Genomic DNA, 54,696 nt, shown 5'->3' on the forward strand with positions numbered 1-54,696 from the left:
CCGAGTTTTAAACGCAACGACTGAGGCGTGGAATATCCGGAATTGCCATCGAATATGGTTAGTGGAGGAGCTGTCGGCTGTATCCCCGCCCTGAAGGGCGGGGTTTTAGCCTTGTAACTTCCATAACGTTAATTGCCCGGAGGGAGGCGACTCGCACGATGACGACCACCGACGTCGTCGACAGACCGTCCGAGGCGGTCGCCGTCGCGGAACGATACCGACGACGGGAGCGTCCGTTGAGTGCACTCATCGTGTGCCTCGTCGTCTCGGCGTTCCTCGGCACGTACGTCGTGACGTCGCTGGTCCCGGCGACCGTGGTCGGTGCAGCACTGGCCGTTGTCGCGCGCGCCCCGGTCCTTCGGTCGCGTGGGACCGTGCGGCTCCGAACGGACGACCCCCCTGACGCCGTCGTCGACGCGTTCGCTGGCCCAACCCCGCCAGTGCTCGCGTTCCAGTGGGGAATCGCGGACGAGGTACGACCAGGGACGGACTCGGTGACGTACGAGACCACGTACCTGTTCGGCCGACGCTCCGTCGAGGTCACCGTCGAGTCGCACACGGAACGGACGTCGACCGACGCCCGATGCGTCGAGTTGGTGGTCACGGCCGCGAACCGACCGTGGGCGACGTACACGGCGACCGTCCGCGAACGCGACGGCGGAACGGTCGTCGACGTCGAGTACGCGTCGACCCGGCGCTTCGGGCTGCGGCGACTCCCACAGCAGTGGGTCGCAGAACGCTACCGCGAACGAGCGCTCGCGGTGCAGGGATACGTCGTCGTCGACCGCGACGCACACGTCGGGCGGTGACGCAACCGCGCGGGACCCAGCGGTCTGAGCCGTCGCCGTGCGGTATCACGGGCGGGCGTGCGGTCCCCGCTTACCGCATTGGGGCGGTCACTCGTGGAGGCCGCCGACCTCGTCGTAGAACGACGAGGCGAGCTGGTCGGCCATGTCCTCGTCGCGGTCGATGCGGACGTCGACGACCGTCGGCGTGCTCGCGGCTTTCGCGTTCTCCAGCGCGGGCACGAGGTCGTCGGGGTCGGTGACGCGGACGCCGCGCGCACCCATCCCCTCGGCGACCTTCACGAAGTCGGTGTCGTGGAACTCGACGCCGGGAATCTGGTCGTCCATCTGGCGGACCATCCCGAGGCTCGTGTCGTTCAGGACGACGAACGTCGGCGCGACGTCGTGGTCGACCGCGGTCTCGACGGCGGTCATCGTCATCGTGAACCCGCCGTCGCCCGCGACCGCGATGGCGTCCTTCCCGAGGAGCGCGGCCGTGACCGCCGCAGGTTGCGCCCAGCCCATGCCGCCGACGCCGCCGGAGCCGTAGTACGACCCCACGGAGTCGGTCTGGAGGTAGTTCAGGAGCCAGAAGCGGTTGTTCCCCGAGTCCGCGGTGACGACCGTGTTCTCGTCGACCACCTGCTCGATGGCCTTGCACGCACGGTGGGGCTTGATCGGGACGCTATCGCTCTCGCACTTCTCGACCGCGAAGTCCTCGCGCGCTTCTTCCGCGCGGTCGAGCGCCCAGTTGCCGTCGTCGCCGCTCTCCCCGTCGCCGGTCGCGGCGAGCGCGCGCAGCGTCTCCGCGGCGTCGCCGATGAGGCCGACGTCGGCGGGGTACACCCAGCCCGCGTTCCGGGTGTCGATGTCCGCGTGCAGGATGGTCTGCTCGTCGGGCCGGATGAACGACGCGGCCTGCCAGTTCGTGTCCATCGGGTTCATGCGACAGCCGACGACGAGCAAGGTGTCGGCCTCGCTCACGACCTGGTTCGCGCCCTCGTGGCCGAACGACCCGATGACGCCCGCCGCGCGCTCGTCGGTCTCCGCGATGGTCGCCTTCCCCAGGTACGAGGTCGCGACGACCGCGTCGTACGCGTCCGCGACCGCCTTCAGTTCCTTGTACGCACCCGCGGCGTGCACGCCGTTCCCGGCGATTATCACGGGCTTCTCCGCGGCTTCGAGGTGGTCGACCGCCGCGGCGACGTCCCGGTCCGTCGGCTGGCTCTCCCAGTTCTGGACCTGCCGCTGGTCGTCCCAGACCGGCGGCGTCGCGTCCTCCGGGAACTCGTCGCTCACCGCGTCCCCGTCCAGGATGACGGCGGTCGGCCCGGGTCGGCCCGCCGTCGAGTGCTTGAACGCGAGCTGCACCGACCGCACGGTCTCGGTCGCCGACCGCGGGAACCACCACTCCTTCGTGACGCCGTCGAGGATCTTCGGCAAGGAGAGGCCGCCGTAGTCGCCGCGGGACTGCTGGTAGGGCGCGAGCGTCGAGTAGTCACCGCGTTCGGACGCCTCCGTGAGCGTCACCATCGGCGAGGACGCAAGGCGAGCCTCCATCTGGCCCATGTTCCCGAGACTCCCGATCCAGGGGCCCTGTCCCGCGAGTACGGCGGGCGTACTCGTCATCCGCCCGTACGCTTCCGCCATCTGGCTCGCCTCGCGTTCGTCGCGCGGGCGCACCACCTCGACGTCGCTGTCGCCGTGCGCGATCGTCTCGAAGAGCTCGATGACGCGCCCGCCTGGATACCCGAAGACGTACTCGACGTCGAGCGCGTCCAGGGTCTCGACGACGCGTTCGGCCGTGTTCATGCCGCGTCCCCTCCCGAATCGTCCTCCGTGTCGTCGAACTGGACGGTCTCCTCGACGTACAGCGTCGGGCCCTCGTCGGGCTTCGCGAAGTGCTCGAGGTCCGCCTGGACCTCGCGCCCGACGTCGGACTCGAACGCCGCCTGCAGGTCGCCCATGTCCTCGAAGTAGAGTTCGACGACGCCGTCGTACTCGCTTCGCTCGGGGTCGGTCGGGACGCTCGTCGCGTACTTCTTCGCGTGCGGGAGGTCCTCTGCGAGCGGGACGTGCTCCTCGTACCAGTACTCGACGAACTCGTCGTGGGTCAGGTCGTCCGCGCGGACGAGCATGTTCACAAGCTTAATCATGCGCTGACTGACGCAGAGCCGTGACTTACACGTGACGGTCGCTGGCGGTCCCGTCGCTCGATTCGGACCGCGGGATGCCATGACGGGGTATCGCGATGGTTTCGCGGTCGAAGCCACCGCCTACCCGCACGATACATCCAGCATATTTATACAGCATTACGCAATCTAATCAATCACGATGTCAGACATGGGGATAGAACACCCTGCGACCGTCACGCGACGGTCGGACCTTCCGGACCCGCGGTCGGCGCCGAACGTGACGTACAACCCGTCGCTGTCCGCGCTCCGCGGGGCCTCCTCCCACCTCGAGACGACGACCGAGTACGACTCGCCGAGTTACGTGAGCGAGTGCCGCTCGCGGAGTGCCGCACAGACCAAGACCACGGTCGACGACGACTTCTCGCCCGCCGACTATCGCGTCGTCGCCGACGCCGTCGACCGCATCGGCGAGGGCGAGTGGGTGTGCCTCGACCGCCGGATGGGGCGTCACGACGACGCCTCCTCGATCTGCCGGCTGTTCGTGCCACGCGAGTACGGCCGCATCGCGCTCGCGTGGGGGAAGCTCTTCGAGCCCCTCGACGTCCCCGAGGACGAGACTGTCGACCCGGACTACGTGACGGTCCAGGTCCCCGACGCCGACGAGGTCGCCATCCGCGTGCTCGCCGAGGAAGGCATCACGGCGGTCGTCGGGAGCGACTACACGGGCGAGGCGAAGAAGAGCTTCCTCCGCCTGTTCATGTGGGACGCCAAGCGGAAAGGCGGCCTCGGACTGCACGCGGGCTCGAAGCGCGTGACGGTTCGCGACGACGCGGGCGACCTCCAGACGAAGGGACAGGTGTTCCTCGGGCTGTCGGCGACCGGGAAGTCGACGCTGACCGCGCACGGCCTCTGGCTCGACGAGGACGCTGGCGAGTCCGCGACGATGCTCCAGGACGACGTGTGCGCGCTCACGCCCGACGGCGAGGTCGCGGGCAGCGAAGGCGCCGGCCTCTACATCAAGACCATCGGCCTGGACCGCGACGAACAGGAGGCGCTGTACGACGCCGCGACCCACGAGTCCGCGGTCCTCGAGAACGCCGCCGTGGACGACGACGGCACCGTGCACTTCGACGAGGACCGGTACACGACGAACTCGCGCGCGGTCGTCAAGCGCGAGCACCTCTCGAGTGCGGCCGACGACATCGACCTCGGCGGCGTCGACCAGGTGTTCTTCATCACGCGCAACCCCCTGATGCCGCCGGTCGCGAAGCTCGACGAGGCCGCGGCCGCGGCCGCGTTCATGCTCGGCGAGTCCATCCAGACGAGCGCGGGCGACCCCGACGCCGCGGGCGAAGCCATCCGCGTCGTCGGGACGAACCCCTTCATCATGGGGAGCAAGGGCGAGGAAGGCAACCGCTTCCGTGAACTCGTCCGCGACCTCGACGTCGAGTGCTACGTCCTCAACACGGGCTGCGTCGGCACCACCGACGACCCGCAGGACGTCGGCGTCCGCGAGTCCGTCACCATCCTCCGCGAGATCGCGCGCGGTAGCGTGGACTGGGAGCACGACGACCGCACCGGCATGACCGTCCCCAGTCACGTCCCCGGTATCGACGTCGACGAGTACTGCGTGCCCGACCACGTCGACGACTACGAGGCCGCCGCCGCGGAACTCCGCGAGGAACGCCGCGAGTACCTCGCCGAGTTCCCGGAGCTCGACGACGACGTCGTCGACGCCGTCTACTGACCGCAGGCGTCGCCGCTTCGCTGCTTGACTCCTCTCATCCGGACCGCGAGTACCACGTCGCGCCGAGCGCGAGCGCCACGGCGGCGAGTGCGATGACGAACGGGAGGGGGCCGTCGGCGAGGCCGTCGAAGCTCCAGCCGCCGAACGCGGCGCCCGCGAGGGCGACGACGGCGACGAGCGCACCGACGCCCTGGAGGAGCCGGGAGTCTGACTTGCCGGCGCCGGGCATCAGCGACGCACCTCGTCGGGGGACCAGTGACTTCCCATACGCAGAACGTGTCTCTGTTCCAACATCAGTTTTTCGACGGTCAGTGACCGTCCGGGCCGCGACCTGTCGCTACGCGACCACGGTCCGTCCTCGAGGGACCGACCCGGGAGCGGGCGCGTCGCGTCGACGAGATTCGCCGCGACGGTGAACGTTCAAGTTCACGCGGCGACGACGCACTGGCATGGCCGAACTACGGAAACCGGACGAACGCGAGTGCGAGCGCTGCGGTCGAACGGAGGTCTGGGACGACGACCAGGACACGTGGCGCGTCCCCGACCAGGACGACGCGACCGCAATCGGCGACGTGCACTGCGTGCACGAGTGGGACATCGACGGGTCGTTCCGCCCCATCGAGTAGCGATGCGCGCGAGGACCGACTGACGATGCCGACCGCGTACGTCACCGCGCCGCCGGACGCCGCCGACGAACTCGCCACGGCGCTCGTCGAGGAACGCCTCGCTGCGTGCGTGAACCAACTCCAGTGCCGCTCCACGTACCGCTGGACCGACGCGGAGGGCGGCGACGCCGACGGCGACGACGCCATCCAGCGCGACGACGAGGTGATACTGCTCGCGAAGACCACCGACGACCGCTACGACGAACTCGAAGCACGCGTCGAGGAACTCCACCCCTACGACGTCCCGTGCATCGAGCGGTTCGACGAAGCAGGCCTGCTGGACGCGTACGGCGACTGGGTGGCTGAGGCGACGGCATCGTCCGACGACGGCGCGTAGAAGAGCCGGTCAGTTCGGGACGCTGGCGTCGACGCGGTCGGCGAGGTCGACGGCCATGGCTTCGAACCGGCGGGGGACGTCGAAGCGGGCGTCGGCGCGGAGGTCGTAGTCGAGGTCGGGGCGCTGGCCCTCCCAGGTCTGCTGGGGGAACAGTTCGGGGAGTTCGTACTGGCCGAGCGCGCGGTCGGCGCGCTTGACGGCGCGGTACTGCTCGTCGCTCGGCGGGGAGACGTCGAACGCCGCCCAGACGGCGTCCTGGATGTCGTCCTCTATCTCGCGGTACCCCGGGAGGTGGCGCTTGAGGGGGCTGGGGACGTCCGTGACGTACGCTTCGGCGGCGTCGTGCAGGAGCCCGTAGAACTGCACTCGCTCGCTCTCGCCGGCGCGCTTCAGCTCTTCCGTGACGTGGATGGAGTGCAGGGCGACGCTGTAGAAGAACGCGGTCTGGCCCGCGCCGCGGCAGACGTTACTGAGTCCGTGCGCGAGGTCCTCGAGCGCTATCTGCTCGGGTGCCGGGTCGAGCGGTCGGAAGGACCGACCGGTGTGGGTGCTTATGGCTTCGTCCTGGGCCGCCGTATCGTCGACATGTAGTTCCATAGAGAATCACCGTTTTCACCTTCTCAATACCTTGCAGCAATTAAGGGTTTCGTCGCCGGAGGGCTTCGGCAGGCGCTCCCGTGGGGACGCGTTACCGTGGGGATGCGGTCCCGTGCGAGACAACTGAAGCGACCTCCAGCGACTCGGGTCGTTCGACCAGGTGAACGGACTCCAGAATAGACGAGCCGGAAGAGGGGCGACGCGGGAAGTCGTCGACCGCTCCAGTCAGTCCATGAGGTTCTCGCTGAGGTCGAACGTCTCGTCGCCCGCGAGGACGTGCACCTCGGCGTCGCTCCCGGTCGCCTTCACCTCCTTCGCGAAGTCTTCGGGGTCCTGCTCGATGGGCGGGAACGTGTCGTAGTGGATGGGCAGCGCGTGGTCGACGTTCAGCCAGTCGACCGCGATGGCCGCCTGCCAGGGCCCCATCGTGAAGTGGTCGCCGATGGGGACGGCGACGACGTCCGGTTCGAGGAACGGCCCGATGACGTCACGCATCTCCGTCATCAGCCCGGTGTCGCCCGCGTGGTAGAACGACACGGACTCCTCGTCGCTGACCTGCGTCGGCTTCGTGTCCGAGATGACGAAGCCGGCGGGCATCCCGCCGCTCGTCCCGTACCCGGTCTCCATCCCGTTCGTGTGGTCCGCGCGATGCATCGTGACGTACGCGTCACCGCACTCGACGGTCCCGCCGATGTTCATCCCCATGCCGCCGACCGCCTCGTAGTCGCCGAACTCGTCGCGACAGTACTCGACGACCTCCGGGGTCGCGACGAGCTTCGTGCCCTCGTACCGGTCGACGTCCCCGATGTGGTCCGCGTGGCCGTGCGTGAGGAGGACGTAATCAGGGTCGAGTTCCTCCGGGTCGGTGTCCGTCTTCGGGTTGTCGAAGAACGGGTCGATGAGGAGGCTGGTCTCGCCGAGTTCGACACCGAACGTGGAGTGACCGTACCAGGTGATTTCCATGGTCGTCCCGAGATACGCCTGCACGTTCCGTAAAGGTTCGCGACGAGGAAGCGCCGATAAACGGTCCAGTCCCGCTCCGTCGGGCGGTCTACCGCCCGACGACCGGAGCGCAGGCGCGTCCCCGCGACCGATCGAGCGGGGTTCGTCGACCGCGAGCGGTTTTCGACAACAGTTTTAGGCCGGGTTCCCTCTACCAGAGCAAATGGGTAACTGTATCATCTGCGGTACGTCCGTGGACGGGCACATCTGTCCGAGTCACGAGGAAGACGCCGTCTTCGAGTTCGAAGGCAGCAACCCCGAACAGCTCACGCCCGGTCGCTACTACGAAGGCACCGTCGACGGCTACGCCGAGTTCGGTGTGTTCGTCGACATCGGCGACCACGTCACCGGCCTCCTGCATCGCAGCGAGCTCGACCGACGACTGGACTCCCTCGACTGGGAGCCCGGCGACACGGTGTACGTGCAGGTCACGGACGTTCGCGACAACGGGAACGTCGACCTCGGCTGGTCGATCCGGCAACGCAAGCGCGAGTTCCGCGGTCACCTCGTGCAGACGCCCCAGGGCGACGAGCTCCCCGACGCGGACGACGAGGACGACGACCGCCCTTCTGAGGGTGCGTCGCGCTCGGGGAACACCGAGACGCGCACGCCCTCCACGGCGGACGCCGAGCCCGAACGGACGACCGAGTCCGACGCGCCGAGCGCGGGCGAAGCCGAGAACGACGATCAGGTGACGACCGACGCCGACCCGGACGCGGGCGCTGCCCCTGCGACGGAGCAGGACGAGGCAGACGAGGCGGCCGACGCGGACGGCGACGACGCGGACGACGCCGAGGCGGACGACGCCGAGCACGGTGACGACGCGGTCGCTGCCGAGGCCGACGCGGACGACGCCGAGGCGGACGACGCCGAGCACGGTGACGACGCGGTCGCTGCCGAGGCCGACGCGGACGACGAGGCCGACGAGGCCGACGAGGCGAGCGAGGAGCTGTCGCGGACGACGCTCGAGGACGTCGCCGACGACGTCGGGCAGGTCGTCCGCGTCGAAGGCGAGGTCGTGAGCATCCGGCAGACCTCGGGGCCGACGGTGTTCGAGCTGCGCGACGAGACCGCGGTCATCGAGGCGGCGGCGTTCGAGTCCGCTGGCGTTCGTGCGTACCCCGACGTCGAGGTGGACGACGTGGTCCGCATCGACGGCGAGGTCGAACGTCACAACGGCGACCTCCAGATCGAGACGGAGGTCCTCGACGTTCTCGAAGGCGACGAGGCGGACGCGGTCCGCACGCGCCTGGAGGACGCGCTCGCTGCGGAAGCCGACCCGGGCGAGGTCGACCTGCTCGCGGAGCACGAGTCCGTCGCCGCGGTCGGCGACGAGATCCGTGACGTCGCGGCGACCATCCGGCAGGCCGTGTTCACCGGGCGACCGGTCGTCGTCAGGCACACGGCGACGGCGGACGGCTACGCCGCCGGTGCGGCCATCGAGCGCGCCGTCCTCCCGCTCGTCCGCGAGGAGCACGCGCGCGACGACGCCGAGTATCACTTCTTCGAGCGCCGCCCGCTCGACGACCCGTTCTACGGGATGGACGCGGCGACGGACGACGTCACCGAGATGCTCTCGGACCGCGAGCGTCACGGCGAGCAGTTCCCGCTCGTCGTCCTCGCGGACGCCGGCTCCACCGCGGAGTCCGAGGAGGGCTACGAGTTCCTCGACGTCTACGACGTGGAGCGCGTCGCGGTTGACGCGACGACGCCCGACGAGGGCGTGCTCGACGGGCTCGCGGCGTACGTGAACCCGCACACGGCGGGCGTCGAGGAGACCGTGACGACGACCGCGCTCGCCGCGAACGTCGCGGCGCACGTGAACGAGAGCGTCCGCGAGGACCTCGCACACCTGCCCGCGGTGAGTTACTGGGAGGACGCGCCCGAGGGGTACGTGGACCTCGCGCGGGACGCGGAGTACGACGTCACGGACGTCACGGAGCTCCGGCAGGCGATCGCGCTGGAGGCGTTCTACCAGTCGTACAAGGACAAGCGCGAACTCGTGGACGACCTCCTGTTCGGTCGCCGCGAGGGGCTCTCGGGTCACGTCAGCGACCAGTTCCGCGAGAAGATGGAGAAGGAGGTCGAGACGGCGCGCCGGAACCTCACGGAGCGGACCGCGGAGGGCGTGACGTTCGCGGTCGTGGACACGGACGCGTTCTCGCATCGGTTCGACTTCCCGCCGGAGGCGCTGCTCGTCGACGAACTCCATCGCGCGCTGCGCGACGAGTACGACGAACCGGTCGTCACGGTCGGGATGGGCCGCGACGACATGCGGCTGCGGTCCCAGGAGTCCCTGGACGTTCGCCGGGTCGCCGAGCAAGCAGAGGGTGCGGCGCCCGAAGCCGGTATCGAGGTCGTCGGTGGCCGCGAAGGCCACCTCGAGTACCTCGCTGGCGAGCGCGACGCGGTCCTGAACGCGGTCGTCTCCGCCATCGCGAAGACGTTCAAGCCGGCCTGACGCGGGCTGCGGTCTGACTCGCGGCGGTGCCGTGAGACGGCCGTGGTATGGGCGTCGTGAAACGGAGTGGTTTTTGCGTGCGAACGACGTATCCTCCAGTATGACTTTTCGAGCTGACGTGGCGCCGTCGACGCTCGGCGTGGAACTCACCGAGGACGGCGTCGTCGTCGAGTACCTCGACGGACGAACGGTGTTCTATCACGGGCCGCCGGAGAAGGCCGAGGGGTCGGTGCGGGCACCGCCGGGGAAGCTGACGCAGGTGCTCGTGACGGACCCGACGGAGACCGAGGGCGTCCTCGTGTACGTGAACGACCGGAACACCGCGGAGGACATCCTCGAGGATACCGGGGTAGGGCGCGTGATGCTGGAGAACGACGAGGAAGAGGAGTTGTTCCCTGGTGTGACGGTGCGCGCGGAGGCGTACGCGGTCGAGGTGGAGGCCGACCCGGAGACCGCTCGGGGCCGCGTGTTCGTGTTCGCGGAGGACGAGATGAGTGAGCACGCGTACGAGATCGTTTGATGCCGCTCCGGAAGCAGTGGCGTGCGCTCGACCGGTCGGCGGTCGGCGCCGCACCCGACCGTCTCGGCGTGTACGAGCTCGGCGACGACGACGGTGTCGTCCTCGAGGTCGGCTGGGGCGTGCTCCCCGACGAGTTGAAGGACGCTTTATCGTACGGGCCGCGCGGTGCGACGCAGGTCCGCTGGAAGACCGCGCAGACGCGCGAGCAGGCCGAGGAGCTGGCGGCGGAGCACCGCGAGCGCGCGGACTGACGGTCGTCGCGCTCGCGCCGAGGCGAGCTACTGGATGTAGGAGGGGTCCTCGGCGTCGCAGTTGGCCTCGTGCGCGTTCGCGTCCCCCTGGTCGTCGAACATGAGGCCGCAGGCGTCGCACTCGTACCACGTCTCGCCGTCGCGCTCTGTCTCGCTGACCATACCTAGGGCGACAACGCCCTGCGACAAGTGGTTTGTCCCGCTCGAACCGCGCGTTCGGCCCGAGCGAGGGAGTGGTCCGTCCCGAGCGATTCAAGTCAATTCGGCGAGAAAAAAGCCCTATGAGTACGGACGGCGACGACGGCGTGAGGTTGACGGTGCGGGCGGCGGAGAAGCGCGACGCTGGCCGCGGCGTGGCGCGGCTCTCGGAGGCCGCGCGTCGAGAGCTCGGTATCTTGAGCGGCGACACGGTCGTCATCGAGGGGACGCACGTGACGGCGGCGAAGTTCTGGCCGGCGGACGCCGACCAGGACGAGGGCACCATCCGCATCGACGCGGACACGCGGACGAACGCCGGTGCGAAGGTCGGCGACCTGGTGACGGTGACCGCGCGCGAGGTCAACGACGCGCAGTCGGTGACGCTCGCCCCGCCGAGCTCGATGGGGTCGGTGCCGTCGGGCGTCGTCGAGCGCGCGGTCCGCCGGGACCTCGACGGCCGGCCGGTGTCCGTCGGCGAGCACGTGCGACTGGAACGCATCAGTCAGTCGCCGTTCCACGTGGTCGAGACCGTCCCGGACGGCCCGGTTCGCGTCGAAGGCCACACGAACGTGAGCGTGCGGAACGAGGCGTTCGACGCCGAGAGCGACCCGACGCCCGGCGCGAGCGACCCGGACGGCGGCAGCCAGCGGGCGGCCTCGGGGAGCGCCGACGCCGCCGAGGACGCGGACGGCGACGAGGACCAGTCTGGCGTGACCTACGAGGACATCGGTGGCCTCGAGGAGGAGTTAGAGCGCGTGCGGGAGATGATAGAGCTCCCGCTGAGCGAACCAGAGCTGTTCCAGAAGCTGAACATCGACCCGCCGCGGGGCGTGCTGCTGTACGGCCCGCCGGGGACGGGGAAGACGCTCATCGCGAAGGCGGTCGCGAACGAGGTGAGCGCGGAGTTCCACACGGTCTCCGGGCCGGAGATCATGTCGAAGTACAAGGGCGAGTCGGAGGAGCGCGTCCGCGAGGTGTTCGAGAAGGCTCGCGAGACCGCGCCCTCCATCATCTTCTTCGACGAGATCGATTCGGTCGCGGGGAAGCGCGACGACGACGGGGACGTCGAGAATCGCGTCGTCGCCCAGCTCCTCTCGCTGATGGACGGTCTGGAATCCCGCGGTGACGTGGTCGTCATCGGCGCGACGAATCGCGTGGGCGACATCGACCCGGCGCTCCGCCGGGGCGGTCGGTTCGACCGCGAGATCGAGATCGGCGTGCCGAGCGAGGCCGGGCGCCGGGAGATCCTCGACGTCCACACGCGCGGGATGCCCCTGAGCGACGACGTGGACCTGGACACGTTGGCGTCGCGGACGCACGGGTTCGTGGGCGCGGACCTGGACGTGCTCGTGAGCGAGGCGGCGATGCACGCCATCCGGAACCGGCCCGCGGAGGGCGAGGCGCGGAAGGCGTGGAGCGACGACCCGAGCGTCGCACGCGCGAACTTCGAGGGGGCGATGGCGGAGGTGGAGCCGTCGGCGATGCGCGAGTACGTCGCCGAGCAGCCGAACGTGACGTTCGCGGACGTCGGCGGGCTGTCGACGGCCAAGCAGACGCTAGAGGAGGCCGTGGAGTGGCCGCTGTCCTACGGGCCGCTGTTCGAGGCGGCGAACACGAGTCCGCCGTCGGGCGTGCTCCTCTACGGGCCGCCGGGCACCGGAAAGACGCTGCTCGCGCGCGCGCTCGCCGGGGAGAGCGGCGTGAACTTCATCGAGGTGAAGGGCCCCGAGTTGCTCGACCGCTACGTCGGCGAGTCCGAGAAGGCGGTCCGCGAGCTCTTCCATCGGGCGCGACAGGCCGCGCCCTCGATCGTGTTCCTCGACGAGATAGACTCGGTCGCGAAGTCCCGCGAGGGCGGTGGTGGTGGCGGCGGTGACGACGTCACGGACCGCGTCGTTTCCCAGCTCCTGACCGAACTGGATGGGCTCGCGGACAACCCGAACCTGGTCGTGGTCGCGGCGACGAACCGCAAGGAGGCCATCGACCGCGCGCTCCTCCGACCGGGTCGCCTCGACACGCACATCGAGGTCCCCGAGCCCGACGAGGCGGGTCGCAGGGAGATCCTGAAGGTCGTCGCGAAGGGCCGCCCGCTCGCCGACGACGTCGACCTGGACGCGCTCGCCGCCGACCTCGAGGGGTACTCGGGCGCGGAACTGGACGCGCTCGTCCGGGACGCGTCGATGCGCGCCATCCGCGAGATAGCCGAGGGCCGACCGCCCGAGGAAGCCAACGAGATGGGCGACGAACTCGAGATCACGGTCGCGCACTTCCAGGCGGCACGCGAACGCATCCAGCAGTAGCGTCCACGGGACGGGGTGAACAGTTTCGGTCGTCCTCGACGCGGGGACCGGAGGCCTCTTGTACCGACGCCGTGGACTAGGAGACGACGGCACGGCCGCTCGGTGAAATGCCCGCGTGCATTTGACACGCAACGCTACAAGACCCGACTGGCCTACCCCGTCGATTCTACGACGGTGAGCGACGGCGCTCGCACGTGGTACGGCACTACTGGCTCGCTGTGTCGTCGGTGGACGTCGCGGCGGTGTCGCGAGCGAGGAGGGTGCGGCCGGCGACGCTCCGGTCGCCCTCGTCGACGAGCACGTGCGTCTCGTCGAACCGCGGCGGGAGGAGGACGTCGACGCGCGAGCTGAACGCGATGTGCCCGAAGCGCTGGCCGGCGACGAGTTCGTCGCCGGCGTCGACGTAACTGTGACAGCGGCGGGCGACGGTGCCCGCGATCTGCGTGATGCGGTACGCTTGCTCGTCGTCCGCGTCGTCTGCGGTCGATTCGCTGAGGTCGACGTGCAGGCGTTCGTTGCGTTCGGCTTCCTTGGTGAACGCGGGCATGTGGCCGCCGGGGACGTGCTCGACGCGTTCGACGGTGCCGGGGAGCGGCGCGCGGTTCACGTGGACGTCGGTGACGTTCATGAACACGCCGACGCGCACGCGCTCCCGGCCGTCGTCGTCGGTCTCGGTTCGGACGACCGACACCGTGCCGTCCGCGGCCGCGAGCGCGGCGTCGCGGGCCGCGCCCGCCGAGGGGACGCGTTCGGGGTCACGGAAGAACGCGAGGACGAACCCAGCGAGTGCCAGCGCGACGAGACTCGCTGGCGGGAACACGACGAGGAAGACGAGCGCGAGCACAGCAGGGACGGCCGCATAGTCGTAGGCACCGGGCGCGAGTCGCATACTCGAACGGCCGGACGGCATCCGGGAAGGCGTTTCGGTCGGGCGACCAGACCGGCTGCCCCTGTTGAACCAGTAGACGAGCGGCCGAGAGCAGGACCAGGCCTCGCACCGCCGGGCAACGTCCCTGATGGCCGCGATGTAGGGCGACGGGAATCGCCCCGGGGATTATATCCGACGACCGTGAGACCTAGCCGAATACAACAAGATGGTGTCAGTGCTAGCCGTCGCGGGTATCCTCGTCGCGGTGTTCGTCGGGTTCAACATCGGTGGGTCGTCGACGGGCGTGGCGTTCGGGCCGGCAGTCGGGTCGCGCCTCGTCCGGAAGGCGACCGCGGCGACGCTGTTCGTCGGGTTCGGGTTCCTCGGCGCGTGGACGGTCGGCCGGAACGTCATCGCGACGATGAGCAGCAGTATCGTCCCGGCAGCCCAGTTCACGCCGGTCGCGAGCGTCGCCGTCCTGTTCTTCACTGGGCTCTCGCTCCTCGTCTCGAACCTCTACGGGGTGCCGGCGTCGACGTCGATGACGGCCGTCGGCGCCATCGTCGGCCTCGGGCTCGCGTCGGACACGCTCAATCAGGCGTTGATGTTCGTCATCGTCTCGGCGTGGATCGTCGCGCCCCTGATTAGTTTCGCCATCGGGCTCGTCGTCGGACGCTACCTCTACCCGTACCTCGACCGGTACGTCGCGTTCACGAAGTTCGACCTGCACTTCATCCAGCTCGACCGCTCGGGGCGGATTCCACGCCCCCACTTCAATCGGAACGCGTCGGCCCAGGACGTCGTCGGCTCGCTTTCAGTGGTCGTCATCGGCTGCTACATGGCGTTCTCCGCCGGAGCGTCGAACGCCGCGAACGCCGTCGCGCCGCTCGTCGGCGAAGGCGGCACCCTCACCGTCGACCAGGGCGTGCTGCTCGCGGTGGCGGCGTTCGGACTGGGGAGTTTCACCATCGCGCGTCGCACCCTGGAGACGGTCGGCGACGACATCACGGAACTCCCGATCCTCGCGTCGCTCATCGTGTCCGTCGTCGGCGGGACCGTCATCACGATCCTCTCCTACGCCGGGATTCCCGCGAGTCTCGCGGTGAGTACGACGTCGACGATCATCGGCCTCGGCTGGGGTCGCGCGAGCCGGGCGGCGACGCTCGCGGAGCTGGCGACCCCGAAGCCCGACCGGAAGAATCTGGACGTTGCGACGGGTGCGCTCGTCACCTCGCGCGTCGAGGAGGCGCCCGCGAGTCCGACCATCGGAGACATCGCGCGACACGAGGAGCCGCCGGAGACGCCCGACGAGGTACCCGACGTCCCCGAGGTCGGCTCCGAGGGGCCGGCGGAGCTCGACGAGAAGAGCCTCTTCGACCCGTCGGCGGCCAAGCGCATCGTGACGATGTGGGTGTTGACGCCGTCGATGGCGGTCGTCGCCTCCTATCCGGTGTTCGAGTACCTGCTGTGAGCGCCGTTCGGCCGGGTCGATAGGGCGTCAGTCCCAGAACGAGCGCGTCCTGGCGAACTGTTTCTCCTGAGCGAGGATGTCGCGGTAGAAGTCGGTCTCGTTCTCGCGGAGTTGCCCGATGATTCGTGCGGCGTTGTGCGGGCCGACGCCGCGCGCGCTGAGTGCGACGACGGCTTGCTTGCCGTGTGACTGGACGAGGTTCGCCCTGCGGTGGGCCTTCTTCGTCAACTCGTCCTGCTCGTCGTCCTTCTCGCTCGCGCGAACCGCGGGGACGGTCTCGTCGTCCCACGGGCTCAGGGCGGCGATGCGCGTCGACCCGCACTCGGCGCACTCGGGCTGGTCGCGGACTCGGCGGACCTTCGTCTGCTTCTTGTACTCGCCGCAGTGCACGCACAGCAGGACGACGCGGTCGTCCTGGAGGCGGTCCTTGACGGTCTGGACGACGCTCGCGTCGGCGTTCTCGGGCGCGAGCAGTTCCTTCCCCGAGGAGTGCCCGGCCGACCCGATGGGCGTGCGTTCGCCGACCGTCTCGACCGCGAGGTCGCCCGACTGGATGCGCTCGAGCACTCGCCCGGCGTGGTCGACCGCGAGGTCCTCGTGGAACACCTCGCGGACGGCCTCGTCGTACACCGGCGTGTCCTCGAGCGCGGCGACGAGGTACTGCGGGCTGACGTCCGTCGACCCCTCCCACGTCCGGAGTGCGCCGAACTTCGCCGCGACCTGACTGAGCCGGAACTTCAGCGCGTCCGAGCGCTTCAGGGAGAGTTCGATGATGGCCTCGACGTGCCCCGGGTCGGTCGACTCCAGGACGTCGATTACCGCTGGCGTCCCGAGGCCGCTCGGGAGCTCCAGTTCGATGCGGTAGGGGTCGGTCTCGAGCGCGACCGACGACCCCGTGCGCTGGCCGAGCAGCGAGGAGAGGACGCGCCCGAGCGTCGCGTTCGCCTTGTGCCCGAGGGCGGCGTTCACGACGACGGTGCGGCCGTGCTGTTCGACCACCAGGCAGTCGCCGGTCGGCATCGGCGCGCCCGTCTCCGCGTGGCGTTCGAGCTGGTCGAGCGCGCTCGCCATCGTCGCCTCGTCGACGGGGTACCGGCCGGCGAACTCGGTCGCGACCGACGCGCGTGGCGCGCCCCGCTCGAACTGTGGGCCGGCGACCGCGCGCATCTCGCCGACCTCGCCCGCCACGCCCGGTGGGACCGGAATCTCGGAGCCCGTCCACGACGGCACCTCGCCGGCGGGGTCCTCGATGGGGGCGACGTTCACCTCGCCGTCGTCGTCGTCCACCTCGACGATCCGCCACATCTCGCCGCGCTGCACGAACACCTCCCCGGGCTGGGCGAAGTTCACGACGAACCGCTCGTCGAGCGTCCCGACCTGCCGGCCGGAGGCGACGTCGTTCACGTCGTACGTCTCCTCGTCGGGGATCATCGAGAGGTTCTGGTAGACGTAGCCGCGCGTCCCGCCCGCGGTCTCGATGCGGTCCGCGCCCTCGTCGAGCCACACGACGCGGTTCGAGTGCAGTTCCTCGACGACCGCGCGGAACGCGTCCTCCGACAGGTCCCTGAACGGGTACGCGCTCGTGACGAGCTCGTAGGCCGCCCGCGCCGAGACGCCGTCTTGCTCCTCGCCGACCGTGCTCGGGCCGTACGCGGCGTCGGCGCCGCCGTCGGCGTGGTCGCCGTCCATGGCGAGCCCCGGGAGCTGGTTCGCGACGACGTCGAGACTCCCCTCGTGGATGCCCGCGGGTTCGACCTCGCCGTCCTTCGCGCGTCGGGCGATGGCGGCGGCCTCGAACGTGTCGTCCTCGCGCGTCGTGACGACCGTCCCCTTCGAGACCTGGTCGCTGCGGTGGCCGGCGCGCCCGACGCGCTGGAGGAGTCGCGTGACCTGGCGCGGGCTCTGGTACTGGACGACGTGGTCGACGCGGCCGACGTCGATGCCGAGCTCCATCGAGGACGTACAGAGGAGGCCGTCGAGCTCGCCGGCCTTGAACGCGTCCTCGACCTCGATGCGGGCGTCCTTCGAGAGGCTGCCGTGGTGGACGCCGATGGGGAGGTCGAGTTCCGTGAACCGCGAGCCCAGTGCCTCCGCGGTCTGGCGCGTGTTGACGAAGACGAGCGTCGATTCGTTCGCGGCGACGAGGTCGCGGATGGCGCGCACGTGGCTCGCGACGCGCTCGGTCGTCGCGAGCTTCCCGGCGAGGGTCGCGTCCTCGTCGGTTATCTCGGGCTCGTGGACGCGGAGGTCGAGCTGGGAGCCGACGTCGACCTCGCGGACCGCACACGGCCGATTCCCCGTCAAGAAGGCGCCGACAGTCTCGGGGTCGCCGACGGTCGCCGACAGCCCGATGCGCTGGAAGTCACCGGCGAGTGCGCGAAGGCGCTCCATCGCGATGGCGAGCTGGGCGCCGCGCTTGGACGCGGCGAGTTCGTGGACCTCGTCGACGACGACGTGCTCGAGGTCCGCGAGCGCCTCGCGGAGCCGCGAGCCCGTGAGCATCGCCTGCACGGTCTCGGGCGTCGTCACGAGGACGTCGGGCGGGTCGGTCGCCTGCTTGCGGCGCTGGTAGTCCGTGGTGTCGCCGTGGCGGACGTCGACGTCAAGGTCGAGGTACTCGCCCCACCACTCCAGGCGGTCGCGCATGTCGCGGTTCAGCGCCCGCAGCGGCGTGACGTAGAGCGCGCGGATGCCGTGGGCGTCCTCGCCGGCGAGCGCGTCGAACACCGGGAGCATCGCGGTCTCGGTCTTCCCGGTCCCCGTGGGCGCGACGACGAGTGCGTGCTCGCCGGCGGCGATGGGTGGGATGGCGCGACGCTGCGTCGCCGTCGGCTCCGCGAACCCGCGCTCGGCGAGGGCGTCACGGACCGGCTCGCCGAGCACGCCGAACGCCGTCTCGCCGCGTGCTGTCATCGACGGGTCTAACGACGCCGCGAGCATAAGCGCCGCGCTGACGGGGACGTTCAGGGAGGGCTTGAACCTCGACGACGGCCGACGAGACGACTTCAAGGGGACGTTACCGCCGCGTTGGCACGTGGTTTCGAGCTGGTCGTGACGTTGCCAGCAACCCGCCATTAGCGTTCATGCTTTCGACCCTACCAGATAACCATTGGTTTCAACCACCGCTTGTACTCAACCGAGCGGCAATCCTATACCGGTGTACCCCCGAATGAGTATTCATGCACGCGTCAGCCGGCTGGTACGGTGACCACACGGTCGACGCCACCAGTGACGGGGTGACCGTCCGGAAGGGACTGGACCTCGACACGCTCGCGCTGCCGGCACTGAAGTTCGAGATCCGGAGCGACAGGGACGACCCGGTCGGCGTCCGCGTCGTCGACCACCTCCCGGCGGCGGTCGACCCGGACCGCGTCGGCGTCCACGCTGACTTCGGCGCCGACCAGTGGACCGCGTTCGAGGACGGCCGCGTGACGTTCACCACGCGACTGGACCCGGAACGACCGGTCGTGACGTTGTACGGTATCTGGATCGACGACCCGAGTCGCGTCCACGAGCTCCTGAAGGGCCCGGACGTGAAGGTCGCGAGCGACCCCGACGCGCCCTCCCTGGACCCGGTCGGCGACGAGGTTCGCTTGCCGACCGTGGACGATTCGCTGCGGAGCGTCGGCCCGAGCGCGCTGGCGGACCTTCGCGCCGACGTCGAGGAGGCGCTGACCGCGGCGCGAGCGGAGCCCGCGGAACCGGCGACGGCGCTCCCGGCACCGGACGGGGCGGACGTCGACGCGGACGTCGCGGAGCCATCGGGGACGATGGGCGACCACGCGTGGGCGTACCCCGTCCAGCGACGCGGAACGGGCCGCGTCGCCGCGCCGACGCACGCGGACCTCGACGACCTCCTCGACCACGACTCGGACGACGAGGACGGCGACGAGAGGGACGACGAAGGCGGTCGTGGTGCGGAGCGCGTCGGCGAGAACCACGTCTACCTCCGTGCGGCACTCGCCGACACGCATCACGGCGGCGGCGGCGCACTCCTCCTCCAGGAGCTCGCGAACGCCTTCCACGTGGTCGCGCGACGCATCACGGGCGACGCGAAGCGCGCGACCGTCGACGCGGTCATCGAGACGCCACTCGGCGCCGACGCGGTACTGAACGCGCTCACGGACCGCGAGCAGGTGACTGACGCGCTCGTGTCGCCGCTCGTCGGCGACCCCGAGGACGCGACCGGTATCGACGCCGAACCCGACGAGGACACCGAGGCTGCGGCCCGCGAGGGCACCGAGGAGGTGTCCATCGAGCCGGACGAGGAGGACGTCGAGGTCGTCCTCAACGCGGACGGTGAACGGTTCTCGGAGCTCCAGGCGGAGTTCGAGCAGGAGACCGACACGGACGCCCTGGAGGACGAACTCCGGGACCTGGAGCTGCCGGGCGTGGATACGAGCGAGGAGCCGAGCATCGACGAGCTCGTCGCGGGCGGCGACGCGTTCGACGCGGACGACGACGCCGACGAGTTCGTCCCTGCGAGCGTCGACGGCGACGACGACGCGTTCTCGTTCGACGACCCAGCTGGAGCGGACGCGACGGAACTCGACTTCGCCGCCGACAGCGCGTTCGACGCCGAGGACGTCGCCGCCGACGACCCACAGGACGCCCTCCAGTTCGACGACGCCGACGACGGGACCGCCGGCGAGGTGACCGCGGAGGATGACGCGGCGACCGCTGACGGCGCGAACGTCGACGCGGACGACGCCGATCCGTCGGCGGTACCGGCGTTCGAGTTCGCCACCGACGAGGACGAGGACCCGGTAGCGGCCGACGCGGACGCAAGCGAGGACGAGGACCCGGCAGCCGCCGCCACCGCGGACAGCGACCCGGCAGTCGGCGACGCCGCCGCGAACAGCGACCCGGCAGTCGCCGATCCCGAGGCGGTCGGAGAGATGGTCGAGGTCCCAGCACGCGAGCTCGCGGCGCTCCGTACCGAGATGCGCGAACTCCGGGACCGCGTCGCCACCCTCGAATCCGACCTTGCGGCGGTCCGCTCGGACCTCGCACGCGAACGCGCCGTCGACTCCAAGCCGACCGTCGGCGACGGCGCCGAGTCCCTCGAACCCATCGACGGCGTCGAGGACGACGACTGACACCAGGCGGACTTCGACCAAGCCAGCTCCGACCGTCCGCCGTTCACTCCTCGAGAGACGCGTCGCTTCGAGCCGCGACTCTCTCGGCCTCGGGAAGCGGTCGAGACCGGGGTCGGTGGGCGTCCGTCAGATGCGGTCGTAGCGACCGAGGCGCGTGCCGTCGAGGAGGTACGCCTGGCCGTCGCGGAGGCCGTCGGGGAGGAACGGCGCGAGGAACCCGCGGCCGTCGACGTTCGTCCACGTGCCGCCCGCGCGGTCGTTGAACGCGGGGAAGACGACGAGGTCACCCGCCGCGTCCGCGTCCGGGAGCTCGTCGGCGTCGTACTGCGCGGCGAACGCCCCTGGGTCGAGCCCGCCGCGGAGCCACACGCGCTCGACGCGACTCCCACCGACCTCGTCGGTGAGTCGGACCTGCGGGTGCTCGTGGCCGACGCAGACGACGTCGGCGCGGAGGACCTCGGGCGCAGGCCACGTGTGGCCGTGCGCGAACCCGACGTCGCCGATGCGGACGCCGGCGGCGTCGGTGACGTCGACCGCCGCCCACTCCTCGAGGTCGCCGTCGTGATTCCCCTTGACGACCGTCACCGGCACCGAGAGGGACTCGACGAGCACCTCTATCTCGCCGCGTTCCGCGCCACCGGGGCCGCCGATGGAGTGCATGAAGTCGCCGACGACGACGAGTTCCGTCGCACCGGTCTCCGCGAGGAGTGCCTGCAAGCGCTCGCGTCGCTCGTCGGCGTTCGAGTCGAGGTTCACGCCGCGCTCGTAGCGGAGTGCGGACTCGATGCCCGCGTGGAAGTCAGCGATGGCGAGCAGTCGCCGGCCGTCGGCGTCCACGACCGCAGCCGGCGCGTCCGGGACGGGCTCGACCGCGGTCACCGGCGACGACGCTGGCGAGTCCGCGCGCGCAGCGTCGGCCGCCCGCTCCGGGTCGTCGGCCGCGTCGCGGTCCATCCCTCAGATGGGTTTCAGGACGTCGTCCTCGGGCTCGTAGCACTGCCCGCCCATCAGCGCGTCCTGTATCGCGTCCTCGACGGTCTCGGCGTCCGCGCCGGTCTCGTCGACGACGTGCTCGCTGAGGGCGTCCCGGTCGACGCCGTCGCCGTCGTCCATCTCCCGCATCGCGTCGAGGAGGAACGCGTCCACGTCGACGTCCTCCGCGGGCTCGTCGGCCGTCTCGTCCGCGTCGGCGCCCGCGTCTTCCGCGGCCGCTGGCTCGTCGTCGGACGCGTCGTCGGCCGCCGGCTCGGCGTCGCCAGCGCTCTCGGCCGCCGGCTCGGCGTCACCGGCTGCGGCGTCCGGGTCGGGCTCGGGCGCGTCCAGCTCGCTCTCCTCGGGCTCGGGGACGTCGTTCCCCGACGAGAACTCCGTCCCGTACTCCTCCTCGATCTCCTGGCGTTCCTCCTCGTCGAACTCGTACATCTGGTCGCTCGTCGAGTCCGAGTCGCCACCGAGCGACCCCGGCTCGAAGTCGCCGACGCCGTCCTCGTCCGCGTCCGCGTCTGCATCGGCGTCCGCGGCTGCCGCGTCCCCAGCGGCGTCGGTCGCGTCCACGTCGTCCGCCTCGACCGCGTCGTCGGTATCGGCGTCATCCATGGCTTCCGCCTCGTCGACGTCGTCCGTCGCGTCCGCGTCGCCGGATGCAGTCGCATCGGCAGGCGCGTCCGACTCGACGGCCGCGTCCGCTTCAGTCGCCGACTCCGCGTCCACCGATTCCTCGGCTTCGGTCGCCGGCTCCGCGTCCGCCGATTCCTCGGCTTCGGTCGCCGGTTCCGCGGTCGCGTCGGCGTCGGCCGCTTCGCCGGCGCTCGGCGCGGCGGTCGCGTCCGTCGGCTCGGGTGCGGCGTCGTCCTCCGTCGGCGTCGCGGTGTCGGCAGCGGCCGGCTGGTCCGGGCGCGTGGTCGCCGCCGCGGTGGTGTCGCCGAGGTCGCCGGCGAGGTCCGCGTACGAGTGCGTGCCGTCGCCCGCGTCGCTCGGTGACCGGTCGTAGGCTTCGACCTCGTCGCGGTCGCCAGCGACGACCTCGGCCGCGTCCACCGCGAGTTCGCGGACGCCAGCGAGGTACGCGGGCGTCGTCCCGTACCCCTCGAGTGCGAGCGCCGCACCCGACGCCGTCGGCGCCGCGACGCCACGGCCCTCAAGCGCCTGCTGGAGGTCGTCACCGGACGCGTCCAGGGTCGCGGCCGCGGCGAGCGTCCCGACGCGCTCGACGGTGTGTTCTGCGGTCCGGACGACCCAGCGGTCCCGGGTCGCCGCGTCGACCGTGGTGATGCTCTCAGGGCGGATGCTCGTGAACACGCGATCCGAATCCTCCGGCTGGAACGTGCGAGCCTTCCCCGTCACCGCGACGAACGCCGGCGGGTCCAGGCGCTCCAGGGCCGCCATCTCGTCGGGCTGGTACTGGCCGGCGTAGACGACGAACGCGCCCGTCGGGTCGACGATGCGCGCCCGCAGCACGTCGTCGTTCACGTCCTCTATCTCCGTGAGGACGCCGACGACGAACAGCCGGTTCGCGCGAGCGCCAGTCGGCGTGACGACGTAGTTCGGCGCGCGCTCCTCGTCGGACTCCTGGTAGTCGACGGTCGCGTCGTCGAACTCCGCCGCGAACACGCGGTACGCGGTCTCGCGGTTCCCCGGAAGGTCCGTCATGCGTCCACCTCCGCGAGGAAGGCCCGCGCACGGTCAGCCGGGTCGTCCTCGACGCGCTCGAACGTGCTCGCGTCGAGGTTCCCGCCGTACTCGTCGACCGACAGGTGCCCGCGCACGCGGAACTCCGGCCCGACGATCTCCTCGCGGATGCTGTCCGCGACGACCTCCTGGTCCATCGCCTCGCGGGCCTGCTCCTTTGCCTCCTCGAGGGTCCCGCCGTAGACGCGCTCGCTGAGGTCGCGGTCGAGCACCACGGTCGTCGTCGCCGTGCCGTCGTCGAGGATGGCCTTCACGCGCATGTCGTCCTCCGCGTCGACCTCGCCGTGACTCCGGCACTGGCCGTTCTGCGCGACGCGATTGCACTCGGGGCACCGCTGGATGAGCCCGGAGCCGTCCCGGACGTCGATGACGTTCCCCGAGAGCTCGACGTCGTAGACGCCGCCGCCGACGACCGCGTCGAAGATGCTGTCGGCCGCGACCGCGTCACCGACCTCGATGTCGCGCTCGAGTTCCGTGACCGTCGAGAACTCGCTGACGTTCAGTTCGGGGACGCCGCGGTACTCGCGGACGTACGCGTCCTCGACGCGGACGTTCCCGCCGTTCTCGATGACGGCGTTCGCCGTCCAGTCAGTGAACGGCAGTCGGCCGGTCTCGTCGGCGAGCACGCCACTGAGGATGTCCGTCTCGCCGTCGCGACCGTCGATGGTGCGACGCTCGACCTCCTCGATGGTGACCTCCACCGTGCGCGCTCGGTCGCCAGCCTGCAGGTCGCGGACGGTCCGCTCCCCGCCGACGTCGTACGGCACCTCGAGTGGGTCCTCGAGCTTGCTGACGCTCGTCGACTCGCCGAGGTTCAACTCCGGCTGGCCGTCCCACTCGCGGACGCCCGCGTTCCCGACCTGGAGCGTGTCACCGGTCTCCAGGCCGAAGTCGTTCCACGCGGTGAAGTCGATGGTGCCCGTGGCGTCGGCGAGTTCGCCCTCGTAGATGGTCTGGTCCTCGCCCTGGTAGCGGATGGAGCGCGGGCCGACCATCAGGACGCGACCCGTGAGCGTGACGTTCCCGCTGTCGGTCGTCACGTCCGCGACGTCCATCGTCGTCGGCGACGAACTCCCACTGCCGCTCGAGCCGTCGCCGTACTTCCGGCGGAGGCTCTGCACGGCTTCGTCCATCGGCACGCTGTACGACACCAGGTTCTCGAGGTCCTCTTTGACCTCCTGTTTGTCGACACCGAGGTCGGAGGCGAGCTCCTCGGCGCGGTCGTCGAGACTCATGGACGCGCTTTCGCCCTATCGGCTTATAAAACGTTCGCGGGGTGGCGGGCGAGCACGGCCGCGCGAGCGTCGCGGGTCCGCGCCGTCGCCGCGAGCGCCGAAATCACTAACATCCCGTTCGCCGACGTGGCGAGCATGGTCGGAACCGTCGCCGGGTTGTCGATCGGGGTTGGCGTCGTCCTCGTCGCCGCGGCCGCCTCCATCTGGAACCGCGTCCTCCGCGGGGAGCCCGGGGACGTCGACGCCACCGTCACGGACGCGGCGGTCGTCGACGCCGTCAACCCCGGCGCCGACCGTGGGCTCTCGGTCACCTACAGCTACCGCTACGACGACGACCGCTACGAGGCCGACGCCGTCGTCCACCCGCCGTCGCTCGCCGACGGCGAAGGAACCCCGCAGGTGCCCAGGGCGTACCGCGAGGGCGCGACCGTCCGCGTCGACGTCCCGCCCGGACATCCCAGCGAGGCGACCCTCCCGGACCCGGGCCTCCGCGCGACGTACCGCGTCGCGGTCCCCGGCATCGTCGCCACCGGAGTCACCGCGATCGCCGTCGGCGTCTGGCTCGCGCTCTGACCGCTCGCCGTCGAGGGCTCGACCGTCCGACGCACCGAAACCCTCCTACCGCCCGCGTTCGAAGCCGACCGCATGCACGTGGTGGTGAACGCGGCGACGAGCGTGGACGGGAAGCTCTCCAGTCGGGAGCGACGGCAGGTCGCCATCAGCGGGGACGACGACTTCGACCGCGTGGACGCGCTACGCGCGGACAGCGACGCCGTGCTGGTCGGCGTCGGCACCGTGCTCGCGGACGACCCGAGCCTCACCGTCAAGCGCGACGAGCGCGTCGCCGCCCGTGAGAGTCGCGGGGAGTCACCGCAACCGGTACGGGTCGTCGTGGACTCGCGCGCCAGGACGCCACCGGACGCCGCGGTCGTCGACGACCGCGCGCAGACGTACGTCCTCGCCAGCGCCGAGGCGCCCGGCGACCGTCGCGCGCGCCTCACCAGCGACACCACCGAGGTCGTGGTCGTGGACGCCGACGACGACGGCCGCGTCGACCTCGCCGCCGGCCTCGCCGCGCTCGACGGCCGCGGCGTCGACTCCGTGATGGTCGAGGGCGGTGGGGAACTCATCTTCTCGCTGTTCGCCGCCGACCTCGTCGACGAACTCTCCGTGTACGTCGGCTCCATGGTCGTCGGCGGCCGGGACGCGCCGACGCTCGCCGACGGCGACGGCTTCACCACCCCCGACTTCGTCGACCTCGACCTCCGCGACGTCACCCGCGTCGACGACGGCGTCCTCCTCGCCTACGACGTGACCGGCGGGTCGAGCGAACGCTAGCGCGGTCGCTCGCGGTCGCGGAAGAAACGAGAGGAAGCGTTCGGTCCGTGTCAGTGCTGGTGGCCGGTCGCCTCGCCGAACGTCACGCCGAAGCGCTCCTCGAAGAGCGCCATCGTCTCTTGCTCGATCGCGTCGAGCTCGGGGTCGTCGCCCTCGCCGTGATGGACGAGGTGGTGCGCGCGGGACGCGAACGAGAGGAGCGTGATGTCGCCGACGACCTCCGCCGGGGACTGGCCCTGTTCGGCGAGCACGTCGACGAGCCCCGCCGGGAGCTCGACCTCGTCCGCGTCGCCATCTGCTTCGATACTGATCGTGATGGTCTCGACGTCGTCGTCTGCCATACCACCCGAGAGGTGGAGGAAGGTGAAAACCCCTGTGGGTTGGGTGCTGGTCTCGAACCCTCAGTCGTCGGCCTGCGCGGAGGCGTCGCCCTCCGCGCCCGCCTTCGTGCGCGCTCGCTTGAGGTCGTCGAGGAACTCGTCGCTGTCGAGCGCGGCCTTCACGCCCATCCCCGCGGCCGTCACCGCTTGCTGGTAGTGGTAGTCGACGACGTCGCCCGCACCGTAGATGCCGGGGACGCCCGTCGCGGTCTGCCCGCCGCCTTTCCCGTCGGCCGTGACGAGGTAGCCGTCAGCGTCAGTCTCCACGCCCGTCCCCTCGAGGTAGTCCGTGTTCGGCGTGTGCCCGATCGCGTAGAACACCGCGCCGACGTCCATGTCGTACTCTTCGACGGAGTCGTCGCCGGCTTCGAACTTCTCCTTCGGGTGGCCGTCGGGGTGCGAGACGAGCGTCACGTCCTCGACGCCGTCCGCCTGGCTCCCGTGGATCTCCGTGAGTTCGGTGTTCTTCAGGATCTCGATCTCGCCCTCGTCGACCTTGTCCATGACGCGGTCGATCCAGATGTCCTCCGCGCGGAATTCCTCGCGGCGATGCGCGACGTAGACCTTGTTCGCGAACTTCGTGAGGAAGTTCGCCTCCTCCATCGCCGCGTCGCCGCCGCCGACGACGAGCATGTCCTCGCCGCGGAAGAACGCGCCGTCGCACGTCGCGCACGTCGACAGCCCGTACCCCATCAGCTCGTCCTCGCCGGGGACGCCGAGCGTCCGCGCGGACGCGCCGCTCGCCGCGATGACGACGTCGGCCGTGTAGCAGTCGCCGTTCGACATGACGACGCGGTGGGGCGTGCCGTTCTCGGGGTCGCCCGCGACGACGTCCTCGATGATGCCGTTCTTCGTGTCGGCACCGAACTTCGTCGCCTGCTCTTTCATGTTGTTGATGAGGTCCGGCCCGGAGATGCCCTCGGGGAACCCAGGGTAGTTCTCGACGTCGGTCGTCAACGTGAGCTGGCCGCCGGGTTCGTCGCCCTCGATGACGAGCGGGTCGTTGTTCGACCGCGCCGCGTAGATCGCGGCGGAGAGACCCGCGATGCCCGTGCCGGCGATCACCATCTGGCGGTGCTCGACGACGTCCTCGCCGCCGTCGGCGCACGCGATACCGAGCTTCTCGTCGAGTTTCCCTTCCTGGTCGAGGGCGCTCGTGTCGTCCCAGCCGCCGATGAGTTCGTCGTCGATGAACACCTCGGGCGCGGTCTGGCGGCCGTTCGCTCGCTCGACCATCTCCTCGAAGGCGTCCTCGTCGCCGGTGACGTTGATCTCCTCGTACTCGACGCCCTTCTCGTCGAGCAGCGCCTTCGCTTTGTCGCAGTACCCACAGTTCTCCTTCGTGTAGACCTCCACGTGAGGCGAGTCTGTCATGTATTGCTCAGTACTCGCCGAACTACTTTACCGGTTGTGCTATCCTGTACGGTCTCCGCAATCCCGGCAAGGCAACGCGTGCCACAGCAGGCCGGGGCGTGTCACGGCAGGCCGCCCGCGAGCAGGTAGCGGACGCCCGCGGCGACGAGCGCCGCGCCGCTCAGGACGAGGACGGGGAACGAGGCGACGGGGTCCTCGCGGGTCTGCCACGCCGCCCACGCGACGGGCGCGAGCAGGCCGACGCCGATGGCGACGTCCGAGAGGTGGTAGACGGCGGTCGCGACGTCCGGCAGGAGGTACATCGAGAACGTCCCCGCGACGACGGGCCCGCCGACTGCGACCGCGGCGGCGTTCGCGAGGTCGTCGCGCGCCACCCAGCTCGCGAGCGCGAGCCCGACGAACCCGAACGCGGTCGACGCCGCGAGCAGCTCGAACGCCGACGGCCACGCCGGCCGCTCCCCGTAGCAGTCGTTCCCGTCGACGCCCTCGTGCATGACGCCCGTGTACTGCCAGTTCGACGTGTACGCGAGCACGGTCCCGTCCCGCGCGAGCACGTAGTTCCGGTCCCCGCCGGATTCGGCGGTGACGTACTCGGCGTCCACCGCGTCGCCGTACTGCTCGTCCTCCCAGTCGATGGCGTGGTCGGGGGCGGCGTCGAGGCCCGGGTCGCCCTCGTCGCGCACGACCCGCGCCGAGCTTACGTCTCCTGTAAACCTCCCTGCGCGGTCGTACTTGTACGCGCGGTCCTCGCTCGTGACGACCCAGAACCCGTCGCCCTCGGGTAATGCGGGCGTCAGCGATAGCGCGCGGACGACGTCGTCGTCGCCGGTCGCGTTCGCGGGCAGTTCGAGTTCGAGGCGCGCGAGCCGCCGCCAGTCGTCGGCGTACCGCGTCACGACGACGGTGTCGCCGTCGCGGAGCTCGCCGCCCTGGAGGACGAGCCACTGGCCCTGCGCGTTCCGGTCGAGGTCCGCGCCCTGCGCGCCACCGCACCCGTACCCGAGCATCCCGGGCGCCGACAGCGGGACCGCGGCCACGAGGCTCACGACCGCGAGGCCGGCGAGGAGGAGTGTGAGGCGCGGATTCGGGGGACGCATACACGACGGTCGTGACTCGCCGCCCGCGTAAGCCTTGTCCCGGGCCGACGCTCGGGAGCCTGGCTCTGCAGGGCTCGGTCCGGTCGTCCAGAGTCGACCGCCCACAGTCGCGGCCCGGCGTCCAGTCGCTCGCTCTCGGCCTGCTCGACGTACTCGACGGTGACCGCGACGGGGACCGCGGTGCTGTCGGCGACCGCGCGCCGTACTGCGTCGGCCAGCGCCGGATAGGGGACGTCCGCCGGGCGACTGACGACGACCGTCACCGGCTGTTCGCCCGTGAGTTCGGTCGCCGGCGAGAACCCGACGCGCACCGAGACGAGCCCGAGTTCGTCGTACGCGTCGCGGTCGAGGACGTCACCGACCGCGTCGTTCACCGCGTTCTCGACCGTCGCGTGCCTGGCCGTCGACGCGCCGAGGACGGCGAACGAGACGACGAGGACGACGAGGACCGCGGGCACCACGGGGTCGCTCGCGAGGCTATCGCGGACGCTCCCCTCCGGCCGGTACCCGAGGAACGCGAACGTCCCGAGCGCGGCGAGGTTGATCGCGATGGCGTTCGCGGCGAGGAGGACGAACGCGCCGACCGCGACCAGCGGGAACCCCCACGCGACGCCGACGCCGGTCGCCGCCGCGGCCGGGATGAGCGCGGCCGCGATCATGACGCCGACGAGCGACACCGGGACCGCGGTCGCGAGCCCGAACGCCCCCGCGGCGCCCGCGCAGAGCCCGACCGCGATGGAGAGGAACCCCGGCGAGATCCGCGAGGCAATCTGCGCGACGGTGTCGACGTTCAGCGACGGCGGGACGAACGCGGCGGTCTTCAGCGCCAGACCGAACGCGGTCGCCGTGGCGATGGCGAGCGCGAGCCCGAGCACCTGCGAGCGCAGCCCCGAGAGCAGGAGTCGTCGGTCGCCGATGGCCGCGCCGACGCTCGCCGCCATCGCCGACCCGACCTGGGGTGCGATGACCATCGACCCGACGACGATGGCGGGCGAGTCGAGCAGCAGGCCAGCGGTCGCGACGACCGCGGACAGGAGCGTCATCGCGTAGTACGTCCGCGCGTTCGGCGTCATCGCGACCGCCTTCGACCGGATCTCCGTGGTCGCTATCGCGTCGCCTTCCTCCTGTTCGGCGACGAACCGCCGTTCGAGGTCGTCGTAGTGCGTCGTCTCGACGGTCTCTGCGCCGAGGACGACGACGTACTCGTCGTCGACGCCCGCGTCCCGCAGTTCGCCGAGCACGAAGTCGACGCCCTCGGCTGGGATCGGGAACTCGACGAGCGACCGGTCGGTGTCCTCGTCCTGTGCGACCACGACGTGGTCGACGCCTTCCTCGTCGAGAACGCTCCGGACGTCCGAGGCGCGGTCCTCCGGCACCAGGACGCGGACGACGCGCATACCGCCCTCGACGACGCCACCACACAAAGGACCGGGCGGAACCGACACAACGTCGTCACAAATCGGGAACAACCCCCGTGGTCGATCCGGCGAGGGTCGATACACGACCCGCCGTAGACGACGCGCTTACGTCGAACGCGCCCGAGGCTCGGGGTATGCCCGCGGACCTCCACGAGAAGACCGACCGCTACCACGACCTGCTCGCCGAGGCCGTCGACGAGGTGGCGGTGTGTGCGCCAGAGGACACCCCGATGGGCGAGGCCGCCCTGGAGTGCCTCGAGATGGCGGTGTCGTACCTCGAGGACGGCGAGCACTTCCGCGCGAACGACGACCCCGTGAACGCGCTCGCCGCGTTCTCCTACGGGCACGCGTGGCTCGACGCCGGCGCGCGCGTCGGCCTGTTCGACGTCCCCCGCGAGGGCCACCTGTTCACGCAGTGACCGGCGTCGAGATCGTTCGACCGAACGCGGGACGAGCCACGACCGACCATGCGGTCGGTTTCGTGGAGGAATGAGGGAGCCCTCGGAGGCGTTCTAGGGCCTTAGTGGTGATTGTACGGTAGCCCTAAGTGATGCGAGTCATTGTCTCGCACGATGATAGACGTTCCAGTGGTGGAGGCGATGGACGACCGCACGCCCGTCGTCGCGTCCGACCAATCGATGCGCGACGCCGCCGAGTTGCTCCGGCACCCGGCCGTTCCCGCGCTCGTCGTCCGCGACGACCCGGACGCCGTCACGGGCATCCTCACCGAATCGGACGTCGTCGCGGCCGTCGCCGAAGGCGCCGTCGACCGGACCGTGGCGTCGTGCATGTCCACACCGGTCGTGACGATCACGCCGAGCACGCCCGTCGGCCTCGCCGCCGACCGCATGCGGAAGGCCGGCGTCACGCTGCTCCCGGTCGTCGCGGACGACGAGTACCTCGGGCTCGTCTCGCGCGACACGCTCGCGCCGCACGTCGCGCGACACCGGCTCGACATCGACTGGGACGCCGACCCGCTCCGCGTCGACCCGGACGCCGCCGACGCGCCCTGAGACGGCCACGTTCGCGCCTCGAGTCCACCACTCGCGAGGGCCCGCTCGTTCACGCACTGAGAGCGACGTATGCGGTCATTTCCAGGCGATTTGGCGACGGCTACTGACGGCTGCGCGCACGGGCGACGAGAACGAGTCGACTAACTATACTCGCGGCGCGCGACGAGTGACACCAGCGATGGTGAACGACGTTGGCACGTGACACACAGCAGTCCGGCGGCACCGTAACCGACGGCGACCAGGTACGCGTCGGCGTCCTCAGCCTCCACAACAGCAAGGAGACGAAAGCGATACTGAACGCCGTGGAAGCCCTCGGGCACCACCCGGAGTGGCTGCGGTCCGAGAACACCGTCGTCCGGTTCGAGGACGGCCACGCGGTGCTCTCCCCGGACGTCGACGTCGTCGTGAACCGCCTCCTGCTCTCGAACACCGACCAGCCCGCCGAGACGCACGGGCTCGCGCTGACGCTCGGCGGCATCCGCCCGATGGTGAACGCGCCCGAGGCGACCGCACGCGCCGCGCACAAGACCGCCACCGCGGCGTGGCTGACCGACGCCGGCATCCCGATCCCGAAGACCGTGCTCGCGCTCAGCGCCGACCAACTGAACCGCGTTCGCGGCGAGTTCGGCGCGGAAGCCGTGTACAAGACCGCAATCGGGACCCACGGCGGTGGCGCGTGGAAGGTCGGCGAGTCCGAACAGCTCACCGCGAGCGTCGGGAAGCGCCGCGCGTTCCTCCAGGAACTCGTCGGTCGCGACGGCGAGACGCCACGGGACCTCCGCGTGTACGTCGTCGACGACGCGGTCGTCGGCGCGATGTTTCGATATGCTGCCGAGAGCGACTGGCGGACGAACGTCGCGCGCGGCGGCGCCGTCGAGGACGCGACCGATTCGGCGCCTTCGGGCGCGTTCGACCTGGCGCGTCGAGCGACCACGACCCTCGGCCTGGACTGCGCCGGCGTCGACCTCATCGAGGGCGACGACGAGTGGTACGTCCTCGAGGTGAACCCGACCGCGGGATTCAGGGGCCTCTACCGGGCGACCGGGCACAGTCCCGCCCCGCACATCGCTCGACACGCCATCGAACGCGCCGGCGGGAGCGTCGACGAGGAACGCGTCCGGACGCTCGCGTCGACGCTCGACGACTCCGTCCCGGCCTGCAAGCCCGTTCCCGACACGGTCCAGGACGCGGGCGCGACGACCATCGGGTTCACCGAGACCGTCGTCGTCACTGGGACGAGCGGGTCGAAGACCGTCGTCGCGAAGTCCGACTCCGGCGCGACGCGCACGAGCATCGACCTCCGGCTCGCCGCCGACGTCGGCGCCGGCCCCATCCACAACGTCTCGCGCGTGCGCTCCGGGAGCAGCAAGGACGCGAAGCGACGGCCCGTCGTCGACCTCGTGGTCGGTATCGGCGGCGAACAGCACACGGTCGCGGCGAACATCGAGGACCGCTCGCACATGAACCACCGACTGCTGCTCGGCCGGGACATCCTGAAGAACTACCACCTCGACGTCAGCCGGCGCGTCGAGGACCACGCGGAGACCAGGACCGAGGAGTGACCGCGGTCGCGACCGCGCGGACCGTGCCGAGCCAGCCAGCGCGCGGTCGGTCAGTCCTCGAGGTCGCCCGCGAGGACGCGCTCGACGACGGACTCGAGGACGCCCTGGGCGTCGCGGGCCTCGTCGAGCGAGACGTGCTCGTCGACGGTGTGGGCCTGCGAGAGACTTCCCGGTCCCCAGACGACCGCGGGGATGCCGGCGGCGACGAACTCGCGGGCGTCGGTCGCGGCGGTCATCCCCCACGGGTCGCTGGGTGCGCGGTCGCCGGTCTCAGCGCGCACGAGCGCCGCGAGCGCGTGGTCGGACGGGACGCTCGCGGACTCGTAGTACTGGACGGTCTCGCGGCTCGCGTCGACGTCGTCCTCGCGCGCCGCGGCGGCGAGCAGGTCGTCGACCTCCGCGTCGACGTCCTCGATGGATTCCCCGGGGAGCACTCGCCGGTCCAGCAGGAACTCGCACGCGCCGGGTATCACGCCCATGTTCCCGCTCGTCCCGGCTTCGACGCTCGTCACCGAGGCGTAGCCGCGGCCGACGAGGTCGTCCTCGCGCTCGCGGAGCGCGGCGTCGTACGCGTCGACGCGGTCGAACAGCCGGCGCGCGGCGTCGATGGCGTTCGCGCCCTCGTCGGGATGACTCGCGTGCGTCGACTCCCCGCGAACCGTCACGCGGTACGTGACGACGCCCTTCGCGCTCGTCGCCACCCGCAGGTCCGTCGGCTCCAGCACGAGCGCGTAGTCGCCGCCGTACCCCTCCTCGATGCAGGTCCTCGTCCCGGGGATGCCGGTCTCCTCGCCCGCCGCCGCGTGCACGACGAGCGCCGCGTCGTCGAGTGCACCACCGTCGAGCGCGCCGTCGTCGGGCGCGCCGTCGACGCCACCGTGCTCGAACCGCTCCGCGAACGCGTTCGCGGTGACGAGCGCGAGCGCGAGCCCCGTCTTCATGTCCGCGCTCCCCCGCCCGTACAGGACCTCGCGCTCCCGGCCGTCAGCGTCGCGCTCGCGGGCGACGTCGGCCGCATACGGCCCGCGGGTCCACTCCTCCGGGTCCCCGGCGGGGACGACGTCCGTGTGGCCGTTCAGGACGAGCGTCGGCGCGTCCCCGTCGGTCGCGTCGTCCCCACGATCGCCCTCGCCGTCGCGCGGGCAGTCGCCGACCGCGACGACCGCGTTCGGTCGCTCCGGGTAGCCGGGCGTGTCGAGCAGTTCGGCGTCCAGGTCGTGCGCTCGCGCCCACTCGACGACGTACTCGGCGACTGCGCGCTCCTCGCCCGGCGGGTTCTCGCTCGGGATGCGGACGAGTTCGCGCGCCAGCGCGACGAGGTCGGTCGGGTACGCGTCGTCCGTCACGCCGCCATCAGCCACCATGGTCAGTCGAAGGCCGCCGCGATGGCACCCTCGACGTCCGCGACGAGGTCCGCGTGGTGCTCGGTCCCGACGCTCAGGCGGACGAGCGTCGCCGGGATGCCCGCCGCCGCGAGCTCCTCGCTCGAGAGGTCCTGGTGGGTCATCGTCGCCGGGACCTCCACGAGGCTCTCGACGCCACCGAGGGACTCCGCGAGCGTGATGACGTCCAGTCCGGCCGCGAACTCGGTGACGGTGTCGACGTCGCCTTCGAGTTCGAACGCGATCATCGCGCCGTAGTCGTCCATCTGGCGCGCCGCGACGTCGTGGTTCTCGTGGGACTCCAGCCCCGGATAGTAGACCTCGGTGACGTGGTCGTTCGCGACGAGCGCGTCCACGACCGCGCGAGCGTTCTCGCAGTGGCGGTCCATCCGCGACGAGAGGGTCTTCATCCCCCTGAGGACGAGGAAGCACTCGAACGGACTCGGGATTCCACCGCGACGGTACTGGACGTACTCGATCTCGTCGGCGATGTCGGCGTCGTTCGTCGCGACCGCACCCGCGATGGCGTCGGAGTGCCCGCACTGGTACTTCGTCAGCGACTCCACGACGACGTCCGCGCCGAGCTCCAGCGGTCGCTGGAGGTACGGCGACGCGAACGTGTTGTCGATCGCGAGCGCGGCGTCGCCGTCGTGCGCGACCTCGGCCGCGGCCGCGATGTCACCGACGTTCAGGACGGGATTCGTCGGCGACTCGAAGTACACGAGCGCCGTCTCGGGCCGCATCGCGTCCGCGATGGCCTCGGTGTCCGTCACGGGAACGTGCGTCAGCTCGACGCCGTAGTCCGCGTAGACGTCCGTGAGGAGGTCGTGGGTCTCCGCGTACAGGTTCTCCGCGGCGACGACGTGGTCGCCCGCCGACAGCGTCGCCGTGAACACCGCGTCGATGGCGGCCATCCCGGACGCGAACGCGCTCGCGTGCTCGCCGCCCTCGAAGTTCGCGAACGACTCCTCCAGTGCCGTTCGCGTCGGCACCGCGTCCCGCGAGTACCGGAACCCGGCCTTCGTCTCCGTCGGCGACGCGTACTCGTACGTCGAGTTCGCGTAGATCGGCGGCATGAGCGCTCCGAACGGGTCCCGGCGCTCGTGGGAGTGCACCTCGCGCGTCTCGAAACGATGGTCGTCCATGCACGCACCTCTCGCGACGCCCCCATATAAATATCGCCGGCACCGGAGATGCGCTCAGTCGGTCGCCCCGGTGCGATTCCGGCCCCGGAACTCGTCGTTCGCTCGCTCCGGGTCGTTCGTCGCTACGGTCGTCGACGAATCCGGTCGGAATCGCCCGCCGTCGTTAGAGTCATGTGGGGGGAGCGAGTCGAGACGTACGAATGGAGGGCGTTCTGTGGTACGTCTTGACCGGCACGCGCGGCGGTGAGAACCGCATCCGCCTGCTGGACGCCATCGACGAACGCCCACGCAACGCGAACCAACTCGCGGAAGCACTGGAACTGGACTACAAGACCGTCAGACACCACCTCGACGTGCTCGTGGACAACGACGTCGTGAAGAAGTCCGGCGACGACTACGGCGCGGTGTACCTCCCGACCGAGCAGGCGCGGGACCACTGGCACGTCGTCGAGGAGGTATCCGCGGAGGTCGAAGCATGAGAACGACGACGACGCGCCGCGAGGCCATCGACTGGCCGGTTCGCGGCCCGAAACCGCCGAAGGAGGAAGAGACTGTGGCCGAAATTGGGAAAGAGTATATCCACGACAGCACGGTAGGGTGGTGTAGATGAGTATCTGGGTGACCGTCGCACAGGTTGCGGCGGGCGTGAACGTGGTGCTACTGCTGGCGCTGACGTACGTGTGGGGTCGGAACTACGCGAAGTTCCGCTCGAAACACACGCTCGGCTTGCTCGTGTTCGCACTGCTCCTGCTCGCGGAGAACGTCGGCGTCGTCTACTACTACCTGCTCGACCCGCAGCTCTCCGCGTGGTGGGGCAGTGCAGTGCCGGACATCGTCTGGCAGTGGCAGATGGCGATCCACGTCGTCGAGGCCGTCGCACTCGCGTTCCTGACGTGGACGGCCTGGGACTGACCGACCCACCCGGATTCCTCCTTCGCGATACTCGCCGTTCGCGGTATTTCTCGACGGCCGACCGTTCTCAGGCCGATTACGACCAGTACCGAACTCACTGAATCGACCGTCTTTTTATATGCTCGTCTCGGGTATCGGGTGTCACCCTGGTCGCGGTGAATCATCCAGCAATTCGCCAGACGGGGGGTCTTTTGGGGAGAGAATTGGGTGAGAGGCGGGCCGTAGTTCGGAATATCCTCTTTAAGTAGGTCGTGGTGGGACTGTGTATGCGGTCACGCATCACCGTGTTGCTGGTCGTCTGCATGTTCGCGATCTCCGGGGTCGCGACGGCGACGGCTGTCAGCACGCAGGCTGTGGACGCGACGAACGAATCGACCGACGGAACCCAAGCGATGGTCCAGTTCTCCGGTGGCACCAGTGGCGGCACGACAGTCACCGTCGACCAGGTGACGCTCGACGAGGGCGGGTTCGTGACAATCCACGACTCGACGCTCGGGGACGGCGACGTCCTCGGGAGCGTCCGCGGCACGAGCGAGTACCTCGAAGCGGGCACGCACGAGAACGTCACCGTGACGCTCGACGAGCCCCTGACGAACGACTCGACGCTGTTCGCGATGGCGCACCAGGACACGAACGACGACCGCGCGTACACGTTCGTCTCCAGTAACGGCCAGGTCGACGGCCCGTACACGATGGACGGCGACATCGTGATGACGTCGGCGAACGTCACGGTCTCCGCGACCGTGTCCGCGACCGACATCCCGACGAACGGCGGCGTCATCGTCGTCGACCGCGTCGAGCTCTCGCAGGGCGGGTTCGTGACGATCCACGACGCCTCCGTCACCGAGGGCGCGGTGTTCGAGAGCATCCGCGGCACGAGCGACTACCTCGAAGCGGGCGTGCACGAGAACGTCCGCATCACGCTCCAGAGTGCGGTCACGCGGAACACGACGCTCGTTCCGATGGCGCACATGGACACCGACGGTGACCAGGAGTACGACTTCGCGACGAGCAACGGCAGCGACGACGGCCCGTACGCGACCGCTGACGGGAGCGCGGTCGTCGACACGATGAGCGTCGTGCAGACGAACACGGCCGACGCGACGCTCGCGAACCAGACGAGCGGCGGCGAGCGCGTCGTCGTCGAGGACGTCTTCGTGCCCCAGGGCGGGTTCGTGACGATCCACGACGCGACGCTGCTCGACGGCGCGGTCTTCGAGAGCGTCCGCGGCACGAGCGCGAAGCTCGCGCCCGGCTACCACGAGCAGGTCGAGGTCGTCCTCGACGACGGCATCGAGAACGAGTCGACGCTCGTCGCGATGCCGCACAAGGACACGAACCGCAACGACACGTACGACTTCGTGACGAGCGAAGGCAGCCAGGACGGCCCGTACACGCAGGACGGGAGTGCCGTCGTCGACACCGGCGTCGTGTCGGTGAGCGCGAGCGTGTCGATGGTCGACCAGTCGAGTGACGGCAAGACCGTGACGGTCACGGACGTCGACCTCAGCGAGGGCGGGTTCGTGACGATTCACGACAGCTCGCTGTTCGCGGGCGAGACGTTCGGCAGTGTCGCCGGCACGAGCGCGTACCTCGAGGCCGGCCACCACGAGGAGGTGACGGTGACGCTCGACTCGCCGATACGCGACACGGCGACGCTCGTCCCGATGGCGCACAAGGACACCGACGGTGACGAGACGTACGACTTCGCGACGAGCGAAGGTGCGGACGACGGCCCGTACGTCGCGAACGGCAGTGCGGTGGTCGACACCGCTCGCGTCAGCGTGCAGGCGGTCCTGACTGCGACGAACCAGACGAACAACGGCTCGATGGTCACCATCGACTCGGTGACGCTCCACGACGGCGGGTACGTCACCATCCACGACGGCACGCTGCTCGACGGCGCGGTGTTCGAGAGCGTTCGCGGCACGAGCGCGTACCTCGGGCCGGGCACGCACGAGAACGTGACCGTCATGCTGGACGCGCCGCTCTCCGAGAACGCGACCGTCGTGCCGATGGCGCACGAGGAGACCGACGGCGACGAGACGTACGACTTCCTCACGAGCGAGGGCGCGTCTGACGGTCCCTACGTCGCTGCTGGCGGTGCGGTCGTGACGACCGCGCAGGTGACGGTGACGCCCGAGGCGACCGTCTCCTTCAGCGCGCAGGAGACCGACGGCCAGACGGTGGTCGTCGACTCCGTGACGATGAACAAGGGCGGGTTCGTGACGATCCACGACGCGAGCCTGCAGGACGGTGCGGTGTTCGAGAGCGTCCGCGGCACGAGCACGTACCTCGAGGCTGGGACGCACGAGGACGTCGAGATAACGCTCGACGCCCCGGTCGAGGAGGACACGACCCTCATCGCGATGCCCCACCAGGACACCGACGGTGACGAGTCCTACGACTTCGTCGACAGCGAAGGTGCCGACGACGGGCCCTACGTGGCCGACGGCGGTGCGGTCGTCGCCGCTGGCGACGTGACGTTCACCGGCGAGTCCATGGAGACGACGACGATGGACGACGGCACGACGATGATGGACGAGGAGACGACCGCGATGGACGACGAGGACGAGGGCGCGTCGGGCGGGTCGCCCGGCTTCGGTATCGCCATCGCCGTCCTCGCGCTGCTCGGCGCCGCGTTCCTGGCGCGCCGCCGGTAACGCGAACGGTCGCCGGGCCGGTCCGGCGAGCGAAGCGGACTTGAACGTTTCGCGTTTCTCCGATGGATTCAAGTACGTAACGAGCTGCCCTATATAAAGAAGGGCAAAGGTTTATATGCTTGTCGCACTTACTATGGGTGAGGAACAGTCCTGCTGGGCTCGTCTTTCTTCTCGCCCCGCAGCCGACCGCCCCCGAAGAGGACCCCAACACATGAGCGACACAACCACCACCGACGTCGAACAGACAACGACCACCCGAGGCGAACGAGCGGACCAGAAGGCAGCGACGGAGACCGCCAGCGAGCAGGTCGACGAGCGCGTCTGCCCCGAATGCGGTGGCCCCGTCGCGAGCGTCGAAGCACGCGGCGAACGCGTCTGCGAAGACTGTGGGCTCGTCGTCGAAGAGGACGCCGTCGACCGCGGCCCGGAATGGCGCGCGTTCGACGCCGGCGAGCGCGACGAGAAGTCCCGCGTCGGCGCCCCGACGACGAAGATGATGCACGACGACGGCCTGTCGACGAACATCGGCTGGCAGAACAAGGACGCCTACGGCCGCCAGCTCAGCTCCAGCCAGCGCCAGAAGATGCAGCGATTGCGCACCTGGAACGAGCGCTTCCGCACCCGCGACTCGAAGGAACGCAACCTCAAGCAGGCCCTCGGCGAGATCGACCGCATGGCCAGCTCGCTCGGCCTCCCGAAGAACGTCCGGGAGACCGCGAGCGTCATCTACCGCCGCGCGCTCAACGAGGACCTGCTCCCGGGCCGTAGCATCGAGGGCGTCGCCACCGCCAGCCTGTACGCCGCCGCGCGCCAGGCCGGCACCCCCCGGAGCCTCGACGAGATCGCGCTCGTCTCCCGGGTCGACAAGATGGAGCTCACCCGGACGTACCGGTACGTCGTCCGCGAGCTCAACCTCGAGATCCAGCCGGCCGACCCCGTCCAGTACGTGCCGCGGTTCGCGAGCGAACTCGGCCTCAGCGACGAGGGCGAACGCCGCGCCCGGATGCTCCTGGACAACGCGCGCAACGCCGGGCTGCACTCCGGGAAGTCGCCCGTCGGGCTCGCCGCGGCCGCCGTCTACGCGGCCGCGCTCCTGACGAACGAGAAGGTCACGCAGAGCCAGGTCGGTGACGTCGCGAACGTCAGCGAGGTCACCATCCGGAACCGCTACAAGGAACTCCTGGAAGCGTCGGACGCCGGCGTCGCACTCGCCTGACCGGGCACCGGTCGCCCGATTGGACGCTTCGCGCGTCCACCGAGAACCGACGCGCTTCCAACCGAATCCAACGCGTTCCCGACCCGCCTTCGACCGGAACTACCCGACGGCTTCGCGTGGATTCGGTCCGTACAGCGGCAATCTTTTTCACCCCCGGTAGTGTTAGACGGTCACATGGTCGAGACGTACGTGAGACTTCTCTGTCCCGAATGCGGCAAGGACTGGGAGACCGCCCCCGCGGACCTCCCTGCACCTGGTGACACGTTCCACTGCCCGAACTGTCACGCCAGTCGACGCACGTCCGAGTTCATGCGGACCGACCACGACCTCTCCACGCTCAAGCAACTCGGCTGAGCGAGTCGAGACGGCCGATGAGAACTCACGCCCCGCAGCCGTTGCCCTAGGTGCCAGTCGACGACAGGGCACCGCACGCCTCACAGCGGATGCGGAGCACGCCGTTCTCGCGCTCGAACACCGTGTCCGGGAGTCCGCACTCCGAGCACGTGACGTACCCCTCGACGTAGTCCTCCAGCGCGTCCTGGATGCGGACCTCGCGGAAGTCGCCCTTGAGGCGGGCGCGACCGCTCTCGTCGATGTGGCCGCTCGTCCCGAGTTCGTTCTGGAGGAACTGCATCACGTGGTCCTCCTCGCGGTTCAGGCGGTCGACCGTCGCCTGGAAGTTCTCGTACACCGTCAGCTTGCCCTCCTGTCGGATGTCCGGCTCGGGCACGTCGAACCGGTCGCCGCCGGCCTCGATGTCCGGCGTCTCCTCCAGCGCGCGCTCGAGCTGGTCGTCGTAGTCCATACGCGGAATACGGACCGAGCGGGGCAAAAATCTTCATACTCGACGCCTCCACCCCTCGCTCGTGCCGGCCATCGTCGTCGCGAGCCAGGCCAGATGATTCGAGGGAGTCGACCGTGACGAGTCCACGTACAGACCTGTTCGCTGTCGGTTGCGTTCGAGTCGAACCGGCACATGGTACGCACCTGGTCGATGTTCGGGGAGCTGTGAGGTCCCGCGCGCGCCCGTCGAATCCACCCCTGCAGCCCCTAAATTCAAGGCCCCCGAGAACGTCACATGGTCGCTACCCCCGATAACCACGGGTATCTAAGGGTGGTGTGTTAACGCGACACGGGATAATAATATAACCCTGGGGCCGATAGATGGTTTTGGTTATGAAGAAGCAGGAGCTCATCCACCTTCACGGCCTTCTCGCGGAGGTATCCGGACAGTACGACACATGGAGCGACGGCGACCTCGACCTCGAGGAATACGAGTCCCTCGGTATTCGACCAACGTCAATCCACAAATCCAAAACCGATCACAAGGCAGCGGTGTTTGCACTCGCAGGTGGCATCACTTCTGACATGGACGACGAGGCGGAGACGGAGACCGTCGCTCCGACCGCCGACTGAGACATCAGCCGCGTTCTACCGTAACTACTCGCCGAAAGCGACAGCCGTATCGACGCACTCGGACTCGGTCGTCCCGCGACGCGTGGCCTGTGCCTCACGAGCACGTACCGGACGGTTCGGGCAGAATAGCATTACAGTCGAGTCGTTCGGTTCCGGTCGGTCCGTGCTCGTCGGTCACTCGATTAGGTCTTCGAACTCCGGCAGGACGTCGTCCTCGTCGTCGTCCTCGTGCGCTTCCGCCGAGTGCTCGCTCTCGGCCGTGGTATCGATGTCGCTCTCCTCCGGGGTGTCGACCTCGTCGCGGTCGGTCGGTTCGGTGTCGTCTCCGGCTGCGGTGTCGGCGTCGTCTTCGGCTGTCGCGTCGTCCTCGTCGTCGATGACGTCCACGGAGAGGACCTCCAGCGGGATGTTCTCCAGTTGCGTCCCGATCTCCTTGCGAGCGATGCGGGACGCGTGTTCCTCGCGTTCCACGTTGAACACCTTCATCTCCAGTTCCAGTGCGACCAGGCTCTCGTCGGCGGCGATGAACGCGGGGTCGATGGACTCGTGGCAGTGCGGGCACGCCCGCTCGCCCATGTTTATCTCGACGTAGTTGAGGTCGGGGTTCAGCATCGCGCCGGTCTTCGAGATGGCGATGCGGATGGCCTCGTCCTCCGTCGACACGTCGTACACGGGCACCGCCGCTTCGACGACGACTCTGCAATCCATGCGTGCCAGTGGGTTCCACTGCCATCGGCATCAAGGTTGGCGTTACCCCCGGGTACCGCAGGACGGCAGCGGGATGCGTCCGGTTACAGGTCGAGAGCAGGACCGCGGCGAGTCGATGGAACGACCGCGACGGGTCGAGAGAGCGACCACGTCGGGCCCGGGACCGAAAGCCGGATACCCGGGCGGTCCCCGACGGTCTCGTATGCACTCCGGGCGTTTCCCGCTCGCGGACCTCGCAGGTGGACTCGACCTCGCGGCGACACTCGAGAGCGGGCAGTCGTACCTCTGGCGACGCGAGGACGACGGCGCGTACGCCGGCGACGTGACGACCGACCGCGACCTCGACGACGCGCCGTGGTACTACGCGGTCCCCGACGGCGAGGTCGTGCGCGTCAGGAGGACCGACGACGCGCTCGTCTGGGAGTCCACCGAGGACGCCCACGACCGCCTCGTGCACCTCCTCAGGCTCGACGACGACCTCGACGCCATCTTCGCTGACGCGCCCGCGCTCGACCTCGTCGACGGCGCGCGCGACGCGTTCCCCGGACTCCGGCTCGTCCGCGACCCGCCGTTCGGCTGCCTGATCTCGTTCATCTGCTCGACGCAGATGCGCGTCGAACGCATCCACGAGATGGTGAGCAGTCTCGCTCGCGCGTACGGCGACGCCGTGTCCTTCCAGGGGGAGACGTATCACGCGTTCCCGACGCCAGAACAGCTCGCCGCGACAACCGAGGGCGACCTCCGCGACCTCGGGCTCGGGTACCGGGCGCCGTACGTGCAGCGGACCGCGGAGATGGTCGCGGACGGCGACGCCCACCCCGAGGACGCGGTCGGACGCGAGTACGAGGCCGCCCGCGAGTACCTCACGCGGTTCGTCGGCGTCGGCGACAAGGTCGCGGACTGCATCCTCCTGTTCTCGCTGGGGTACCTCGAAGCCATCCCGCTTGACACGTGGATGCAGACCGTCGTCGCCGACCACTACCCGGACTGCGAGCGCGGGAACTACACCGAGACGAGTCGCGCGCTCCGCGAGCGCTTCGGTGGCGAGTACGCCGGCTACGTGCAGACGTACGTCTTCCATCACCTCCGGACCGCCGAGTGACCGACGGCGCCAGGAGTCGTGCCAGCGTCCCTCACGCAGCCCCTATCCGGATTCGAGTCGTAGGACGGGACATGATTCGGACACTCGCTCGTCGGTGGTCGCGCTGACGGGGAGCGCGCTCCACTCGCTGCGTGCGGCGGTCCCGGCCCGGTACCGCGACGGTGCCCTGTTCGTCGTCCTCGCCGGCCTGTTCGGCGGGTCGTTCGCCGCCATCAAGACCGGACTCCGGGAACTCCCGCCGGTGCTGTTCGCGGGCCTCCGGTTCGACCTCGCTGCCGTCGTCCTGCTTGGGTACGTCGCGCTCGCCAGGCCGCGGTCGACGTGGCTGCCGCGAACGCGCGCCGACGCCCTCGGTATCGCCGTCGCCGCGGTCTTCCTCGTCGTCCTCAACAACGGCCTGCTGTTCGTCGGGCAGGGGACGACCACGCCCGCGGCCGCCTCGGTGATGTACGGCCTGAACCCGATCCTCGCGCCCGTGTTCGCGTGGTGGCTGCTCGGCGACCGGCTCTCGTGGGTCGGCGCGCTCGGCATCGGTATCGCGCTCGGCGGCGTCGTCCTCATCGTCCAGCCGTCGCCGTCGACGTTCACCGACGCGAGCGCACTCGGGCAGGTGTTCGTGCTCGGTGCGGCCGCCGCGGTCGCGCTCGGGAGCGTCCTCCTGCAGCGCGTCGGCGTCGACATGGAGAGCGTCTCGATGACCGCGTGGGCGATGGGCGTCGGCGCCGTCCTCCTGCACGCGCTCAGCTTCGGCATCGGCGAAGCACAGGGGACCCTCCTCGACGTCGGGACCGCGACCGCGTGGAGCATCGTCCTCGTCGCCATCCCCTCGACGGCCCTCGCGTACGCGCTGTACTTCGGGCTCATCGAGCGCGTCGGCCCGGTCCGCACGAACCTCGTCGCGTACCTCGTGCCCGTGTTCGCGGCGGCGACCGGGTGGCTGTTCCTCAACACGACCGTCGACGCGGTGACCGTCGCCGGCTTCCTCGTCGTTGTCGCCGGCGTCGCGCTCGTCGAACGCCAGGTCGTCACCGCGGAACTCGGGCGCGTCCGCCGCCGACTCCGCAGCGGGACCGACGAGCGCCGCGAGCCGACGGCCGCGTCGGCCGACGAGCGCTGCGAGCCGGACGAGGTCCCCTGCGACGACTGAGTACTCGCGGCCGGCCGGGAAGTCCGCCCGTTCGACGCGAGCGGTGCACGAATCGTTTTCACGAGCGCCCCGGAACGTCGACGTATGGAACTCGGCACGGGTCTGTTCACCTGTCAGTCGCGGCCGGACGACGACCGCTCGATGGACGAGCTCTACGACGAGATGCTCACGGTCGCCGCCGCCGCGGACGACGCCGGCCTGGACTCGGTGTGGGTCTCCGAGCATCACTTCACGGAGGACGGCTATCTCTCCGGGACGATGCCGAGTCTCGGCGCGCTCGCCGCCGCGACCGACGACGTCGAGATCGGGACGTGCATCGCGCTCGCGCCGCTGTACGACGGCGTCCGGCTCGCCGAGGACGTCGCGACGGCGGACAACGTCGCGGGCGACCGGGTGACGCTCGGGCTCGCCATCGGGTCGAACCCCGCGGAGTTCGACGCGTTCGGCGTCCCCGTCGAGGAGCGCGTGGAACGCCTCGCCGACCAGGTGAACCTCCTGAAGGCGGCGTGGAGCGAGGGCCCGCTCGACTACGACGCCGAGTTCCACGACGTCGACCCGAGCGTGAACGTGACGCCGAAGCCCGTCGGGAACGACGTCCCCATCATGCTCGGCGGCGGCGCGAAACCCGCGGTCCGGCGCGCGGCCCGGAAGGCGGACGCGTGGTGCGCGCCCTCGAAGCTCTCGGTCGGCGGTCTCGAGAAGCGCGTCGAGGACATCGCGGCCGTCCGCGAGGAGGAAGGTATCGACGGCGAGTTCACGAACTACGTGCTCCAGCACGGCTGGGTCGGCGACTCGAAGGAGGAGGCGTGGGAGACCATGCGTGACGGCTACTTCTACATCCAGCGTCGGTACGCGGAGATCTTCAGCGGCGAGACCGTCGACGAGCTCGACGACGACCGCAAGCAAGAGTTGAAAGAGCAGGCGATCTTCGGGACGCCCGAGCAGGTCGTCGACGAACTGGCAACGTACCGCGACGCTCTCGGCGACGACACGCACTTCATCTTCCGGACGTACCACCCGGGCGTCGGTACGGACGAGATGGTCGAGTGCATCCAGCGCCTCGGCGACGAGGTCGCGCCCGAACTCCGGTAGGCCGCGCGCGAGTCGCGCAGTCCTCTCGGGGGACCGCGAAGTCGAACGCGAGGTCGTCGGCGGTCCGGCCGGTCCGAAGGGCGCGCTCGACGAACGCGGTCTTCCCGCGCGAGTACGACTCGACGTCGTAGCGGTCGACCATTGGTGGGCGAAGCGACGCCACCATCCTCGACGTCGGTGATTCGTGCTAGCACGAATCCCCACAGGGATACGTACGGGGCGTCCCTCTGGGTGCGTATGGGATTCCACACGTTCCCCGTCGACCGCGCCGATGCCCTGGAGGACGAGTCGCGGTACCGCTTCTGTTCGCGCGAAGAGCTCGTCGCGGCGCTCGCGCTCGACGGCGACGAGACCGTCGCGGACCTCGGGTCCGGGACGGGGTTCTACACGGACGACGTTGCACCGTTCGCCGGATCGACGTACGCCGTCGACGTCCAGAGCGAGATGCACGACGTCTACCGCGAGAAGGGTGCACCCGAGAACGTCTCGTTCGTCACGGCGGCGGTGTCGGATCTGCCGTTCGACGACGACGAGCTGGATGCGGCGTACTCGACGATGACGCACCACGAGTACGCGGACGCGGCCGGGCTTGCGGAACTGCGGCGCGTGCTCGCGCCCGGTGCGCGCCTGGTGACCGTGGACTGGTCGGCGACCGGTGCGGGCGAGGACGGCCCCCCGACCGACGAGCGGTTCGCGCCCGCGGACGTCGTCGAGGACCTCGAAGCTGCCGGGTTCACCGTCGAGCGTGCGAGCGAGCGCCCCGAGACGTTCCTCGTCGTCGCCACCGCCTGAGTCCCGCCTCACCGATGCCGAGTGCAGAACTGACCGAACGTACACCACCTTGCATGTGATTAAACAATATAGGCACGTCTGGAGAGTATGGGGTGCTATCAGGGGAAGCCTTAACCGTGAGAATCGTTCACATGCTCGTACGATGGTACGAACCGACGCGTACACACCCAGCGAGGCCGAGTACGAGTGCGTGCGATGCGGTGCACGCCTCGAGAGTCAGGCGGACACCTGCGACGACCCGTTCTGTGACGGCGCGCCACGCAACATCGGGGTCGCACGAGAGTAAGGCACCACCGCGGCGAGAACCTACCAATCCGCTATTCCGTCCCGCGGGCCCGCCACTCATGGGCTGGCCGGGCCCGCGACCCGACCGCGAGAGCGGTCGTCCTTCTCACGTCGTTCCAACCGTACACCACCAGGAGCCCCAACCAGATTACCAGTTCTTCACGTGGGAGCAGACTTATTAGCGTGCGTGTCAATATCTAACGTACAGATATGGGCAAACGAACTACGAAAACAGACCGAACGGTACAGACGTTCGAATGTGCTCGCTGCGGCGAACGCCTCGACAGCGCCTCGGACTCGTGCTCGGACCCGCTGTGCGACGGCGAACCGCGGAGCATCGGCGTCGCCAGGGAGTGACGACGAGCGCTAGAAGTCCGGGAGGTCCTCCGGCGGCTCGTACTCCGACTCCCAGTCCACGTACTCGTCCTTGAGGACGTCGCACACCACCTGCCCGAACTCCGTCAACGACGCGTTCAGCGACGACACCGTACTCCACTCGTCGAGCCCCGGGTGATAGTCGCGCTCCTTCCAGTCCTCCGGGATGCCAGGCGCGTGGTAGCCGACGCGGTCCGCGAACCCGTCCCAGAAGAAGTCGAACTCCGCGAACATCGACAGGTCGAGGGCGATGCCGAACTCGCGTTCGTCCAGGTCCGTGTGCTCGGCCCACTCGTCGAACGCACGCTCCCACGCCCCCTCGCGGAGGAACGCCTCCAACTCCTCGCGCTTGTAGTCCGTGTCGCCGACGATCTCGGCGTCCTCGTACTCGTTCGGGTCGACCTCCTCGAGCTCCGGTACCGGTGGCGTGTCAACGTCGAGTCCCATACCCGGCCGGACGCCTGCAGGGCGGATAAGGATTCCCGGACGCAGCACTCGAAGCGGTTCCAGCGACCGATCGAGAGCGCGAGCCCAGCGACGCTGTTTTCGCGCGACGAACGGACGGAACTGTTTAGTCGAGGCCCCCCCAGGAGTGGTGTATGAGCGACTTCGACCTCGACCTCCGCGCCGTCGAAGACCACCTCGACGACGAGGACGAGGATGCAGACCTCACCGGGAGTGTCCGCCTGGGCGTCCTCGACGGCACCACGCCCAGCAGCGAGTGGTACGACACCGTCATGGACGGGAACGTCCTCGTCCTCGACGTCAAAGGCGACGTGAACGAGCTCGCGGCCGGGTTCGCGCGCGACATCCGCGAGGACGACGGCTCGCTCGTGCACTTCCGCGGATTCCTCATCGTCTCCCCACCCGGCATCGACATCGACACCAGCGACCTCTGAACGCCTCACCATCGACGCCGTCGCTCGGTCACCGGTTTCCAGACTGCTTATATCGACGCCCGCGAACTGACAGCCACAAGTGACGACCTCGCCTCGGTTCCGTGCTATCGACGCACGCACGGTCGCGCTCGTCGCCGGGCTGTTCGTCCTCTCCGCCGCCGCTGGCGCGTACGAGATCGCGCCAGCGAGCGTCGTCCCGCTCGTCCGCGACGGCCTCGGTATCGGCGCGACGGCCGCGGGGTGGCTCGTCAGCGTCATGTACCTGACCGCGGTCGTCCTGTCGATACCCGTCGGGTTCGCGCTCGACCGCTTCGACGTCCGGCGCACCGTCACCGCCGCCGCCCTCGCCCTCCTCGCCGCCGGCGCCTGGGGGTGGGACGCGGCGACCGCGGGCGATTACTGGTCGCTGTTCGCGTCGCGCATCCTCGGCGGCGCAGCGTACGTCGTCTTCTGGAACGCGGGCGCGGACCTCGTCGGGCAGGCCGTCGACGCCGACGTGCGCGCGACCGCCGTGAGCGCGTTCACCGCGAGCGCGCCCGTCGGGTTCGCACTCGGCCAGTTCGGCGGCCCAGTCGTCGCAGCCGCGTTCGGGTGGCCCGCCATATTCCCCGTGTTCGCGACCGCCGCCGTCCTCGGCGTCGCCGTCTTCCTCGGCGCGACCGCCGGCGAGTCGTTCGACGACGCCATCGAGACGCCCGCCCCCGACCGCCGCCAGCTCGCGGGCGTGTTCCGGAGTCGCGCCGTCTGGACGCTCTCGACGCTGTCGTTCCTCGGGTTCTCGCTGTACCTGTTCGTGAACTCGTGGCTCCCCAGCTACCTCGAGAGCGAGCTCGAGGTGTCGCTCGCGCTCGCCGGCGCCCTCACCGCGGTCTTCCCCGCGATGGGCGTCCTCTCGCGGACCTCGGGCGGCGTGCTGTCGGACCGCCTGTTCGACGGCCGGCGCCGCCCCGTCGTCGTCCTCTCCTTTCTCCTCACCGCGCCCGCGTTCGCCGGATTCGTCGCGTTCGCGAGCGTCCCAGCCGTCGTTGCACTCACCGTCGTCTCCGGGTTCGCCATCCAGCTCGCGCTCGGCCTGCTGTACACGTACGTCACCGAGCACGTCCCCGAGGAGGTCACCGGCACCGCCATCGCCGTGATGACGAGCGTCGGGCTCTTCGGCGCGTTCCTCGCACCCATCGTCGCCGCCGAGATCATCGCCGCCCGCGGGTACTCCGACGCGTTCCTCGCCGCACTCCTCGTCGCCGTCGCCGGCATCGCGCTCGCCTGGGTCGCCCCGACCGACGGCGAGTGAGGCGGCCTCGCCCTCGTCGAACGTCTCGAAGCCGAACCCGCCAGTCGGCTACGGCTCGTGGAACGTCAGGACGTGCCCGTCTGGATCGCGGACGCGGACCGCGCGCTCGCCGCCACCAGCACCAGCATCGAGGGACTCACGGTCCGTGATTCGGTCCTCGACGGCGTTCGCCGCGCGCTCGGGGGCCTCGGTCTCGAACCCGAGGTCGACGTGCACGCCGCCGCGGGCGTCGGCGAGCCCGAGATGGGGCTCCCAGAGCTCGAGCGCCATCGGGCCGTGCATCCGGACCCGTTCCCGGTCGGCGCCGCGGTCGACCGTCTCGAACCCGAGGGCCGCGTAGAACGCCTCCGCCGCGTCGAGGTCCGCGACCTCCAGGACGACCTCGAACACGCCGTCGATACCGGGCCCGTCGACGTCCGTCTGCCCGAGTTCCACGCAGTTCCCGTCGTCGTCGTAGCAGTACAGCGACCTCGCGTCGCCGAACACGTGCTCGTCGAGCGCGAACCCGGCGTCCTCCAGTGCACGCCACCACTCGTCGTACTCGTCACTCGGGATGCTCATCGCGTAGTGCGTGTGGAGGCCGCCACGCGGGACCGCGTCCGGGCGACGCAACACGAGCGCGGTGTCGCCAGCTGCGAACGCCACCTGGTCGTCGGCGCGCGCGAGCGCTGCCGGCAGTGACCCGTCCGCGACCGCGTCCATCGCGAGCGTCTCGCCGTAGAACGCGCGCGCCGCAGCCACGTCCTTCACCTCCAGTGCCAACCACGACAGCCCCGAGAGCATACGTCCGCGTTCGCCCGACACCCCCAAGAACCTTCGCTGCACGACGACCGCCCCAGCGGCCACGAGCCGACGCGGACAGCAATCCCTTGGTCGCCTCGGTCGCTCCTCAATCGCCTCGGTCGCTCCTCAATCGCCCCTCAGTCGCCCGCTGGCCCGCTCGCGGGCGTGGTCTCGCCCGTCGCATCGGGAGTACGGTCGACACGGTCACGTCCCCGTCGTGCGTGACCGTGACCTCGTGGCCGACGTACGTGAACGTCACCGAGCCGTTCCCCGGACCGTCGACGACCCCGCCCAGGACGTCCGGGTCGATGGAGGAGGCGAGCGGCGGGAGCGACAGCGCGTCGCGCTCGGTCGCGTCTGCGACAGCGACAACGACAGCCTCCGTGATCTCCCCAGTCGAACGCTCCATCTCCCCGGTCGAAGACGCCATCTTCCCAGTCGAACACTCCATGTCCCCAGTCGAACACTCCATGTCCACGTCTTGGAACGACCCCGGATAAGTGTCACGGCCAGAAGAGCCCAATACGGCACCGTAGGCAGCCCCTAACGCCCGATTTCTCGCGTATTGGGTAGTCCGAGAGTGGGGGTATGGGGGTACGTGAGTCGCGGTAGCTCCGTCAGTTGTCGAACGCTTCGCGGAGTTCCTCGTCGACCTCCCACGTCCCGTCGCCCTTCCCGCGGAGGAGCTCGATGCTCGCACGGAACAGCGACACCTGCGTGTCGAACAACGAGTACAGCGGCGCGAGCGGCCCGAGCAGCTCTCTGGACCCGAGCGCGACGAACGCGCCGAGTGCAGCGAGCACCCCGACGCCCGCGAGCGGCTGTATCGCGACCGCTGCCGCGGCCGCGACGAGGACGACGTCGAGCATCACGAGCCACGGCGACACCACCATGAACCACCAGTTGAACGGGAGCACGACCCGCCCGTAGTTCCCGTACCGCCCGAGGGCGTCGCGGTGCTGGGCGAGCAACCGGATGAGGCCCATGCCGCGGCGATCCTTCTGGGTGCGGCGCTTCCGGAACGCCGAATGACTCGCCTCCATGTACTGGACCGCCGGGTCGAACACCACGCGATGATCGTCGCCCAATCTGCGGATACGCAACGCGAGTTCGGTGTCGTCGGCGAGCGAGTTCGGGTCGATGGGCGTGATGGCGTCGTTCTCGAACGCCGAGAACGGCCCGTGGAAGATGAACGTCGAATCGAGGTGGCTCTCCAGCGTCTGGATGTACGACTGGACGCCCCGATACCCCGACTCCACGTCACTCCCACCGAGCACCTCGACGTTCGTGCCCGTCACGGCTGCGACCTCGGGGTCCGCGAGGTTCGCCGCCGCCTCCCGGAGCACGTCCTCGGGGAGCAGCGAATCGCAGTCCGTCTTCACGACCATCTCGTGCCTGGCAGCCGCGTACGCGTCGTTGAGTGCGGGCGCGAGCCCCCGGCGTTCGTCCTCCTCGATGAGGTTCAGGTCGGGATGCTCGCGGTCCGCGAAGTACTCGCGGATGATGTCGCGCGTCTCGTCGTCCGACGAATCGACCACCACGAGCTCGACCTTCTCCATCGGATAGTCGAGCGCCATGACGTCGTCGAGTTTCTTCTCGACGATCCCGGACTCGTTGTACGTCGGCAGCACGATACTCACGTTCGGTTCCGCCGACTCCTTCGCCGCCGGCGAGCCCGACGGTCGCTTGAGCGCGTAGAGCACGCCGAACGCGAGATACGGCGCGAACGTCACCGCGACGACCACCCCCGCAATCACGACCAACCAGTTCATATCCCCGCGTTCCCCGCCAGCACGCAAAACGATGACGGCATCTCGCCCACAGACCCCTTGGACAGCTAACTATCGACCACCAACGGTCGGAGAGCTACCTATCGACCGCCGATCGTCGGGGAGCTGCCTATCGACCCCCGAGCGAACGCGAGGGTTTTTCCCGCTGTGGCGAGCATCCCCGAGAGAGAATGGGCGAGTACGACGACGTCTGCGTGCTGGTGCCGACGTACAACGAAGCCGAGACCATCGAGGAGGTCGTCACCGGAATGCAGGGCGAAGGCTTCGACGACGTCCTCGTCGTCGACGGGCACTCCACGGACGGCACGCGCGAACTCGCCAGCGACGCCGGCGCCACCGTCATCACGCAGACCGAAGGCGGTCGCGGCTCCGGGAAAGGCCAGGCCGTCCGCGACGGCGTCGCCTACACCACCAAACCCATCGTCCTCATGCTCGACGGCGACGGCACGTACCTCCCCGAGGACGCCCACCGGATGCTCGAACCGATCCTCGAAGGACGCGCCGACCACGTCGTCGGCGACCGGTTCGCGAACATGGAACGCGGCGCCATGCCGCGACTCAACCAGTTCGGGAACAGCATGATCAATCACGGGTTCAACGCCATCCACGGCCAGCACCTCGGCGACATCCTCTCGGGGTACCGCGCGTTCACCCGCGCCTCGTTCTTCGAGATGAACCTCAGCGCCGACGGCTTCGGCATCGAGACCGAGATGGCCGTCGAAGCCCGCCGGAACGACCACCGCATCCAGGTCGTCGACATCACGTACGTCTCGCGGCCCGACGCGAGCGAATCGAACCTCCGGCCGTTCAGGGACGGCGGCGTCATCCTCCTCACGCTCTACCTGCGCGCGAAGACCCACAACCCCCTCTTCTACTTCGGGAGCGTCGGCGGCGTCCTCACGCTCGCCGGTACCTTGATCGGCGTCTTCGTCCTCTACGATTGGTTCGTCAACAGGGTCCCGCACGAGGTGCTCGCCCCCGCCGGCGGGTTCATCTTCATCCTCGGCGCCCAGTTCCTCATCTTCGGCGTCCTCGCCGACCTCCTCGTCTCCCTCCACGAGGAACAACGCCAGCGCCTCGAACGCATCGCTCGCGAAGAGATCGGGACGACCGACGGCGACGCGAAGACGCCCGTCCAGACGACGTTCGACGACCACGGCCCGCACGCCCGCGACGTCGACGCCACCGAGAGCGCAGACGACGACGCACGGAGTAGCGACCACGACCCGAACGCCACGGCGGACGCGGTCGACAACTAGACGACCGTCAGAGAAAGACCGCTGACGCTTCGGAACGAGAGCACGCGCGGCACGTCGTTTCAGAACGGAAGCACGCGCCGCACGCGCTCCAGGACCGACGCCCCCTGCTGGCGGCGCCGCTCGAACGCAGGATGCAGCGCGTTCAACAACTCCTGCTCGTCCGCGAACTGCTCGTGCTCGAGTTCCGCGAGCACCTCGCCCAGCTCGACCGAATGCCCGCGCGTATCGTACGGCACCTCGACGTGCCCGACCGACTCCCGGAGCGCGGACCTCGACACCGGATACGACACGTCGAACGACTCCAGGCGATCGTCGACGGCAGCGATACCGAACGCCACAGTCGCCGGTTCATCATCATCGTCGTCAGCAGGCGGCCGCATCCCCATACCACCCCCTACCCACCGAACCGCAAAGAAACTGTTCCGACCGCCGACCGCCATCGGACGCAAACCCCTTCACGCTCCACCCCCACACCACCACCATGACCGACTACACCACCGTCTCCATCCCGAAAGACCTCGCCGACCGCGTCGAGACCACCATCGAAGGCACCAGTTTCTCCAGCACCAGCGACCTCGTCCGCTTCCTCCTCCGCAGCATCGTCATCCAACACGAGAAATCCGACGGCCTCACCGAAGCCGAATTCGAGGAGATCGCCGAACAACTTCAGGACCTCGGGTACCTCGAGTGACGAACCGGGGCGGCGTCCGGGGAGTTCGCGTCAGGGTGCGATGAGTTCGATAGGGTGCGGTGCGCGCGCGTCGAGGAGCGATTCGAGCTGGTCGGCGCAGGAGGTGCCGCTGGCGACGACCCGGTCGGCGGTCGCGAAGTCGTCGGCGAGCGGGGCGCCGACGTCGACGCTGAGGTCGTAGTACTGTTCCTTGTACCCGAAGCTCCCGGCCATCCCGCAGCATTCGACGTCGGACGTGCGGACGGTGGCGCCGCAGGTTTCGAGGACGGCGACGGTGTGCGCTTCGAGGTCGAGGGTGCGTTGCTGGCAGTGACTGTGGTACGCGACGTCGCCGTCGAGCGCGGCGAGCGAGCCGGGGTCGGCGTCGTTCGAGAGGCGGCCGTAGACGTACTCGCAGATCTCGTAGCTCGAGTCCGCAAGGCGCTCGTGAGCGTCCGCGGGGAGGAGGCGTTCGTAGTCGCTCGCGAACATCGCGAGGTCGGAGGGTTCGACGACGACGACGTCCCGGCCGGCGTCGAGGTGCGGGGCGAGCGCGTCGTGGACGTGTTCGGCGTTCGAGCGCGCGGTCGCGATCATCCCTTGCGAGAGCGGGGCGCGCCCAGAGCCCGGGACGGCCGGGACGCGGACGTGGACGTCGAGCGCTTCGAGCGCGCGGACGGCCGCCTTCCCGCGCTCCGGGGAGACGTAGTTCGTGTACGTGTCCGGGTAGACGACCGCCGACCGCGCGGCTCCGGGTTCGGGGACGCGTGCGCCGCCGCGGTCGTCGAACCAGTCGACGAACGACTCGCGGGCGAACTGCGGGAGGTCGCGGCGTCGGTCGACGCCGAGCACGCGCTCCATCGCGGCTCTCGCGGGCGCGCTCGCGGCGAGCCAGTTCGAGACGGGGGCGAGCGCGCTGCCGACGCGAGCGACGGTGTGGACGTTCCCGAAGAAGCGCTTCTGGAGGTCCAGTCCCGCGGGTTCCTCGTCCGGGACGAGTCCGTCGACGAGCGCGTCGAACCGCCCGGGGTCGTCGCCGCGGTTGATTCGGTCGCGGACGACCGTGTTGATCCACGGGATGTCGATCTTCACCGGGCACGCGTTCACGCACCGCGTGCAGCCCGTGCAGAGGTCGTTGAACTCGCCGGCGGCGTCCTGGCCGTGAACGCCGGCCTCCCAGCCGGTGGCGATGCCGCCCGTGTACGTCTCGCCGCCGAAGGCGTGCCCG

General features: G+C 69.6%; 57 protein-coding genes (1 of these 57 only partly in view). 32 read left to right on the plus strand and 25 right to left on the minus strand.

All coding sequences use genetic code 11. The features are described 5' to 3' along the window. The first annotated feature begins 158 nt into the window (after window positions 1-158). Complete coding sequence (locus LI336_RS16585; RefSeq protein ID WP_227134279.1) at window positions 159-809, plus strand: hypothetical protein; 651 nt, start codon at window positions 159-161, stop codon at window positions 807-809. An 87-nt stretch (window positions 810-896) separates the two neighbouring features. Here LI336_RS16585 and LI336_RS16590 read toward each other — a convergent pair whose 3' ends face one another. Both LI336_RS16590 and LI336_RS16595 read right to left on the minus strand, forming a co-directional pair. Then, complete coding sequence (locus LI336_RS16590) at window positions 897-2,597, minus strand: thiamine pyrophosphate-binding protein (RefSeq protein WP_227134280.1); 1,701 nt, start codon at window positions 2,595-2,597, stop codon at window positions 897-899. Next, window positions 2,594-2,923, minus strand: a complete 330-nt coding sequence (locus tag LI336_RS16595; RefSeq protein WP_438267301.1) for an EthD family reductase — start codon at window positions 2,921-2,923, stop codon at window positions 2,594-2,596. Before LI336_RS16595 ends, LI336_RS16590 begins: the two co-directional genes overlap by 4 nt. Before the next feature lie 196 nt (window positions 2,924-3,119). On the opposite strand from LI336_RS16595, the gene LI336_RS16600 reads away from it, so the two are divergent. Then, on the plus strand, window positions 3,120-4,667 hold the full coding sequence (locus LI336_RS16600; protein ID WP_227134282.1) for a phosphoenolpyruvate carboxykinase: 1,548 nt from the start codon (window positions 3,120-3,122) through the stop codon (window positions 4,665-4,667). 34 nt (window positions 4,668-4,701) lie between these two features. On the opposite strand, the gene LI336_RS16605 is transcribed toward LI336_RS16600, so the two are convergent. After that, window positions 4,702-4,896, minus strand: a complete 195-nt coding sequence (locus tag LI336_RS16605) for a hypothetical protein (protein ID WP_227134283.1) — start codon at window positions 4,894-4,896, stop codon at window positions 4,702-4,704. A gap of 220 nt (window positions 4,897-5,116) precedes the next feature. On the opposite strand from LI336_RS16605, the gene LI336_RS16610 reads away from it, so the two are divergent. Further along, the gene (locus LI336_RS16610; RefSeq protein ID WP_227134284.1) at window positions 5,117-5,293 is read left to right on the plus strand and encodes an HEWD family protein; all 177 of its coding nucleotides are present in this window, start codon (window positions 5,117-5,119) and stop codon (window positions 5,291-5,293) included. A 25-nt stretch (window positions 5,294-5,318) separates the two neighbouring features. Next, entirely contained in the window at window positions 5,319-5,669 is a 351-nt protein-coding gene (gene cutA / locus LI336_RS16615; protein ID WP_227134285.1) for a divalent-cation tolerance protein CutA, read from the plus strand. A gap of 9 nt (window positions 5,670-5,678) precedes the next feature. Here cutA and LI336_RS16620 read toward each other — a convergent pair whose 3' ends face one another. Together LI336_RS16620 and LI336_RS16625 are read right to left on the minus strand one after the other, a co-directional pair. Further along, window positions 5,679-6,266, minus strand: a complete 588-nt coding sequence (locus tag LI336_RS16620; protein ID WP_227134286.1) for a hypothetical protein — start codon at window positions 6,264-6,266, stop codon at window positions 5,679-5,681. A gap of 225 nt (window positions 6,267-6,491) precedes the next feature. Beyond that, a complete protein-coding gene (locus tag LI336_RS16625; RefSeq protein WP_227134287.1) occupies window positions 6,492-7,229 on the minus strand; it encodes a metal-dependent hydrolase in 738 nt (245 codons plus the stop codon). A gap of 202 nt (window positions 7,230-7,431) precedes the next feature. Between LI336_RS16625 and LI336_RS16630 the strand changes: the two genes are divergently transcribed. From LI336_RS16630 to LI336_RS16640, 3 genes are all read left to right on the plus strand, one after another. After that, a complete protein-coding gene (locus LI336_RS16630) occupies window positions 7,432-9,729 on the plus strand; it encodes a DHH family phosphoesterase (RefSeq protein WP_227134288.1) in 2,298 nt (765 codons plus the stop codon). Between the two features lie 100 nt (window positions 9,730-9,829). After that, a complete protein-coding gene (locus tag LI336_RS16635) occupies window positions 9,830-10,249 on the plus strand; it encodes a DUF5796 family protein (protein WP_227134289.1) in 420 nt (139 codons plus the stop codon). After that, a complete protein-coding gene (locus tag LI336_RS16640; RefSeq protein WP_227134290.1) occupies window positions 10,249-10,500 on the plus strand; it encodes a DUF7508 domain-containing protein in 252 nt (83 codons plus the stop codon). The genes LI336_RS16635 and LI336_RS16640 overlap by 1 nt, the downstream gene beginning before the upstream one ends. Before the next feature lie 27 nt (window positions 10,501-10,527). Here the strand turns inward: LI336_RS16640 and LI336_RS20240 are convergent, their stop codons facing one another. Next, complete coding sequence (locus LI336_RS20240; RefSeq protein WP_264475520.1) at window positions 10,528-10,662, minus strand: DUF7128 family protein; 135 nt, start codon at window positions 10,660-10,662, stop codon at window positions 10,528-10,530. A gap of 119 nt (window positions 10,663-10,781) precedes the next feature. Here LI336_RS20240 and LI336_RS16645 point away from each other — a divergent pair, with 119 nt between their 5' ends. Continuing rightward, window positions 10,782-12,998 (plus strand): AAA family ATPase, encoded by a 2,217-nt coding sequence (locus LI336_RS16645; RefSeq protein ID WP_227134291.1) that lies wholly within the window; start codon window positions 10,782-10,784, stop codon window positions 12,996-12,998. Between the two features lie 205 nt (window positions 12,999-13,203). Here the strand turns inward: LI336_RS16645 and LI336_RS16650 are convergent, their stop codons facing one another. After that, on the minus strand, window positions 13,204-13,887 hold the full coding sequence (locus LI336_RS16650; RefSeq protein WP_227134292.1) for a protein sorting system archaetidylserine decarboxylase: 684 nt from the start codon (window positions 13,885-13,887) through the stop codon (window positions 13,204-13,206). 205 nt (window positions 13,888-14,092) lie between these two features. On the opposite strand from LI336_RS16650, the gene LI336_RS16655 reads away from it, so the two are divergent. After that, on the plus strand, window positions 14,093-15,337 hold the full coding sequence (locus LI336_RS16655) for an inorganic phosphate transporter (protein WP_227134293.1): 1,245 nt from the start codon (window positions 14,093-14,095) through the stop codon (window positions 15,335-15,337). Window positions 15,338-15,364: 27 nt separating this feature from the next. Here the strand turns inward: LI336_RS16655 and LI336_RS16660 are convergent, their stop codons facing one another. Further along, a complete protein-coding gene (locus LI336_RS16660; RefSeq protein ID WP_227134294.1) occupies window positions 15,365-18,250 on the minus strand; it encodes a DEAD/DEAH box helicase in 2,886 nt (961 codons plus the stop codon). A gap of 266 nt (window positions 18,251-18,516) precedes the next feature. Between LI336_RS16660 and LI336_RS16665 the strand changes: the two genes are divergently transcribed. Then, window positions 18,517-20,436 (plus strand): hypothetical protein, encoded by a 1,920-nt coding sequence (locus LI336_RS16665; protein WP_227134295.1) that lies wholly within the window; start codon window positions 18,517-18,519, stop codon window positions 20,434-20,436. Between the two features lie 126 nt (window positions 20,437-20,562). Here the strand turns inward: LI336_RS16665 and LI336_RS16670 are convergent, their stop codons facing one another. From LI336_RS16670 to LI336_RS16680, 3 genes are all read right to left on the minus strand, one after another. Next, window positions 20,563-21,315, minus strand: coding sequence for a metallophosphoesterase (locus LI336_RS16670; protein ID WP_438267302.1), 753 nt, complete (start codon window positions 21,313-21,315; stop codon window positions 20,563-20,565). A gap of 78 nt (window positions 21,316-21,393) precedes the next feature. Further along, complete coding sequence (locus LI336_RS16675) at window positions 21,394-23,085, minus strand: hypothetical protein (RefSeq protein ID WP_227134297.1); 1,692 nt, start codon at window positions 23,083-23,085, stop codon at window positions 21,394-21,396. Next, window positions 23,082-24,359: a Single-stranded DNA binding protein gene (locus LI336_RS16680; RefSeq protein ID WP_227134298.1), complete on the minus strand. Its 1,278-nt coding sequence runs from the start codon at window positions 24,357-24,359 to the stop codon at window positions 23,082-23,084. The genes LI336_RS16675 and LI336_RS16680 overlap by 4 nt, the downstream gene beginning before the upstream one ends. Window positions 24,360-24,494: 135 nt before the next feature. On the opposite strand from LI336_RS16680, the gene LI336_RS16685 reads away from it, so the two are divergent. Together LI336_RS16685 and LI336_RS16690 are read left to right on the plus strand one after the other, a co-directional pair. Further along, window positions 24,495-24,932: a DUF3592 domain-containing protein gene (locus tag LI336_RS16685; RefSeq protein ID WP_227134299.1), complete on the plus strand. Its 438-nt coding sequence runs from the start codon at window positions 24,495-24,497 to the stop codon at window positions 24,930-24,932. A gap of 72 nt (window positions 24,933-25,004) precedes the next feature. Then, complete coding sequence (locus LI336_RS16690) at window positions 25,005-25,697, plus strand: 2,5-diamino-6-(ribosylamino)-4(3H)-pyrimidinone 5'-phosphate reductase (protein WP_227134300.1); 693 nt, start codon at window positions 25,005-25,007, stop codon at window positions 25,695-25,697. A gap of 50 nt (window positions 25,698-25,747) precedes the next feature. Here LI336_RS16690 and LI336_RS16695 read toward each other — a convergent pair whose 3' ends face one another. The 4 genes from LI336_RS16695 to LI336_RS16710 all read right to left on the minus strand — a co-directional run bounded on the left by LI336_RS16695 (window position 25,748) and on the right by LI336_RS16710 (window position 29,945). Then, window positions 25,748-26,038, minus strand: a complete 291-nt coding sequence (locus tag LI336_RS16695; RefSeq protein ID WP_227134301.1) for a DUF7545 family protein — start codon at window positions 26,036-26,038, stop codon at window positions 25,748-25,750. Window positions 26,039-26,098: 60 nt separating this feature from the next. Further along, on the minus strand, window positions 26,099-27,451 hold the full coding sequence (gene grxC, locus LI336_RS16700) for a glutaredoxin 3 (RefSeq protein WP_227134302.1): 1,353 nt from the start codon (window positions 27,449-27,451) through the stop codon (window positions 26,099-26,101). A 101-nt stretch (window positions 27,452-27,552) separates the two neighbouring features. After that, the gene (locus tag LI336_RS16705; RefSeq protein ID WP_227134303.1) at window positions 27,553-28,548 is read right to left on the minus strand and encodes a hypothetical protein; all 996 of its coding nucleotides are present in this window, start codon (window positions 28,546-28,548) and stop codon (window positions 27,553-27,555) included. Then, a complete protein-coding gene (locus tag LI336_RS16710; protein WP_227134304.1) occupies window positions 28,494-29,945 on the minus strand; it encodes a TIGR00341 family protein in 1,452 nt (483 codons plus the stop codon). The genes LI336_RS16705 and LI336_RS16710 overlap by 55 nt, the downstream gene beginning before the upstream one ends. 155 nt (window positions 29,946-30,100) lie before the next feature. Between LI336_RS16710 and LI336_RS16715 the strand changes: the two genes are divergently transcribed. The 3 genes from LI336_RS16715 to LI336_RS16725 all read left to right on the plus strand — a co-directional run bounded on the left by LI336_RS16715 (window position 30,101) and on the right by LI336_RS16725 (window position 32,541). Further along, window positions 30,101-30,385 (plus strand): DUF357 domain-containing protein, encoded by a 285-nt coding sequence (locus tag LI336_RS16715; protein ID WP_227134305.1) that lies wholly within the window; start codon window positions 30,101-30,103, stop codon window positions 30,383-30,385. A gap of 153 nt (window positions 30,386-30,538) precedes the next feature. After that, window positions 30,539-30,979, plus strand: a complete 441-nt coding sequence (locus LI336_RS16720; protein WP_227134306.1) for a CBS domain-containing protein — start codon at window positions 30,539-30,541, stop codon at window positions 30,977-30,979. 191 nt (window positions 30,980-31,170) lie between these two features. Then, window positions 31,171-32,541, plus strand: coding sequence for a RimK family alpha-L-glutamate ligase (locus LI336_RS16725; protein ID WP_227134307.1), 1,371 nt, complete (start codon window positions 31,171-31,173; stop codon window positions 32,539-32,541). A gap of 50 nt (window positions 32,542-32,591) precedes the next feature. On the opposite strand, the gene LI336_RS16730 is transcribed toward LI336_RS16725, so the two are convergent. Together LI336_RS16730 and LI336_RS16735 are read right to left on the minus strand one after the other, a co-directional pair. Beyond that, window positions 32,592-33,905, minus strand: coding sequence for a M20 family metallopeptidase (locus LI336_RS16730; RefSeq protein WP_227134308.1), 1,314 nt, complete (start codon window positions 33,903-33,905; stop codon window positions 32,592-32,594). A gap of 2 nt (window positions 33,906-33,907) precedes the next feature. After that, complete coding sequence (locus tag LI336_RS16735) at window positions 33,908-35,068, minus strand: trans-sulfuration enzyme family protein (protein ID WP_227134309.1); 1,161 nt, start codon at window positions 35,066-35,068, stop codon at window positions 33,908-33,910. Between the two features lie 200 nt (window positions 35,069-35,268). Between LI336_RS16735 and LI336_RS16740 the strand changes: the two genes are divergently transcribed. From LI336_RS16740 to LI336_RS16760, 6 genes are all read left to right on the plus strand, one after another. After that, entirely contained in the window at window positions 35,269-35,547 is a 279-nt protein-coding gene (locus LI336_RS16740; protein ID WP_227134310.1) for an ArsR/SmtB family transcription factor, read from the plus strand. Continuing rightward, window positions 35,544-35,678: a hypothetical protein gene (locus LI336_RS20245; protein WP_264475523.1), complete on the plus strand. Its 135-nt coding sequence runs from the start codon at window positions 35,544-35,546 to the stop codon at window positions 35,676-35,678. The genes LI336_RS16740 and LI336_RS20245 overlap by 4 nt, the downstream gene beginning before the upstream one ends. Further along, a complete protein-coding gene (locus LI336_RS16745) occupies window positions 35,675-35,980 on the plus strand; it encodes a DUF8036 family membrane protein (protein ID WP_227134311.1) in 306 nt (101 codons plus the stop codon). Before LI336_RS20245 ends, LI336_RS16745 begins: the two co-directional genes overlap by 4 nt. Window positions 35,981-36,246: 266 nt before the next feature. Next, window positions 36,247-38,643 (plus strand): DUF7282 domain-containing protein, encoded by a 2,397-nt coding sequence (locus tag LI336_RS16750; RefSeq protein WP_227134312.1) that lies wholly within the window; start codon window positions 36,247-36,249, stop codon window positions 38,641-38,643. Between the two features lie 211 nt (window positions 38,644-38,854). Next, on the plus strand, window positions 38,855-39,859 hold the full coding sequence (locus LI336_RS16755) for a transcription initiation factor IIB (RefSeq protein ID WP_227134313.1): 1,005 nt from the start codon (window positions 38,855-38,857) through the stop codon (window positions 39,857-39,859). 174 nt (window positions 39,860-40,033) lie between these two features. Next, window positions 40,034-40,213: a DUF7836 family putative zinc-binding protein gene (locus LI336_RS16760; RefSeq protein WP_227134314.1), complete on the plus strand. Its 180-nt coding sequence runs from the start codon at window positions 40,034-40,036 to the stop codon at window positions 40,211-40,213. A 46-nt stretch (window positions 40,214-40,259) separates the two neighbouring features. Here LI336_RS16760 and LI336_RS16765 read toward each other — a convergent pair whose 3' ends face one another. Next, window positions 40,260-40,664, minus strand: coding sequence for a translation initiation factor IF-2 subunit beta (locus tag LI336_RS16765; protein WP_227134315.1), 405 nt, complete (start codon window positions 40,662-40,664; stop codon window positions 40,260-40,262). Between the two features lie 371 nt (window positions 40,665-41,035). Here LI336_RS16765 and LI336_RS16770 point away from each other — a divergent pair, with 371 nt between their 5' ends. After that, window positions 41,036-41,275, plus strand: a complete 240-nt coding sequence (locus tag LI336_RS16770; RefSeq protein ID WP_227134316.1) for a UPF0058 family protein — start codon at window positions 41,036-41,038, stop codon at window positions 41,273-41,275. A 174-nt stretch (window positions 41,276-41,449) separates the two neighbouring features. Here the strand turns inward: LI336_RS16770 and LI336_RS16775 are convergent, their stop codons facing one another. Further along, on the minus strand, window positions 41,450-41,983 hold the full coding sequence (locus LI336_RS16775; RefSeq protein ID WP_227134317.1) for a DUF555 domain-containing protein: 534 nt from the start codon (window positions 41,981-41,983) through the stop codon (window positions 41,450-41,452). A gap of 202 nt (window positions 41,984-42,185) precedes the next feature. Here LI336_RS16775 and LI336_RS16780 point away from each other — a divergent pair, with 202 nt between their 5' ends. The 6 genes from LI336_RS16780 to LI336_RS20525 all read left to right on the plus strand — a co-directional run bounded on the left by LI336_RS16780 (window position 42,186) and on the right by LI336_RS20525 (window position 46,758). Beyond that, a complete protein-coding gene (locus tag LI336_RS16780) occupies window positions 42,186-43,085 on the plus strand; it encodes a DNA-3-methyladenine glycosylase family protein (protein ID WP_227134318.1) in 900 nt (299 codons plus the stop codon). 94 nt (window positions 43,086-43,179) lie between these two features. Beyond that, window positions 43,180-44,232, plus strand: coding sequence for a DMT family transporter (locus LI336_RS16785; RefSeq protein WP_227134319.1), 1,053 nt, complete (start codon window positions 43,180-43,182; stop codon window positions 44,230-44,232). Between the two features lie 84 nt (window positions 44,233-44,316). After that, window positions 44,317-45,324, plus strand: coding sequence for an LLM class flavin-dependent oxidoreductase (locus LI336_RS16790; RefSeq protein ID WP_227134320.1), 1,008 nt, complete (start codon window positions 44,317-44,319; stop codon window positions 45,322-45,324). 237 nt (window positions 45,325-45,561) lie between these two features. Further along, window positions 45,562-46,116 carry a class I SAM-dependent methyltransferase gene (locus LI336_RS16795; protein ID WP_227134321.1) on the plus strand — a complete coding sequence of 185 codons (555 nt, stop codon included), beginning with the start codon at window positions 45,562-45,564 and terminating at the stop codon, window positions 46,114-46,116. Window positions 46,117-46,258: 142 nt separating this feature from the next. Further along, on the plus strand, window positions 46,259-46,402 hold the full coding sequence (locus LI336_RS16800) for a DUF7129 domain-containing putative zinc-binding protein (protein ID WP_227134322.1): 144 nt from the start codon (window positions 46,259-46,261) through the stop codon (window positions 46,400-46,402). 209 nt (window positions 46,403-46,611) lie between these two features. Then, complete coding sequence (locus LI336_RS20525; RefSeq protein ID WP_438267294.1) at window positions 46,612-46,758, plus strand: DUF7129 domain-containing putative zinc-binding protein; 147 nt, start codon at window positions 46,612-46,614, stop codon at window positions 46,756-46,758. 9 nt (window positions 46,759-46,767) lie between these two features. Here the strand turns inward: LI336_RS20525 and LI336_RS16805 are convergent, their stop codons facing one another. Then, window positions 46,768-47,223 (minus strand): DUF7992 family protein, encoded by a 456-nt coding sequence (locus LI336_RS16805; protein ID WP_227134323.1) that lies wholly within the window; start codon window positions 47,221-47,223, stop codon window positions 46,768-46,770. Between the two features lie 152 nt (window positions 47,224-47,375). On the opposite strand from LI336_RS16805, the gene LI336_RS16810 reads away from it, so the two are divergent. Together LI336_RS16810 and LI336_RS16815 are read left to right on the plus strand one after the other, a co-directional pair. After that, a complete protein-coding gene (locus LI336_RS16810; RefSeq protein WP_227134324.1) occupies window positions 47,376-47,675 on the plus strand; it encodes a DUF5779 family protein in 300 nt (99 codons plus the stop codon). A 79-nt stretch (window positions 47,676-47,754) separates the two neighbouring features. Further along, window positions 47,755-48,966: an MFS transporter gene (locus tag LI336_RS16815; RefSeq protein ID WP_227134325.1), complete on the plus strand. Its 1,212-nt coding sequence runs from the start codon at window positions 47,755-47,757 to the stop codon at window positions 48,964-48,966. Between the two features lie 48 nt (window positions 48,967-49,014). On the opposite strand, the gene LI336_RS16820 is transcribed toward LI336_RS16815, so the two are convergent. From LI336_RS16820 to LI336_RS16830, 3 genes are all read right to left on the minus strand, one after another. Beyond that, on the minus strand, window positions 49,015-49,749 hold the full coding sequence (locus LI336_RS16820) for a VOC family protein (protein ID WP_227134326.1): 735 nt from the start codon (window positions 49,747-49,749) through the stop codon (window positions 49,015-49,017). A 106-nt stretch (window positions 49,750-49,855) separates the two neighbouring features. Next, the gene (locus LI336_RS16825) at window positions 49,856-50,221 is read right to left on the minus strand and encodes a HalOD1 output domain-containing protein (RefSeq protein WP_227134327.1); all 366 of its coding nucleotides are present in this window, start codon (window positions 50,219-50,221) and stop codon (window positions 49,856-49,858) included. Between the two features lie 145 nt (window positions 50,222-50,366). Then, window positions 50,367-51,521, minus strand: coding sequence for a glycosyltransferase (locus tag LI336_RS16830; RefSeq protein WP_227134328.1), 1,155 nt, complete (start codon window positions 51,519-51,521; stop codon window positions 50,367-50,369). 188 nt (window positions 51,522-51,709) lie between these two features. Between LI336_RS16830 and aglJ the strand changes: the two genes are divergently transcribed. Beyond that, window positions 51,710-52,798, plus strand: a complete 1,089-nt coding sequence (gene aglJ, locus LI336_RS16835) for an S-layer glycoprotein N-glycosyltransferase AglJ (RefSeq protein ID WP_227134329.1) — start codon at window positions 51,710-51,712, stop codon at window positions 52,796-52,798. Window positions 52,799-52,857: 59 nt separating this feature from the next. Here aglJ and LI336_RS16840 read toward each other — a convergent pair whose 3' ends face one another. Then, window positions 52,858-53,184 (minus strand): DUF5789 family protein, encoded by a 327-nt coding sequence (locus LI336_RS16840; protein WP_227134330.1) that lies wholly within the window; start codon window positions 53,182-53,184, stop codon window positions 52,858-52,860. A gap of 95 nt (window positions 53,185-53,279) precedes the next feature. Here LI336_RS16840 and LI336_RS16845 point away from each other — a divergent pair, with 95 nt between their 5' ends. Beyond that, complete coding sequence (locus tag LI336_RS16845; RefSeq protein ID WP_227134331.1) at window positions 53,280-53,489, plus strand: ribbon-helix-helix domain-containing protein; 210 nt, start codon at window positions 53,280-53,282, stop codon at window positions 53,487-53,489. A gap of 30 nt (window positions 53,490-53,519) precedes the next feature. Here the strand turns inward: LI336_RS16845 and LI336_RS16850 are convergent, their stop codons facing one another. Next, window positions 53,520-54,696, minus strand: the 3' portion of a protein-coding gene (locus tag LI336_RS16850; protein WP_227134332.1) for an LUD domain-containing protein. Its footprint extends 1,010 nt past the window's final position; 1,177 of the gene's 2,187 nt are visible here — the last part of the coding sequence; its start codon lies beyond the right edge, outside the window; its stop codon occupies window positions 53,520-53,522.

Source organism: Halorubellus salinus (assembly GCF_020567525.1).
Taxonomy (GTDB): Archaea; Halobacteriota; Halobacteria; order Halobacteriales; family Natrialbaceae; genus Halorubellus; species Halorubellus salinus.

What these genes read in the sequence shown, in the direction of transcription:
- LI336_RS16710 (WP_227134304.1), bottom strand. Translation starts at nt 29,945, where the DNA reads ATGCGCGTCGTCCGCGTCCTGGTGCCGGAGGACCGCGCCTCGGACGTC.
- LI336_RS16605 (WP_227134283.1), bottom strand. Translation starts at nt 4,896, where the DNA reads ATGCCCGGCGCCGGCAAGTCAGACTCCCGGCTCCTCCAGGGCGTCGGT.
- LI336_RS16600 (WP_227134282.1), top strand. Translation starts at nt 3,120, where the DNA reads ATGTCAGACATGGGGATAGAACACCCTGCGACCGTCACGCGACGGTCG.
- LI336_RS16830 (WP_227134328.1), bottom strand. Translation starts at nt 51,521, where the DNA reads ATGAACTGGTTGGTCGTGATTGCGGGGGTGGTCGTCGCGGTGACGTTC.
- cutA (WP_227134285.1), top strand. Translation starts at nt 5,319, where the DNA reads ATGCCGACCGCGTACGTCACCGCGCCGCCGGACGCCGCCGACGAACTC.
- LI336_RS16685 (WP_227134299.1), top strand. Translation starts at nt 24,495, where the DNA reads ATGGTCGGAACCGTCGCCGGGTTGTCGATCGGGGTTGGCGTCGTCCTC.
- LI336_RS16655 (WP_227134293.1), top strand. Translation starts at nt 14,093, where the DNA reads ATGGTGTCAGTGCTAGCCGTCGCGGGTATCCTCGTCGCGGTGTTCGTC.
- LI336_RS16585 (WP_227134279.1), top strand. Translation starts at nt 159, where the DNA reads ATGACGACCACCGACGTCGTCGACAGACCGTCCGAGGCGGTCGCCGTC.
- LI336_RS16640 (WP_227134290.1), top strand. Translation starts at nt 10,249, where the DNA reads ATGCCGCTCCGGAAGCAGTGGCGTGCGCTCGACCGGTCGGCGGTCGGC.
- LI336_RS16650 (WP_227134292.1), bottom strand. Translation starts at nt 13,887, where the DNA reads ATGCGACTCGCGCCCGGTGCCTACGACTATGCGGCCGTCCCTGCTGTG.
- LI336_RS16820 (WP_227134326.1), bottom strand. Translation starts at nt 49,749, where the DNA reads ATGCTCTCGGGGCTGTCGTGGTTGGCACTGGAGGTGAAGGACGTGGCT.
- LI336_RS16645 (WP_227134291.1), top strand. Translation starts at nt 10,782, where the DNA reads ATGAGTACGGACGGCGACGACGGCGTGAGGTTGACGGTGCGGGCGGCG.
- LI336_RS16760 (WP_227134314.1), top strand. Translation starts at nt 40,034, where the DNA reads ATGGTCGAGACGTACGTGAGACTTCTCTGTCCCGAATGCGGCAAGGAC.
- LI336_RS16825 (WP_227134327.1), bottom strand. Translation starts at nt 50,221, where the DNA reads ATGGAGTGTTCGACTGGGGACATGGAGTGTTCGACTGGGAAGATGGCG.
- LI336_RS16695 (WP_227134301.1), bottom strand. Translation starts at nt 26,038, where the DNA reads ATGGCAGACGACGACGTCGAGACCATCACGATCAGTATCGAAGCAGAT.
- LI336_RS16840 (WP_227134330.1), bottom strand. Translation starts at nt 53,184, where the DNA reads ATGGGGATGCGGCCGCCTGCTGACGACGATGATGATGAACCGGCGACT.
- LI336_RS16680 (WP_227134298.1), bottom strand. Translation starts at nt 24,359, where the DNA reads ATGAGTCTCGACGACCGCGCCGAGGAGCTCGCCTCCGACCTCGGTGTC.
- LI336_RS16625 (WP_227134287.1), bottom strand. Translation starts at nt 7,229, where the DNA reads ATGGAAATCACCTGGTACGGTCACTCCACGTTCGGTGTCGAACTCGGC.
- LI336_RS16720 (WP_227134306.1), top strand. Translation starts at nt 30,539, where the DNA reads ATGATAGACGTTCCAGTGGTGGAGGCGATGGACGACCGCACGCCCGTC.
- LI336_RS16690 (WP_227134300.1), top strand. Translation starts at nt 25,005, where the DNA reads ATGCACGTGGTGGTGAACGCGGCGACGAGCGTGGACGGGAAGCTCTCC.
- LI336_RS16665 (WP_227134295.1), top strand. Translation starts at nt 18,517, where the DNA reads ATGCACGCGTCAGCCGGCTGGTACGGTGACCACACGGTCGACGCCACC.
- LI336_RS16755 (WP_227134313.1), top strand. Translation starts at nt 38,855, where the DNA reads ATGAGCGACACAACCACCACCGACGTCGAACAGACAACGACCACCCGA.
- LI336_RS16590 (WP_227134280.1), bottom strand. Translation starts at nt 2,597, where the DNA reads ATGAACACGGCCGAACGCGTCGTCGAGACCCTGGACGCGCTCGACGTC.
- LI336_RS16740 (WP_227134310.1), top strand. Translation starts at nt 35,269, where the DNA reads ATGGAGGGCGTTCTGTGGTACGTCTTGACCGGCACGCGCGGCGGTGAG.
- LI336_RS16765 (WP_227134315.1), bottom strand. Translation starts at nt 40,664, where the DNA reads ATGGACTACGACGACCAGCTCGAGCGCGCGCTGGAGGAGACGCCGGAC.
- LI336_RS16730 (WP_227134308.1), bottom strand. Translation starts at nt 33,905, where the DNA reads ATGGTGGCTGATGGCGGCGTGACGGACGACGCGTACCCGACCGACCTC.
- LI336_RS16805 (WP_227134323.1), bottom strand. Translation starts at nt 47,223, where the DNA reads ATGGGACTCGACGTTGACACGCCACCGGTACCGGAGCTCGAGGAGGTC.
- LI336_RS20240 (WP_264475520.1), bottom strand. Translation starts at nt 10,662, where the DNA reads ATGGTCAGCGAGACAGAGCGCGACGGCGAGACGTGGTACGAGTGCGAC.
- LI336_RS16810 (WP_227134324.1), top strand. Translation starts at nt 47,376, where the DNA reads ATGAGCGACTTCGACCTCGACCTCCGCGCCGTCGAAGACCACCTCGAC.
- LI336_RS16795 (WP_227134321.1), top strand. Translation starts at nt 45,562, where the DNA reads ATGGGATTCCACACGTTCCCCGTCGACCGCGCCGATGCCCTGGAGGAC.
- LI336_RS16780 (WP_227134318.1), top strand. Translation starts at nt 42,186, where the DNA reads ATGCACTCCGGGCGTTTCCCGCTCGCGGACCTCGCAGGTGGACTCGAC.
- LI336_RS16610 (WP_227134284.1), top strand. Translation starts at nt 5,117, where the DNA reads ATGGCCGAACTACGGAAACCGGACGAACGCGAGTGCGAGCGCTGCGGT.
- LI336_RS16705 (WP_227134303.1), bottom strand. Translation starts at nt 28,548, where the DNA reads ATGCGTCCCCCGAATCCGCGCCTCACACTCCTCCTCGCCGGCCTCGCG.
- LI336_RS20245 (WP_264475523.1), top strand. Translation starts at nt 35,544, where the DNA reads ATGAGAACGACGACGACGCGCCGCGAGGCCATCGACTGGCCGGTTCGC.
- LI336_RS16630 (WP_227134288.1), top strand. Translation starts at nt 7,432, where the DNA reads ATGGGTAACTGTATCATCTGCGGTACGTCCGTGGACGGGCACATCTGT.
- LI336_RS16775 (WP_227134317.1), bottom strand. Translation starts at nt 41,983, where the DNA reads ATGGATTGCAGAGTCGTCGTCGAAGCGGCGGTGCCCGTGTACGACGTG.
- grxC (WP_227134302.1), bottom strand. Translation starts at nt 27,451, where the DNA reads ATGACAGACTCGCCTCACGTGGAGGTCTACACGAAGGAGAACTGTGGG.
- LI336_RS16620 (WP_227134286.1), bottom strand. Translation starts at nt 6,266, where the DNA reads ATGGAACTACATGTCGACGATACGGCGGCCCAGGACGAAGCCATAAGC.
- LI336_RS16735 (WP_227134309.1), bottom strand. Translation starts at nt 35,068, where the DNA reads ATGGACGACCATCGTTTCGAGACGCGCGAGGTGCACTCCCACGAGCGC.
- LI336_RS16770 (WP_227134316.1), top strand. Translation starts at nt 41,036, where the DNA reads ATGAAGAAGCAGGAGCTCATCCACCTTCACGGCCTTCTCGCGGAGGTA.
- LI336_RS16845 (WP_227134331.1), top strand. Translation starts at nt 53,280, where the DNA reads ATGACCGACTACACCACCGTCTCCATCCCGAAAGACCTCGCCGACCGC.
- LI336_RS16745 (WP_227134311.1), top strand. Translation starts at nt 35,675, where the DNA reads ATGAGTATCTGGGTGACCGTCGCACAGGTTGCGGCGGGCGTGAACGTG.
- LI336_RS16715 (WP_227134305.1), top strand. Translation starts at nt 30,101, where the DNA reads ATGCCCGCGGACCTCCACGAGAAGACCGACCGCTACCACGACCTGCTC.
- LI336_RS16675 (WP_227134297.1), bottom strand. Translation starts at nt 23,085, where the DNA reads ATGACGGACCTTCCGGGGAACCGCGAGACCGCGTACCGCGTGTTCGCG.
- LI336_RS16790 (WP_227134320.1), top strand. Translation starts at nt 44,317, where the DNA reads ATGGAACTCGGCACGGGTCTGTTCACCTGTCAGTCGCGGCCGGACGAC.
- LI336_RS16800 (WP_227134322.1), top strand. Translation starts at nt 46,259, where the DNA reads ATGGTACGAACCGACGCGTACACACCCAGCGAGGCCGAGTACGAGTGC.
- LI336_RS16750 (WP_227134312.1), top strand. Translation starts at nt 36,247, where the DNA reads ATGCGGTCACGCATCACCGTGTTGCTGGTCGTCTGCATGTTCGCGATC.
- LI336_RS16635 (WP_227134289.1), top strand. Translation starts at nt 9,830, where the DNA reads ATGACTTTTCGAGCTGACGTGGCGCCGTCGACGCTCGGCGTGGAACTC.
- aglJ (WP_227134329.1), top strand. Translation starts at nt 51,710, where the DNA reads ATGGGCGAGTACGACGACGTCTGCGTGCTGGTGCCGACGTACAACGAA.
- LI336_RS16595 (WP_438267301.1), bottom strand. Translation starts at nt 2,923, where the DNA reads ATGCTCGTCCGCGCGGACGACCTGACCCACGACGAGTTCGTCGAGTAC.
- LI336_RS16660 (WP_227134294.1), bottom strand. Translation starts at nt 18,250, where the DNA reads ATGACAGCACGCGGCGAGACGGCGTTCGGCGTGCTCGGCGAGCCGGTC.
- LI336_RS20525 (WP_438267294.1), top strand. Translation starts at nt 46,612, where the DNA reads ATGGGCAAACGAACTACGAAAACAGACCGAACGGTACAGACGTTCGAA.